Here is a 55,265-nt window from a genome sequence, read left to right as displayed (position 1 = left end):
GCCGCGTACGCCTGCCCGGACTGCGGTGGGCGGCGGTTGCGCGCCTCGGTCACCGGCGCCCGGCGCACCGCCGAGGAGCTGGGCCGGGCGTTCCCGGGGGTGCCGGTGCGGACCTCCGGGCGTGAGGAGGTGCTGGCCTCCGTGCCCGGCGGCGCCGGTCTGGTGATCGCCACCCCGGGCGCCGAGCCGGTCGCCGAGGGCGGCTACGGCGCGGTGCTGCTGCTCGACTCGTGGGCCCTGCTCACCCGGGCCGACCTGCGGGCCGGTGAGGAGGCGCTGCGTCGCTGGCTGGCCGGCGCCGCGTTGGCGCGCCCCGGGGCGGCCGGCGGCCGGGTGGTGGTGGTCGCCGACGGCGCGCTCGCCCCGGTGCAGGCGTTGCTGCGGTGGGACGCGGCCTGGTTCGCCGCACGGGAGCTGGCCGAGCGCCGCGAGCTGGGCTTTCCGCCGGCGGTGCGGATGGCCAGCGTCACCGGCGTGGCGGACGCGGTGGCGGACCTGCTGGCCGGCGCGCGACTGCCCGACGACGCCGAGATCCTCGGCCCGGTGCCGGCCGACGAGGGGCGGGAGCGGATGCTGGTCCGGGTGCCGCGGGCCCGGGCCGCCGCGCTGGCCGACGCGTTGCACGCCGCGGCCGCGCAGCGCAGCGCCCGCAAGGCCGCCGATCCGGTCCGGCTCCAGGTGGATCCGCTCAGCATGTTCTGACCGGGCCCGGCGGTCGTGACCGAGCGCACCCGGCCCCTCGCGCACGGTCGTGACCTGGGGTTTGCCGCACACCTGGTCCGGCAATTGGATAGCGCGCGGTGATAGCATCGCCCGTCATGCCCAGCCGTGCGAAATTTCCGCACGGGACGCGGCGCGGCGGGTGCTCCGGCACGTCGGGCCACACGGATTCGATGTCGTCAGTCAGCCGGTGAGCAGGGGTGGACCAGTCGTGACCGTTCGTCAGTCGATCGTCTTCAACGGTGACCTCGGCAGCGGCAAGAGCACCGTTTCCGTGGAGATCGCCAAGCGGCTGGGGCTGCGCCGGGTCAGTGTCGGCGACCTCTACCGGCAGATGGCCCAGGAGCGGCAGATGACCGCCCTCCAGCTCAACCTGCACGCCGAGCTGGACCAGGCCGTCGACGGCTACGTCGACCAGCTCCAGCGGGACATCGCCGCCTCCGGCGAGTCGCTGGTGATGGACTCCCGCCTGGCCTGGCACTTCTTCACCGACGCGCTCAAGGTGCACATGATCACCGAGTCGACCGAGGCGGCCCGGCGGGTGCTCGCCCGCCCGTCCGGCCCGGCCGAGAGCTACACCACGCTGGAGGAGGCGCGGGCCAAGCTGCGCGAGCGCAGCGAGAGCGAGCGCAACCGCTTCATCGTCCGCTACGGCGTCGACAAGGCCCGGCTGCGCAACTACGACCTGATCTGCGACACCACCCGGGCCACCCCGGAGCAGGTGATCCAGCACGTCGTCGACGTCTACGAGGGCCGTCTCGGCGCCGAGGTGCTGCGCGCCGGCCAGCCGCTGCTGCTGCTCGACCCGACCCGGGTCTATCCCACCGAGGACGTCTCCACGCTGCGCGGCTCCTGGGACCCGGAGCACGCCCACGGCGGCGCCGGCGACGCGGCGGTGGAGCCGCTGAGCATCGGCTACACCGGTGAGTACTTCTTCGTGGTCGACGGGCACCGGCGGCTCAGCGCCGCGGTGCGCGGCGCCCTCCCGATGGTTCCCGCCCGGCTGGTCGCCGAGGTCGACGAGCCGGTGGTCGGCGGGATGAGCGCGGTGGACTTCTTCGCCGCCCAGGCCCGGCCGGGCCTGATCCACGACTGGCAGGACGCGCACGGCATCGCGCTGCCGCTGCCCGAGCACGCGCTGCTCGGCGGGGGTCCGGTGTTGGCCGGCGAGCCGGGCGCCGGCGCCTGAGCGAGCCCTCCGCGGACGGGACCGGATCGCTCGATCCGGCGCGGCGGAGCATGATGAGGGTCTCCGATGCCTGGGGAGGCCGACCGTGGATCCTGCCGACGACCTCGCGCTGCTGATGTCCCCCGCGGGTCGGGTCGAGCCCTGCCCGGCCTACGAGCGGCTGCGGGCGCACGGTCCGGTGGTCCAGGCCGGTCCGGTCTTCTACGTGGTGACCGGCTACGCCGAGGCCGACGCCATCCTGCGCGACGCCCGGTTCGGGGTGATGGACGACGGCCTGCGCGACCAGTTCATGCCCGGCTGGCGGGAGAGCCCGGCGGTGCTGTCGATCTCCCGGTCGATGCTGCGCACCAACCCGCCCGACCACAGCCGGATGCGGCGGCTGGCCGCCGGCGCGTTCACCCCGCGCCGGATCGCCGCCATGCGCGGCGTGGTCGAGGCGCAGGCCGACGAGTTGGTCGACGCGATGCTGGCCGGCGCCCGGGGCGGGGCTCCGGTCGACTTCATGGCCGAGTTCGCGTACCCGCTGCCGGTCGGGGTGATCTGCGCGTTGCTCGGCGTGCCGGCGGCGGACCGGCCGGTGTTCCGGCGCTGGGCCGCCGACCTGACCGGCGTGCTGGAGCCGGAGATCACCCCGGACGAGCTGGCCGTGGCCGACCGGGGCGCGGGCGAGCTGCGGGCCTACTTCACCGAGCTGGTGGCGGCCCGCCGCCGCGCGCCCGCCGACGACCTGACCACCGCGCTGGTCCAGGCCCACGACGACGGCGGCGACCGGCTCTCCGCCGACGAGCTGCTGGCCAACCTGATCGTGCTGCTGGTGGCCGGTTTCGAGACCACCACCAACCTGCTCGGCAACGGCCTGGTGGCGCTGCTCGACCACCCCGCCGCGGCGGCGACGCTGCGCGAGCACCCGGAGTTCGCCCCCGGCCACGTCGACGAGCTGCTGCGCTACGACTCGCCGGTGCAGCTCACCTCGCGGATGAGCACCGCGCCGTCCCGGCACGGCGGCGTCGACCTGCCGCCGGCGAGCTGGGTCATCGTGATGCTCGGCGCGGCCAACCGTGATCCCCGCCGCTATCCGGAGCCGGCCCGCTTCGACCCGTGGCGTCCGCAGATCCACCCGCTGTCCTTCGGCGCCGGGCCGCACTACTGCCTCGGCGCGGCGCTGGCCCGGCTGGAGGCGCAGGTGGCGTTCCCGCTGCTGCTGCGCCGGCTGCCCGAGCTGACGCTGGCCGGCACACCGGAGCGGCGGGTCCGGCTCACCCTGCGTGGTTACGCCACGCTGCCGGTCACGCCCGGGCGCGAGGCGGTCCCGGTCGCCGTTCCCGGTACGCGGTCGGGGGCGGCCGGGCCGACTCCGTAGACTGGGGTCGCACCAGCCGTCCCAGATGAGGAGCCACGCCGCGTGACCGTTCAGCCCATCCGTCTGTTCGGCGATCCGGTGCTGCGCACGCCGGCCGACCCGGTGGTCGACTTCGACGCCGAGCTGCGCAAGCTGGTCGCCGACCTGACCGACACGATGCGTGACCAGAACGGCGCCGGCCTGGCCGCCCCGCAGCTCGGGGTGGGCCTGCGGGTCTTCACCTTCGACGTCGACGACGTGCTCGGTCACCTGGTCAACCCGGTGCTGGAGTTCCCCGACGAGGAGGAGCAGGACGGCCCGGAGGGCTGCCTGTCCATCCCCGGGCTCTACTTCGACACGAAGCGCCGGCAGAACGTGGTCGCCAAGGGCTTCACCGCCCACGGCGACCCGATGCAGATCGTCGGCACCGGCCTGATGGCCCGCTGCGTGCAGCACGAGACCGACCACCTCGACGGGGTGCTCTTCGTCGACCGCCTCGACCCGGCCGGCCGCAAGGAGGCCATGAAGGCGATCCGCCAGGCCGACTGGTACGACCAGGGCGCCCCGCCCACGGTCAAGCTCAGCCCGCACCCGCTCAGCAACCCGTTCAGCCTGGGGCGGTGACCCGGATGCGCCTGGTCTTCGCCGGCACGCCGGCGGTCGCCGTACCGGCCCTGGACGCGATCGCCGCCTCCGGCCACGAGCTGCTCGCCGTGGTCACCCGCCCGGACGCCCCGGCCGGCCGCGGCCGAGGGCTGGTCCGCTCGCCCGTCGGCGCGTGGGCCGACGCGCACGGCGTCGAGGTGCTCACCCCGGCCCGGCCGCGGGAGCCCGAGTTCCTCGACCGGCTGCGCGCGCTCGCGCCGGACTGCGTGCCCGTGGTCGCCTACGGCGCGCTGGTGCCGCCGGTGGCGCTGGAGATCCCCCGGCACGGCTGGATCAACCTGCACTTCTCGCTGCTGCCCGCCTGGCGGGGCGCGGCGCCGGTGCAGCACGCCGTGCTGCACGGCGACGAGCTGACCGGGGCCAGCGTCTTCCAGCTGGAGGAAGGGCTGGACACCGGCCCGGTCTTCGGCACCGTCACCGACGAGATCCGGCCCGCCGACACCTCCGGCGACCTGCTGGAGCGGCTCGCCCACTCCGGCGCGGGGCTGCTGGTCGCGGTGCTCGACGCGATCGGCGCCGGCACCGCCCGGGCCGAGCCGCAGCCGGCCGACGGGGTCTCCCTCGCCCCGAAGCTGACCGTGGAGGACGCGCGCGTGCGTTGGACCGACCCGGCGTTCGCGGTGGACCGGCGGATCCGCGCCTGTGCGCCGGCGCCCGGCCCGTGGACCACGTTCCGCGACGAGCGGGTCAAGCTCGGCCCGGTCACCCCGCTGGCGAACGGCCCGGAGCTGAAGCCGGGTGAGCTGCTGGTGGAGAAGTCGCAGGTGCTGGTCGGCACCGCGACCGGGCCGGTGCGGCTCGGCGAGGTGCGCGCCGCCGGCAAGAAGGCCATGCCGGCCGGCGACTGGGCGCGCGGCGCCCGGGTCGCCGCCGGTGAGGTGTTCTCATGACGGGGCCGGAGCGGCCCGTCGAGGGCGAGCGTCCCCGGGGGTACGAGCGCGGTGGCGACCGTCCGCGCGGTGCGGGCCGGCCCGGCGGGTCGTACCGGGGCGGCGCCGACCGCCGGGGCGGGCAGCGCCCGGTCCGGCCGACGGTGGACCTGCCCCGCCACGTCGCGTACGAGGCGCTCGCGGCGGTGCACCGTGACGACGCGTACGCCAACCTGATGCTGCCGGGGATGCTGCGCGAGGCGGGGCTGAGCGGCCGGGACGCCGCGTTCGCCACCGAGCTGACCTACGGCACGCTGCGGCACACCGGCACGTTGGACGCGATCGTCACCGACGCGGCGGGCCGGGACGTGCAGCGGATCGACCCGCCGGTGCGCGACGCGCTGCGGCTCGGCGCCTACCAGCTGCTGCACACCCGGGTGCCGGCGCACGCCGCGGTGTCGTCCACCGTGGACCTGGTCCGCATGGTCGGGCCGGGCGCCACCGGCTTCGCCAACGCGGTGCTGCGGGAGATCGCCGGCCGGGACGCCGACGCCTGGGTGACGAAGCTCGCCCCGGCCGAGGAGACCGACCCGATCGGCCGTCTCGCGTTGGCCTTCAGCCATCCGCAGTGGATCGTCCGGGCGTTCGCCGAGGCGCTCGGTGGCGATCTGGGGGAGACCACCCGGCTGCTCATCGAGGACAACGAACGCCCGCCGGTGCACCTGTGCGCCCGTCCCGGCCTGGCCGACGCGGTGGCGCTGGCGGACGAGGTCGGCGGCGCGCCCGGCGCGTTCTCGCCGTACGCGGTCTACCTGCCCGGTGGGGCGCCGGGCGAGCTGGCGGCGGTGGCCGACGGGCGCGCGCACGTGCAGGACGAGGGTTCGCAGTTGGTGGCGGACGCGCTGGCCGCCGCGCCGCTGGACGGTCCGGACGGCCGGTGGCTCGACCTGTGCGCCGGGCCGGGCGGCAAGGCCGGGCTGCTCGGCGCGCTGGCGGCGACGCGTGGGGCGCGGCTGACCGCGGTCGAGGTGGCCGAGCACCGGGCCCGGTTGGTCGAGCGGGCCACCCGCGGCCTGCCGGTCACCGTGGTGCATGCCGACGGGCGTGGCGTCGGCGACGAGCCGAAGCTGCCGGAGGGGCACTTCGACCGGGTGCTCGTCGACGCGCCGTGCACCGGTCTGGGTTCGCTGCGCCGCCGGCCGGAGTCGCGCTGGCGGCGCCAGCCGTCGGACCTGCCGCCGCTGACCCGGCTGCAGCGGGAGCTGCTCACGGCCGCGTTGCGGGCGGTCCGCCCGGGTGGCGTGGTGGCGTACGTGACCTGCTCGCCGCACGTGGTGGAGACGCACGTGACGGTGACCGAGGCGTCTCGGCGGTGCGGCTTCCCGGTCGACTTCGTCGACGCCCGTCCGCTGCTGCCGGCCGGCATGCCGGGCCTGGGTGACGGCCCGACGGTGCAGCTCTGGCCGCACCGCCACGGCACCGACGCCATGTTCCTGGCCGTCCTACGCCGAGGCTGACCCCCGCTGCTGACTCACGGAAAGTGGGGGCATTCCGCGCGCCATGCCCACTCTTTCCGTGAATCAGCAGCGGGGGGAGACGGGTGGGGGGTGGGGTGACCCGTAGGTGGGTGCATCTCGGGCGGGGGAGGGGGTTCGTGGGATGTGACGGCCCGTTGACTGTGCGATCGATACATGTAACTGTTCCGATCACCGGTCCAACGGTCCGTCACCCCCGCGTTCCCACGAGGAGTCTCCATGAGACGCAGCACGCCGACCACGAGCCTCGCGCTCGCCCTCGTCGCCACCCTGACGACGGCGAGCCTGGCCGGCACCGCCTCCGCCGCTCCCGCGTCCGCCCCCGCCCCCGCGCCGGCCGCCGCCGCGCTCGCCGCACCCGACGTCTCCCTGACCAACGTCCAGGCCCACCTCACCCAGCTCAACTCCATCGCCAGCAGCAACGGCGGCAACCGGCGGGCCGGCTCGGCCGGCTACGCCGCGTCGGTCAGCTACGTCAAGGGCAAGCTCCAGGCCGCCGGCTACACGGTCACCGAGCAGAACTGCACCAGCTGCACCTACCCGGGCAGCAACCTGATCGCCGAGTGGCCCCAGGGCCCCACCGACCAGGTGGTGATGTTCGGCTCCCACCTGGACAGCGTCTCCGCCGGCCCCGGCATCAACGACAACGGCTCCGGCTCGGCCTCGCTGTTGGAGAACGCCCTGGTGCTGGCCGCGCAGAACCCGACCATGACCAAGCGGGTCCGGTTCGCCTGGTGGAACGGCGAGGAGCAGGGCCTGCAGGGGTCGAAGCACTACGTCAACCAGCTCAGCACCACCCAGCGGGGCTACATCAAGGGCTACTACAACTTCGACATGGTCGGCTCGCCCAACGGCGGCTACTTCATCAACCGGATCACCTCGGCCACCGCCGCGCCGCTGAAGGCATACTGGGACTCGTTCGGCATCCAGCCGGAGGAGAACACCGAGGGCCAGGGCCGCTCCGACGACTACTCGTTCGCCAACGCCGGCATCCAGACCTCCGGCTACGCCGCGGGCGCCAGCTACACCAAGACCGCGGCCCAGGCCGCGAAGTGGGGCGGCACCTCCGGCGCGGCGTACGACGGCTGCTACCACCGTTCCTGCGACACCACCAGCAACATCAACACGACCGTGCTCAACCGCAGCGCCGACGGCGTGGCGTACGCGATCTGGGCGCTCGCGGTCGGCGGCGGCACCCCGGCCAACGACTTCTCCGTCGCGGTGAGCCCCACCTCCGGCAGCGTCGCCCGGGGCGGCTCCACCACCGCCACGGTCAGCACGGCCACCACCTCCGGCAGCGCCCAGACCGTCGCGCTGTCGGCCAGCGGCGCCCCGAGCGGGGTCACCGTCGGCTTCAGCCCGTCCTCGGTCACCTCGGGCGGCTCCGCCACCATGACGGTCAGCGCCTCGTCCACCGCGACCACCGGCACGTTCACGATCACCGTCACCGGGACCGGCTCGGCCACCCGCACCGCCAGCTACACGCTGACCGTGACCGGCGGCAGCGGCGGCTGCACCGGCGGTCAGCTCATCGGCAACGGCAGCTTCGAGTCGGGCAGCACGTCGTGGACGGCCAGCTCGGGCGTGATCACGAACGACTCCGGCCAGGCGGCCCGCACCGGGACCTACAAGGCATGGATGGACGGCTACGGCTCGTCGCACACCGACACGCTGTCCCAGTCGGTCACCCTGCCGGTCGGCTGCACCAGCTACACGCTGGCGTTCTGGCTGCACATCGACTCGGCCGAGACCACCACCTCGACCGCGTACGACAAGCTGACCGTGCAGGTCGGGTCGACCACGCTGGCGACGTACTCGAACCTGAACAAGGCCACCGGCTACACCCAGCGCAGCTTCAACCTCGCCGGTTACGCGGGCCAGACGGTCACGCTCAAGTGGACCGGCGTCGAGGACGCCTCGTTGCAGACCAGCTTCGTGGTCGACGACGTGACGCTGCAGGTCGGCTGAGCGCGACCGGGCGGGGTGGGCTCGCGCCCGCCCCGTCCCGGGCTCAGGTGATCGGCAGGGTCTTGCCGCCGGCGCCGCGCACCGAGCGGGTGAGCGTCCGCTCGGACACCCAGAGGAAGCACTGCACGCCCCGGTCGCCGTCGCGCCACTGCTGCTCGAACGGGTGGTAGATGATGGTGCCGGCCCGGTACTGCATGTTGCCGTCGTTCGGCACCTTGGCGTACTTCGCGATCAGGCCCCGGCACGCCTTGTGCGCCCGCAGCGAGGTGCGCTGGAACTCGGCGTAGCTGATGTCGGGCGCCTGGTAGATCCCGACGAACTCGGCGTGGTGCCTGGTGGTGCAGGCGACCGGCCGCATCGCCTGCACCTCGTCCTTGGTCAGCTTCGGGTTGAAGCAGGCCAGCGCCAGCGGCGAGCCGGGCTTGAGGGCGCCGCGCAGGCTGCCGGTGCGGGAGGTCACGTTCCCCTCGTCGAGGCCGTTCACCTCGGCGACGTCGCAGCGGTACCAGCGGGCGCCACCGGACCAGGCCAGGGCCGAGGGGAAGACCACCGAGAGCTGCAACCGCCCGGAGCGCCAGTCCGCGCCGACCGCCCTGGTCACCTGCCGGGCGCATTCCGCGTGCGCGGTGCGGATGCCGGCCGAACCGGCCCGCGGCGGGGCCGACCGCCCGGCGTCCGGGCCGGTCAGCGTGCCGACGTGCAGCGTCTCGACCCGGTGCGAGGTGGCGCAGTCGACCGGCTGGTAGCCGCTGAGATAACCCACGTCCGCGACGGTGGGGTGACAGACGTCGGCCTTGGGCACGAAGCCGACCGGGGCGGCGAAGGCCGGCCACTCGTCGGTCAGGTCGCGGTCGACCCCGGCCGGCGCGCTGCAGCCGGCGAGCGCCAGCACCGTCACCGCGCCCGCGGCGACCGCCGCCCACCATCGCCGCATCGCGACCGACCTCCCCGCCGTCCGGAGCCGCCCGGCCGACCGGTACGCCTCGGCGACGCAGCATACGGCACCGAGGTCAGATGACGGGGAGTCCCTCGGGGCCGGCGTCGCGCATGGAGCGGGTCAGCTTGCGGTCGTCGCTCCACAGGAAACACCGCACGCCCCGGTCGCCCTCCTCCCACTCCCGCTGCGACGGCGGATAGAAGATGGACCCGGCCCGGTAGGGCAGCTCGGCATTGTCCGGCACGCCGGCGAACGCGGCGATCAGCGTCATGCACCGCCGGTGCGCCGCCGGCGCGGCCTGGGCGAACTCCGCCCAGCTCATGTCACGCTCGGCGTAGACGCCGACGAACTCGGCCCGGTGCGGTTCGGTGCACAGCACCGGGGCCATGTAGTTCAGGTTCGCCCCGATCAGCTTCGGGTCGAAGCAGCGGTGCACCAGCGGGTTGTCGCCGACCAGCGCGCCGCGCAGGCTGCCCACCCGGTTGACCGGGCGGGTGTTGTCGATGCTGTCGGTCTCGGCGAGGTCGCAGCGGAACCAGCGGGCGCCGGACATCCAGGCGGTCGCCGGTGGCAGCGCGATGTTCAGGGTGAGCCGGGCGGCGTGCCAGTCCCCGCCGATCATCTCCCGGGCCCGCTGGTCGCACTCGGCCCGGGCGGTGCGCAGCTCCGGTGAGCCCGGCTCGGGGCGGGCGCCGAGCGCCGCCGGCCCGGTGAACGTGCCGACGTGCACCGCCTCGGCCAGGTGGCTGCGCGCGCAGTCCACCGTCTCGTACGTGGCCGCCTGCACCACCGCGGTGAGCCGCGGCAGGCACGCGTCGGTGGCCGGGACGAAGAGTTGTGGCGCCGGCAACGCCGCCCAGTCGTCGATGAGGTCGCCGTCGGCCCGGTGCGCCTGGACGCAGCCGGCGAGCGCCGCCGTCACCGCGCCGGCCAGCGCGAGCGCATGGAGCCACCGTCGCATCGTCCGCTCCTTCGCCGGAGAGATGGCGGCCGGTCGCCGCGGGCCCGTGCGGCGTCTCCCGCCGGGCGTGCAGCATATGCGACCGTCCCTGTAGGAGTTTCGTCATCTTTCAGTCGATCGGCCAGTGGCAGACGACTATTCGTGTCGATTTCCTGTCCGGTCGGGCCGATGCTGCACCCGAGGTGACGGAAGAGTCACCGCCTGTGCCCCGTGGTGCCGTGCCGCAGCCGGGGGGCGACCGCGTTCGTACACTGACCCCGTGACCGTACCGCCGCCCGTCGTCGCGCCCAGCATCCTGGCCGCCGATTTCGCCCACCTCGCCGACGAGGTCCGCGCCGTGGAGTCCGCCGCCGACTGGCTGCACGTGGACGTCATGGACAACCACTTCGTACCCAACCTGACCATCGGCCTGCCGGTGGTGCAGAGCCTGCTGGCGGCCACCGAGCTGCCCTTCGACGTGCACCTGATGATCACCGATCCGCGCCGCTGGGCCCCGGGCTACGCCGACGCGGGGGCGTACAACGTCACGTTCCACGCCGAGGCGTGCGACGACCCGGTGGCACTGGCCAAGGACCTGCGCTCCGCCGGGGCGAAGGCGGGGCTGGCGATCGACCGGGACACCCCGATCGAGCCCTACCTGGAGCTGCTGCCCAGCTTCGACACGCTGCTGATCATGACGATCAAGGCCGGCTTCGGCGGCCAGCGGTTCCTGCCGTCGCTGCTGGACAAGGTGCGCGCGGCCCGCCGGCACGTGGACAGCGGTCACCTGGAGCTGCGCATCGAGGTCGACGGCGGCATCGCCGCCGACACCATCGAGCAGGCCGCCGCCGCCGGCGCCGACGCGTTCGTCGCCGGCACCGCGGTCTACGGCGCCGACGACCCGGCCGAGGCGGTACGCCGCCTGCGCGGTCTGGCGGAACGTGCGATGACCGGGGCCTGAGATGGATCCGGCCGGCGACCGACCCGACGTCATCCTGGTCGTCGACGACGACGAGGACATCGCCCGCTTCGTCGAGTTCAACCTGCGCCTGCACGGCTTCGAGGTGCTGCACGCCGCCGACGGCCAGGAGGCGTTGGAGGTGATCGAGCGGCAGCGGCCCGACCTGGCCGTGGTCGACCTGATGATGCCCCGGGTCGACGGCCTGGAGCTGACCCGCCGGCTGCGCGCCGACCCGATGACCTCGGCGCTGCCGGTGATCATGCTGACCGCCAAGGGCATGACCTCCGACAAGGTCAACGGCCTCAGCGCGGGCGCCGACGACTACCTGGTCAAGCCGTTCGACACCGCCGAGCTGGTCGCCCGGGTCAGCTCCACGCTGCGCCGCAACAAGGAGTTCCGGGAGGTCTCCCCGCTGACCGGCCTGCCCGGCAACAGCCGCATCCGGCGGGAGATCACCGACCGGGTGCGCAGCGGCGTCGACTACGCCGTCGGCTACGTCGACATCGACCGGTTCAAGAGCGTCAACGACCGGTACGGCTTCGTCCGCGGGGACGAGTTCATCTCGGCGTTGGCCCGCAGCCTGCACCGGGCGGTGGTGTCGATCGGGCTGCCGCCGGCCTTCCTCGGCCACGTCGGCGGCGACGACTTCGTCATCGTCTGCGCGCCGACCCAGGTCCGGCCGCTGACCAGCCGCGCGGTGGTCGACTTCGAGAAGGCCGCCGACGCGCTCTACGACGCCACCGACCGGGAACGCGGTTTCGTCGAGCTGAAGGACCGGCGGGGCAACATCCGCCGGGCCGCGCTGGTCACCCTCTCCATCGGGGTGTCGCTGTCCGACAGCGGCAAGCGGTTCACCGATCCGCTGGAGGCCATCGCCGTGGCGTCCGAGATGAAGACGGTGGCCAAGAGCCAACCCGGGTCGTACGTGGCGGTCGACCGCCGCCGCGGCGTCACCTGATCCGGGGGTCCTCGGCTGTGAGGTAGCTCGCCTCTGTGGCGCGCGTCGCGGCGGAACGTGTAAGACTTCCGGGGTACCCACCACGCGCTGGCGGGGCTCGGTGAAATTCCGAACCGGCGGTGATCCACGGTCCGACCGTGGTAAGCCCGCGACCCGGACGGCTTCGGCCGGACGGTGGACCTGGTGAGAATCCGGGGCCGACGGTTGGGGTGCGGCTCGTCCGCCCCCAGAAAGTCCGGATGGGAGACAGCGCGCGGAACGGGGGAGGCCCCTGCCGGCCGCTGAGCACCCTCAGCCGCCGCGTGGGCTCCCGGGGCCGGCCATGCCGTTCCCGGGTTCTCCGCCGCCGCGTGTCCGCGGCCACCGTGCCGCTGCTCCCCACCCCGCCCGCGCGTGTCCGGCGAGCGGGAGGGCAGGGCAGTCATGGCGAGCGTCTCCGTCGACGAGGCGATGCGTCGCGCCGTCGAGCTGGCCGCCCGCGGCCTCGGCGCCACCAGCCCCAACCCGGTCGTCGGCTGCCTGCTGCTCGACACCGACGGCGAGGTCGTCGGCGAGGGCTTCCACGCGTACGCCGGCGGGCCGCACGCGGAGATCGTCGCGCTGGCACAGGCCGGCACGCGCGCCCGCGGCGGCACCGCGGTGGTCACGCTCGAGCCCTGCGACCACACCGGCCGCACCGGCCCCTGCAGCCACGCGCTCATCGCCGCCGGCGTGGCCCGGGTGGTGATCGCCGTGCCCGACCCCAATCCGGTGGCCTCCGGCGGCGCGGCCACGCTGCGCGCCGCCGGGGTCCAGGTCACCCTCGGGGTACGCGGCGAGGAGGCCGAGGCCGGCAACATCGCCTGGCTCACCTCGATGCGCCGGGGCTGGCCCTACCTGATCTGGAAGTACGCGGCCACGCTCGACGGGCGCTCCGCCGCCGCCGACGGCACCAGCATGTGGATCACCTCCGAGGCGGCCCGGACGGACGTGCACGCGCTGCGCGGCACCGTCGACGCGGTGCTCGCCGGGGTGGGCACCGTGCTCGCCGACGACCCCCGGCTCACCGCCCGCAACCTGCGCGACGGCACGCTCGCCATCCGGCAGCCGCTGCGCGTGGTGGTGGACAGCTCGGGGCGTACCCCGGTCGACGCCCGGGTCCGCGACGGCGCCGCGCGCACCTGGGTGGCCACCGCCGCGGAGGTCGGCGCCGGCCCGGACGGCCGGGTCGACCTGGCGGCGCTCCTGGCCGAGCTGCACCACCGCGGCGTGCGGGCCGCGCTGCTGGAGGGCGGCCCCACGCTGGCCGGCGCGTTCCTCGCCGCCGGCCTGGTCGACAAGATCGTCGGCTACGTCGCGCCGAAGCTGCTCGGCGCCGGCCCCACCGTGCTGCGGGACGCGGGCGTGACGACCATCGCCGACGCCGTCGACCTGGAGATCACCGACGTTACGCCTGTCGGTCCCGACCTGCGGATCACCGCGCTGCCCCGGAAGAGGGAGGCCTGAACATGTTCACCGGCATCGTCGAGGAGCTGGGCGAGATCGTCCGGAGCACCGAGACCGGCGACGACTCGGCGCTGGTCGCCATCCGCGGCCCGCTGGTCACCTCGGACGCCCGGCACGGCGACTCGATCGCGGTCAACGGGGTCTGCCTGACCGTGGTCGACGTCGACGGGGGCGTCTTCACCGCCGACGTGATGGGCGAGACGCTGCGCCGCACCGCGCTCGGGGCGCTGCGCCCCGGCGACCCGGTCAACCTGGAGCGGGCGGCGGCGCTGAACAGCCGGCTCGGCGGGCACCTGGTGCAGGGGCACGTGGACGGCGTCGGCGAGGTCGTCGCCCGGGAGCCGGCCGCGCAGTGGGAGACGGTCCGGTTCCGGCTCCCGGCCGAGCTGTCCCGCTACGTGGTGGAGAAGGGCTCGATCACCGTCGACGGCGTGTCGCTGACCGTCGCCGAGGTGGGCGACGACTGGTTCACGGTCGGGCTGATCCCCACCACCCTCAAGCTCACCGTGCTCGGCGACAAGCAGGTCGGCGATCCGGTCAACCTCGAGGTGGACGTGCTGGCCAAGTACGTCGAGCGGCTGATGGGTGGTGCCCGGTGACCGGCCCGCTCGGCTGGCTGCTCGACGCCCAGCTGCACGTCGCCGGCTCGCCGGTGCTGGTCCGGGAGATCGTCGGCAACGTCTTCGGGCTGGCCTCGGCGCTGCTCGGGCTGCGCCGGGTGGTCTGGGCCTGGCCGGTCGGCATGATCGGCAACGGGCTGCTGTTCACCGTGTTCCTCGGCGGCGTCTTCGCCACCCCGCAGGCGCACGACCTCTACGGCCAGGCCGGCCGGCAGGTCTTCTTCTTCGCGGTGAGCGTCTACGGCTGGTGGCGCTGGTCGCGCAACCGCCGCTCCGGCGGGGGCGCGGAGCCGGCCGTGGTGCCGCGCTGGGCCACCGGCCGGGAACGGCTCGGCCTGCTCGTCGCCGCGGCCGTGGGCACCGCCGCCGCGTATCCGGCGCTTGCCGCGCTGGGCTCGTGGGGGCCGCTGCCGGACGCCTGGATCCTGGTCGGCAGCCTGCTCGCCACCTACGGCATGGCCCGCGGCTGGGTGGAGTTCTGGCTGGTCTGGATCGCCGTCGACGCGGTCGGCGTGCCGCTGCTGCTGCGCGGCGGCTTCTACCCGTCGGCCGCCATGTACCTGGTCTACGGCGCGTTCTGCGCGGCCGGCTTCCACAGCTGGTGGCGCACCTCGCGGGCGGTGCGGGCGGCGGGCCCGCCGATCCCGGCGACGTACTCGGAGGTCGTGGCATGACCATCTTCGGTTCGATCGAACAGGCGGTGGCGGACATCGCCGCCGGCCGGCCCGTGGTCGTGGTCGACGACGCGGACCGGGAGAACGAGGGCGACCTGATCTTCGCGGCCGAGCTGGCCACCCCGGAGCTGGTGGCGTTCATGGTCCGGCACACCTCCGGCTACATCTGCGTGCCGTTGACCGAGGCCGAGTGCGACCGGCTCGACCTGCCGCCGATGCACCACACCAACCAGGACCGGCGTGGCACCGCGTACACGGTGACCGTGGACGCCCGCGAGGGGGTGAGCACCGGCATCTCGGCCGCCGACCGGTCGCACACCATCCGGCTGCTCGCCGACGCCGGCACCGACCCCACCGACCTGGCCCGTCCGGGCCACGTGGTGCCGCTGCGCGCCCGCGCGGGCGGGGTGCTGCGCCGCCCCGGGCACACCGAGGCGGCGGTGGACCTGACCCGGCTGGCCGGGCTGCGCCCGGCCGGCGTGCTCTGCGAGCTGGTCAACGACGACGGCACCATGATGCGCCTGCCGGACCTGGAGAAGTTCTGCGCCGAGCACGGCCTCACGCTTGTCACCATCGCCGACCTGATCGCGCACCGGCGGCGCACCGAGAAGCAGGTCGAGCTGGCCGCCGAGGCGCGGATGCCCACGCCGTACGGCGTGTTCCGGGCGTACGGCTACCGCGCCGCGCACGACCCGGCCGAGCACGTCGCGCTGGTCATCGGTGACGTCGGCGACGGGCGGGACGTGCTGGTCCGGGTGCACTCCGAGTGCCTCACCGGGGACGTCTTCGGCTCGCTGCGCTGCGACTGCGGGCCGCAGTTGCAGGCATCGCTGGCCCGGATCGCCCAGGAGGGGCGTGGGGTGGTGCTCTACGTGCGCGGGCACGAGGGCCGCGGCATCGGCCTGCTGCACAAGCTGCAGGCGTACCAGTTGCAGGACCAGGGGCGCGACACCGTGGACGCGAACCTCGACCTGGGGTTGCCGGCCGACGCGCGCGACTACGGCACCGGCGCGCAGATCCTGTACGACCTGGGCGTCCGCTCGATGCGGCTGCTGACCAACAACCCGGCCAAGCGGGCCGGCCTGGAGGGGTACGGCCTCGCCGTGACCGGCCGGGAAGGGCTGCCCGTGCGGTCCAACCCGGAGAACGTGCGCTACCTGCGCACCAAACGGGACCGGATGGGCCACCTCCTGGACGGGCTGGACGAGGCGACCGAGGCGCCGATGGGGCGTCCGGTCGCCGGTGACGAGATCGGAGCGTAGGACGATGGCGGGTTTCGGGGAGCCGGGCGCGCCCGCGGTGGACGCCGCCGGGCTGACCGTCGGCGTGGTGGCCGCGCGCTGGCACGGCGAGTTGACCGACCACATGGCCGACCGCGCGGTGGACGCCGCGCGGGCGTGCGGGGCGCGGGCCGTGGTGGCCCGGGTGGCCGGCTCGGTGGAGCTGCCGGTGGTGGCCCAGGCGATGGCGCGCCGCGTCGACGTGGTGGTCGCGCTCGGCGTCGTGGTGCGCGGCGCGACCGCGCACTTCGACTACGTCTGCCAGTCGGTCACCGAGGGGCTGACCCGGGTGGCGCTGGACGAGGGCAAGCCGGTGGCGCACGGTGTGCTCACCGTGGACACCATCGAGCAGGCGCGGGACCGGGCCGGGCTGCCCGGCTCGGCCGAGGACAAGGGCTGGGCGGCCACCGTGGCGGCGCTGGAGGCCGCGCTGGCGATCCGCGGCCTGGACGCCGCCAACGCCCACCGCGTCGGCTTCGCCTGACTCTGGTGACCGAGATCGGGTACGCGGAGCTGCCCGGGCTACGGATGGCGTACCGGAGCTGGGGACCGGCCGACGGCCGGGGTGGACCCGGCGGGCGCGGTGGACCGGGGTAGCTGGAAGAATCGCCTTCCGTGAAGACGTTCGAGGAGTTGTTCGCCGAGCTGCAGGCCAAGGCCGCCGCCGGCACCCCGGGCTCGGGCACGGTCGACGCGCTCGCCAAGGGCGTGCACTTCATCGGCAAGAAGGTCGTCGAGGAGGCGGCCGAGTCGTGGATGGCGGCCGAGCACGAGGGCCCGGAACGGGCCGCGGAGGAGATCTCCCAGCTGCTCTACCAGGCGCAGGTGCTGATGCTGGCCACCGGTCTCGAGCTGAAGGACGTCTACCGACATCTGTGAGTGCCCGTCCGCTGATCATCCGATCGAACGAAGGAGCACTCCCATGCTGCGCGTCGCCGTACCCAACAAGGGCGCCCTGGCCGAGAAGGCCGCCCAGATGCTGCGCGAGGCGGGCTACCGCCAGCGCACCGACCCGAAGGACCTGGTCTGCCGGGACGAGCCCAACGACATCGAGTTCTTCTACCTGCGCCCCAAGGACATCGCCACCTACGTCGGCTCCGGCGACCTGGACGTCGGAATCACCGGTCGGGACCTGCTGATCGACTCCGGCGCGCCGGCCGAGGAGGTGGTGGACCTCGCCTTCGGCCGGGCCACCTTCCGGTTCGCCGCCCGCCCGCAGGACGTGGACGACGTACGGGAGCTGGGCGGGCACCGGATCGCCACCGCGTACCCGGGTCTGGTCGAGCGGCACCTCGCCGAGCTGGACGTCAAGGCCGAGGTGATCCGGCTCGACGGCGCGGTCGAGAACGCCATCCGCCTCGGCGTGGCCGACGTGGTCGCCGACGTGGTGGAGACCGGCGTCACGCTGCGCCAGGCCGGGCTGGTGGTCTTCGGCGAGCCGCTGTTGCGCTCCTCGGCGGTGCTGGTCCGCCGGGTCGGCGCCGCCGGCGGCGCCCAGCAGGAGCAGTTGCAGCGCCGCTTGCACGGCGTGCTGGTCGCCCGCCGCTACGTGATGCTCGCCTACGACGTGCCGGCCGGGCTGCTCGACCGGGCCAGCTCGCTCACTCCGGGCATCGAGTCGCCGACGGTCTCGCCGCTGCACCGTGAGGGCTGGGTCGCGGTGCAGGCCATGGTGCTCCGCGACGACGTGCACCGGATCATGGACGAGCTCTACGAGCTGGGCGCCCGGGCGATCCTGGTCACCAACATCCACGCCTGTCGGCTGTGAGGCCGCTGCCGCTCCCGGCCGCGCTGGCCGTCGTCGTCCTGGGCGGTGTGGCCTCGGCCGCCCAGGGCGTGGTCAACGCCGAGCTGGGGGAGCGGACCGGCGACCCGGTGCTCGGGGCGGTGGTCAACAACCTCGGCGGCTGCCTGATCGTGCTGGTCGGGCTGGCCGTGGTCCCGTCGATGCGGGCCGGGCTGGCCGGGCTGCGCCGCGCCGGCCTGCCCTGGTGGTCCTACCTGGGCGGGCTCGGCGGCGCGGTGATCGTGCTGACCGCGCCGGTGGTGGTGCCGGCGCTCGGGGTGGCGGTGTTCACGATCGCCCAGGTGGCCGGCGGCAGCCTCGGCGGCCTGGCCGTCGACCGGGCCGGGCTGGCCGCCGCCGGGCGGATGCCGTTCACCGCGCCCCGGGTGGCCGGGGCGGCGCTCGGCGTCGGCGCGGTGGCCCTCGCGCAGGTCGGCCGGCCGGTCGGCGACCTGGCGGTCGGTTTGGTGCTGCTCTCGGTCGTCGGCGGGCTGGCGGTGTCGTTGCAGTCCGCGCTCAACGGCCGGGTCGCGGCCGGGATCGGGCCGGCCGCCGGCCTCGCGGTGAACTTCGTGGTCAGCACGGCGGTGATCGGCGCGGTGGCGGTGCTGGTCGGCGCGCTCGCCGACCAGCCGCGCTGGCCGACACAGTGGTGGCTCTACGTCGGTGGCGTGTTCGGCGTCGGCATCGTGCTCGCCCTGCTGGTCGGCGTACGCGCCGCCGGGGTGCTGCGGACCGGCCTGGCGCTGGTGGCCGGGCAGCTCGGCGGCGCGTTGCTGCTGGACCTGGCGCTGCCCGGCGGACCCGGCGTCCGCCTCCCGGTGCTGGCCGGCGCGGTGCTCACGCTGCTGGCGGTGCTGGTGGCCGGCGTCCGGCGGCGGACGCCGGCCCGTGTGGCGGTCGAGGGTGAGCGCGAGCCGGATGGCAGACTGGTCGGGTGAGCGATTCCGTGGTGACCGTGCGGCCCCGCCGCGTCCGGGTGGTCTGCTGGGCGGCGGCGATCACGCTGGTGGTGGTCTTCAGCCTCGTCGCGACCTCGCTGACCGGCGCCACCGGCGACGGCTACGGCTCGTTCCAACGCGGCGACCAGTTCGCCATGGTCGGGTTGGGCGTCTTCGGCGCGCTCGGGTTCCTGCTGTTCACCCGCCCCCGGGTGGTCGCCGACGCCCGGGGCGTGCGGGTGCGCAACGTGATCGGCTCGTACGAGCTGCCCTGGGAGGTGATCCGCGGGGTCCGGTTCGACCGCGGCGCCCCGTGGGCCAGCCTGGAGCTGCACGACGACGACCTGCTGCCGATGGTGGCGCTGCAGGCGGCCGACAAGGAGAGCGCGGTCGAGGCGGTCCGCGCGCTGCGCCGCCTGCACCAGGCGCACCTGGCCGCGCTCGCCGCCGGCCCCCCGGCGCCCCGCTGACCTGCGGGCCCGGTTTGGGCGGGCCTGGGCCGAGGGTGTAGTGTTGCGGAGTCGACCAGACTGCCCCCGTCCCTGACGAGCGGGCGGTCGAGAAGCGGAGCGCCCGCTCCCACCCGAGTCGCCGTCCAGGCGTCCGGGTCCGGTCCCCGGTTTCGGGCACGTCCCGATCCCGGATGCGCGATCCTGTGATCGTGCTGACCGGTCGAGTGGGCCCTGGCATACGCCGGGGCCTTCTGCTTTCCGGGTCGGCTCCCGCCCGGGAGCCCGCGGAGTCGGCACGTAGAAGACTCGACTCGAGGAGGCCCCATCAGCGTCGAACCACGCGTGAACGAGCAGATCCGGGCACGTGAGGTCCGACTGGTCGGTCCTGAGGGTGAGCAGGTGGGCATCGTCCCGCTGGAGCGCGCCCTGCAGCTGGCCGCGGACGTCGACCTGGACCTGGTCGAGGTTGCGCCGATGGCGCGCCCGCCGGTGTGCAAGCTCATGGACTTCGGCAAGTTCAAGTACGAGAGCGCACTCAAGGCGCGCGAAGCGCGGCGTAACCAGCAGCAGACCGTCATCAAGGAGATGAAGCTCCGGCCGAAGATCGACCCGCACGACTACGAGACCAAGAAGGGTCACGTGGTGCGGTTCCTCAAGGCGGGCGACAAGGTCAAGGTGACGATCATGTTCCGCGGTCGCGAGCAGAGCCGCCCGGAGCTGGGTTACCGGCTCCTGCGCCGGCTCGAGTCCGAGATCACGGACCTGGGATACGTCGAGGCCGCGCCGAAGCAGGACGGTCGAAACATGATCATGGTTCTCGCTCCGCACCGGGCCGTCAAGGCCTCCGCGGTCGCCGCCACGGCGTCCCGCGGTGGTCCTCGGGACCGCGCCGCGGAGGAGGAGTCCGGAGCCCCGGCAGGTGGCGAGGCCCCGGTGGCCGCCGAGACCGCAGCAGCCGGTGAGACCGGCCCGACCGCTGACACCAGCGGCCAGTAACAGGGAGAGACGTTCCACATGCCGAAGATGAAGAGCCACACGGGTATGGGCAAGCGGGTCAAGGTGACCGGCAAGGGCAAGATCGTTGCCCAGCAGGCCGGTCTTCGCCACAACCTGGAGAAGAAGCCCAGCACCCAGACCCGGCGGCTGACCGGCACGGTCGAGCTGGCCAAGGCCGACACCAAGCGCATCAAGAAGATGCTCGGCCGCTGACGCGAGCCACCTGAACCGAAGAAGGAGTTGAGATGGCACGCGTCAAGCGGGCTGTGAACGCCCAGAAGAAGCGTCGTACCCTGCTGGAGACCGCGAGCGGCTACCGCGGTCAGCGCTCCCGGCTCTACCGCAAGGCCAAGGAGCAGGTGCTGCACTCGATGCAGTACGCCTACCGGGACCGTCGCGACCGCAAGGGCGACTTCCGGCAGCTCTGGATCCAGCGGATCAACGCCGGGGCCCGGGCCAACGGCATGACCTACAACCGGCTGATCCAGGGCCTGCGCCTGGCCGGCATCGAGGTCGACCGCAAGATCCTGGCCGACCTGGCCGTCAACGACGCCCCCGCGTTCGCGGCGATCGTCGAGCTGGCCCGCGCCGCCGTGGCGGCCGAGGGCACCGGTGGCGCCGCGGCCCAGGCCGCCTGACCCACCCGTACGGCAGATCGAGGCGTCTCCCATGCAGTCACCGTCGCAGGGGAGGCGCCTCGACGCCGTCTCCGGCCCGTTCACCCCGCGTACCCCGAGGGTCGCGGCGGCCCGCCGGCTGCACCGCCGGCGCGACCGGGAGCAGGCCGGCCGGTTCCTGGCCGAGGGGCCGCAGGCCGTCCGCGAGGCGCTCGCCCGCGGCGGCTCGGTGGTCGAGCTGTTCGGCACGCCGGCCGCGCTGGACCGGTACGCGGACCTCGCCGCGACCGCCGCCCGGGCCGACGTGCCGGTCTCCGAGGTCACCGACGACGCCCTGGCGGCGCTCGCCGAGACCGTGGCGCCGCAGGGCCTGGTGGCGGTCTGCCGACACCTCGACGTACCCCTGGGCGAGGCCCTGGCGCGCGGGCCGCGCCTGGTCGCGGTGCTCGCCGGGATCCGTGACCCGGGCAACGCCGGGACCGTGCTGCGCACCGCCGACGCGGCCGGCGCGGGCGCGGTGGTCTTCGCCGGCGAGGCCGTCGACCCCTACAACGGCAAGTGCGTGCGCGCCTCCGCCGGCAGCCTGTTCCACGTCGACGTGGTCCGCGCCGACGACCCGGTCCGGGTGGTCGAGGCGCTGCGGGCCGCCGGGCTGTCGGTGCTCGCCACCACCGGGTACGGCGACAGCGACCTGGACGACCTCGCCGACGCCGGCCGGCTCGCCGCCCCCACCGCCTGGCTGTTCGGGTCGGAGGCGCACGGCCTGCCGGACGAGTTGACCGCCGTCGCCGACGCCCGGGTCCGGGTGCCGCTGCACGGGCGCGCCGAGAGCCTGAACCTGGCTGCGGCGGCGGCCGTCTGCCTGTATTCTTCGGCCAGAGCACTGCGCCGGCCGACAGCCGCGGGTAGGACGACGGCCGCGCCACACACAGCAGGGGAGTCCGCCTCGTGATGAACGCGCCACGGCGTTCGTTTAGCCAGCCCGCCGGTGTCGGCGGGCGGCAGGCCTGACCCTTCCTCCCTGCACGACTCCCACCGGCGGGCTGCGGCGAAGCCGCGCGTCCGTAGACTCGCCTGGCCGCCCTGCGGAAGGGTCGGCGCCGCCGTGAGGGAGTGCCCGTTCACCATGAGCTACCGCAACGATCCGTACGACCCGAAGCAGGTCGCCCTGCTCGACCCGGACGCCCTGGCCGCGGCCGTGGCCGACGCCGAGAAGGCGTTCGCCGCCGCCGCCGACCCGGACGCGCTGACCGCGCTGCGCCCGGCGCACCTGGGGGACCGGTCCCCGGTGTCGCTGGCCCGCCGGGAGATCGGCGCGCTGCCGCCGGCCGCGAAGTCCGACGCCGGCAAGCGGGTCAACGAGGCCCGCCGCGCCGTCGAGTCCGCGTATGCCGCCCGGCAGGAGATCCTTGACCGCGAGCAGGCCGAGCGGGTGCTGGTGGAGGAGCGGGTCGATGTGACCCTGCCCCACGACCGCCGGCCGCGCGGTGCCCGCCACCCGCTGACCGTGCTGATGGAGCAGATCAGCGACCTGTTCATCGGCATGGGCTACGAGGTGGCCGAGGGCCCCGAGGTCGAGCTGGAGTGGACCAACTTCGACGCGCTGAACATCCCGGCCGACCACCCGGCGCGAGGGCTGATGGACACGTTCCACATCGCCCCCCAGGGCTCCGGTCTCGTGCTGCGTACGCACACGTCGCCGGTGCAGGCGCGCACCATGCTCAGCCGCAGGCCCCCGATCTACGTGGTGGTGCCCGGCCGGGTCTACCGCACCGACGAGCTGGACGCCACCCACGCGCCGGTCTTCCACCAGGTCGAGGGTCTGGTGGTGGACAAGGGCATCACCATGGCGCACCTGCGCGGCACGCTCGACCACTTCGCCCGGGCCATGTTCGGCGAGGGCGCGAAGACGCGCTGGCGGCCGCACTACTTCCCGTTCACCGAGCCGTCGGCGGAGTTCGACGTCTGGTTCCCGGAGCACCGGGACGGGCCGCAGTGGGTCGAGTGGGGCGGCTGCGGCATGGTCAACCCGCGGGTGCTGCGCGCCTGCGGCATCGACCCGGAGGTCTACTCCGGATTTGCTTTCGGCATGGGCATCGACCGGACCGTGATGGTCCGGCACGGGGTCAGCGACATGCGGGACATGGCCGAGGGCGACGTGCGGTTCACCCGCGCGTTCGGCGCCTGAGCTACGGGAAACGGCGGTAGAACAGTCATGCGAGTTTCTGTCAGTTGGTTGCGGGAGTACGTGGATCTCCCCGCCGACCTGCCCACCGGCGACCTGGAGCAGGCGCTGGTCGACCTCGGCATCGAGGTCGAGTCGATCGTGGACCTGCGGGAGACCGTCACCGGTCCGCTGGTCGTGGGCGAGGTCCTGGAGATCGAGGAGCTGACCGGTTTCAAGAAGCCGATCCGCTTCTGCCGGGTGGACGTGGGCGCCGCGAACGGCACCGGCGAGCCACAGGAGATCGTCTGCGGTGCGCGCAACTTCGCCCCGGGCGACAAGGTCGTGGTGATCCTGCCGGGCGGCGTGCTGCCGGGCAACTTCGCCATCGGCGCGCGCAAGACGTACGGGCGCAACTCCCACGGCATGATCTGCTCGGCGCAGGAGCTTGGCCTGGGCGACGACCACTCGGGCATCATCGTGCTGCCCGAGGACGTCAAGGCCCAGCCGGGCGACGACGCGCGGTCGATCGTCGGCCTGGACGACGTGGTGGTCGAAATGGAGATCACCCCGGACCGCGGGTACGCGCTCAGCGTCCGCGGCATCGCCCGCGAGCTGTCGCACGCGCTCGGCGTGCCGTTCCGCGACCCGGCGGACGCGCCGGCCACCGCCGGGACCGCCGAGCCGGCGTACCCGGTCCAGGTGCGTGACACGGTCGGCTGCGACCGGTTCGCCGCCCGGATGGTGCGCGGCGTCGACCCGACCGCGGAGACGCCCGGCTGGATGCGGCAGCGGCTCACCGTGGCCGGCGTCCGCAGCATCTCGCTGCCGGTCGACATCACCAACTACCTGATGCTCGAACTCGGCCAGCCGATGCACGCCTTCGACGCCGACCGGATCGCCGGGCCGCTGGTGGTGCGCCGCGCCGAGCCGGGGGAGAAGCTGACCACCCTGGACGGGGTGAGCCGTAGCCTCGTCGCCGAGGACATGGTGATCTGCGACGAGACCGGGCCGATCTCGCTGGCCGCGGTGATGGGCGGCGAGACCAGCGAGGTGCTCGCCACCACCAGGAACGTGCTGTTCGAGGCGGCGCACTGGGACCCGGCCATGGTCGGCCGCACGGCCCGGCGGCACAAGCTGTTCAGCGAGGCCGCGAAGCGCTGGGAGCGGGGCGTCGACCCGACGCTGCCGCTGGTCGCGCTGGAGAAGGCGGTCCGGCTGCTCACCGAGCTGGCCGGCGGCACCGCCGGGGCCGAGGTGCTCGACCTCGACCACGTCCGCCCGGCCCCGCCGGTCACGCTGCCGGTGGACCTGCCGTCGCGCCGGATCGGCGTGTCGTATTCGCCCGATCGGGTGGTGGAGCTGCTGGAGCAGGTCGGGTGCGCGGTGGCCCGGGGCGTCGACCGGCTCGGCGAGGACCCGGGCGCCGCCGGGGTGGCCGCCGGCGGCGCCGGCGAGGTGCTGACCGTGACGCCACCGAGCTGGCGGCCCGACCTGACCGACCCGGCCGACCTGGTGGAGGAGGTGGTCCGCCTCGACGGGTACGACCGGGTGCCGTCGGTGCTGCCCACCGCGCGCCCCGGCCGGGGCCTCACCGCACCGCAGCAGCGCCGCCGCGCGGTGGCCCGCTCGCTCGCCGAGCGCGGCTGGGTCGAGGTGCTCGCGCAGCCGTTCGTCGCGCCGGAGCTGGCCGACCAGCTCGGCCTGTCGGCCGACGACCCGCGCCGGGCGGCGGTGCGGGTGGCCAACCCGCTGTCCGAGGAGGAGCCGCTGCTGCGCACCACGCTGCTCGGCCCGCTGCTCGGCATCGTCAGGCGCAACGTCGGCCGGGGTCAGCGGGATGTGGCGATCTACGAGATCGGCGCGGTCTTCCATCCGCGTCCGGGCGCCGGCGCCCCGCCGGCGATGGGCGTGGACCGTCGTCCCACCGACGAGGAGTTCGCCGCCGCCGACGCGGTGGTGCCGGCGCAGCCGCGGCACGTCGCGGTGGCGGTGTGCGGGGAGATCGAGCCGGCCGGCTGGTGGGGCGCGGGTCGGACGGCCGGCTGGGCGGACGCGGTCGAGGCGGGCCGGGCGGTGCTCGACGCCGCCGGCATCCCCGCCGACCGGGTCACCGTCCGGGCCGGTGAGCGCGCGCCCTGGCACCCGGGCCGCTGCGCCGAGCTGCTGGTCGACGACGCTGTCGTCGGTCACGCCGGCGAGCTGCACCCGGCCGTGGTGGCCGCGCTGGAGCTGCCCCGCCGCACCAGCGTCATGGAGCTGGACCTGGATGCGCTGCCGGCCGCGCCGCTGGTGAGCGGCCCGGTCATCGCCACGTTCCCGCCGGCGCTGATCGACGTGGCGCTCGTCGTCGACGAGGCGGTGCCGGCGGCCGACGTGCAGCGGGCCCTGGTCGAGGGCGCCGGCGCGCTGCTGGAGGACGTCCGGCTCTTCGACGTCTACGCCTCCGAGCAGCTCGGCGCGGGTCGGAAGTCGCTGGCGTACAAGCTGACGTTCCGGGCCCCGGACCGGACGCTGGCCGGCGAGGAGGCGGTGGCCGCGCGGGATGCGGCGGTGGCGCTCGCCGCCCAGCGTTTCGGCGCCACCCTCCGCGGCGTCTGAGGTGTAAGGAGGGGCCCCCGCTTAACGCATCCGGTAGAGGCGGGGGCCCTCTCAACGCTCGTCGACCGTCCGCGTGAGTGGGTTCACGAGAATTCATTCCTATGCAGTGCGCTGCATGACCTTGCAGTGATGCCTGAGTCCCGGTAGCCTTCTCTGCATAGTCATGCGGAGGTGGGTATGGGTATCCGAACAGCTGTCGCCGGGGCGAGTGGGTACGCCGGGGGCGAACTGCTGCGCCTGCTCGCCGGCCACCCCGAGTTCGACCTCGTGGCCGCCACCGCGCACAGCCAGGCCGGCCAGCCCGTCGCCGCCGTACACCCGCAGCTCGCCGGCCTGGACCTGCTGCTCGGGGCGACCGAGCCGGCGGCCCTGGCCGACGCGGACCTGGTCTTCCTGGCGCTGCCGCACGGTCAGTCGGCGGCGCTCGCCGCGGCCCTGCCCGACGCGGTCGCGGTGGTCGACCTCGGCGCCGACCACCGGCTGCGCGACGCGGACGCCTGGGCCCGCTACTACGGCGGCGCGCACGCCGGCGCCTGGACCTACGGGCTGCCCGAGCTGCCCGGCGCGCGGAGCGGGATCGCGGCCGCCCGGCGGGTGGCCAGCACCGGCTGCTACGCGGTGGCGACCACGCTGGCGCTGGCCCCGCTGATCGCCGCCGGCGCGGTACGCCCCGACGACGTGGTGGTGGTCGCCGCCTCCGGCACCTCCGGCGCCGGCCGGGCCGCCAAAGCCCACCTGCTGGGCAGCGAGGTGATGGGCGACCTGTCCCCCTACAAGGTGGGCGCGCACCAGCACGTGCCGGAGATCAAGCAGGCCACCGGCGCGACCGGCCTCTCGTTCACGCCGGTGCTCGCCCCCATGCCGCGGGGGATCCTCGCCACCGTCACCGCGGTGCCGACCGGCGACGCCGACCCGCGGGCGGTGCTGGCTGCCGCCTACGCCGACGAGCCCTTCGTGCGCCTGCTGCCCGAGGGGGCGTGGCCGCACACCGCCGCGACCGCCGGCTCGAACTCCTGTCACCTCCAGGCGACCGTGGACGTCGACTCGGGGCGGGTGATCGTGGTCGGCGCCCTCGACAACCTGGGCAAGGGCGCGGCCGGTCAGGCCGTGCAGAACGCCAACCTGATGATGGGTCTCCCCGAGACCACCGGGCTCTCCGTCTTCGGGGTGGCTCCGTGAGCGTCACCACCCCCCGCGGCTTCCGCGCCGCCGGTGTCGCCGCCGGCCTCAAGACCTCGGGCGCCGCCGACGTCGCGCTCGTGGTCAACGACGGCCCGGACGCCGGCGTCGCCGCTGTCTTCACCGCCAACCGGGTGAAGGCCGCCCCGGTGCTCTGGACCCAGCAGGTCGTCCACGGCGGCGTGGTTCGCGCCGTGGTGCTCAACTCCGGCGGCGCGAACGCCTGCACCGGCCCGGCCGGCTTCCAGGACACCCACGCCACCGCCGAGCACACCGCCGCCGCGCTCACCGCCGGCAGCGCCCGGCTGATCGTCGGCGCCGGCGAGGTCGCGGTCTGCTCGACCGGCGTGGTCGGCGAGCGCCTGCCGATGCCGAAGCTGCTGCCGGGCGTGCGCGACGCGGTGCGCCGGCTGTCCCGTGACGGCGGGCTGCCGGCCGCCGAGGCGATCATGACCACCGACACCCGGCCGAAGAGCACGGTGGCGCGGGGCAGCGGCTGGACGGTCGGCGGGATGGCCCAGGGCGCCGGCATGCCGGCGCCGGCCATGGCCACCATGCTCTGCGTGCTCACCACCGACGCGGTGGCCGGCCCGGACGCGTTGGACGACGCCCTGCGGGCCGCCACCCGGGTCACCTTCGACCGGGTCGACTCCGACGGCTGCAGGTCCACCAACGACACCGTGCTGCTGCTGGCCAGCGGCGCCTCCGGCATCGAGCCGACCGGCGCGGAGCTGACCGCCGCGGTCACCGCCGCGTGCCACGACCTGGCCCGGCAGCTCCTCGCCGACACCGTCCACGAGAACTCGGCCTCCTCGACGTGAGCGCGAGGAACGCGGCGAAGCGGGGCCCCGCAGTCGCGAACGAAAGGCCCGCTCGACGTGAGCGCGAGGAACGCAGCGGAGCGGAGTCCCGCAGTCGCGAACGAAAGGCCCGCTCGAGCATGAATCTCACCGCTGATCTCAGCCACGCCCAGGCCAAGGCCGCCACGCTGATCGAGGCGCTGCCCTGGCTGGCCCGCTTCGCCGGCGCCACCGTGGTCGTCAAGTACGGCGGCAACGCGATGGCCGACCCCGAGCTGCGGCGGGCCTTCGCCGCGGACATGGTCTTCCTCCGGTACGCCGGCCTCAAGCCGGTCGTGGTGCACGGCGGCGGCCCGCAGATCTCCGCCATGCTCGGCCGGCTCGGCATCGCCAGCGAGTTCCGCGGCGGCCTGCGGGTCACCACCCCGGAAGCCATGGACGTGGTCCGGATGGTCCTCGTGGGGCAGGTCGGCCGGGAACTGGTCGGCCTGGTCAACGCGCACGGCCCGTTCGCGGTGGGGCTCTCCGGCGAGGACGCCGGGCTGTTCACCGCGGTGCGCCGCCCGGCGTACGTGGACGGGGAGCCGGTCGACGTGGGGCAGGTCGGTGACGTGGAGTCGGTGAACTCCTCGGCGGTCACCGACCTGATCGCGGCCGGCCGGATCCCGGTCGTCTCCACGGTCGCGCCGGACGCCGACGGGGTGCTGCACAACCTCAACGCGGACACCGCCGCCGCCGCGCTCGCGGTCGCGCTGGACGCCCGCAAGCTGGTGGTGCTCACCGACGTGCCCGGCCTCTACGCCGACTGGCCGGACACGTCCAGCCTGGTCAGCGAGATCACCGCGGACGACCTGGCGAAGCTGCTGCCGTCGCTGGAGTCGGGCATGATCCCGAAGATGGAGGCCTGCCTGCGGGCGGTGCGCGGGGGAGTGCCCGCCGCGCACATCGTCGACGGGCGGGTCGCCCACTCCACGTTGCTCGAGGTCTTCACCTCGGAAGGGTTCGGAACGATGGTGACCGGTTCATGAGCACGTTGGTGCGGCGCTGGAGCGCCGCCATGATGGACAACTACGGCACGCCGCCGCTGGCGCTCGTCGCCGGCGCCGGCGCCGTCGTGGTCGACGAGGCCGGCCGGGAGTACGTCGACCTGCTCGGCGGCATCGCGGTCAACGCGCTCGGGCACGCCCACCCGGCCGTGGTGGCGGCCGTGTCGAAGCAGGTCGCCACGCTCGGGCACGTGTCGAACCTGTTCGTCGCCGAGCCGCCGGTCGCCCTGGCCGAACTGCTGCTGGCCCTGGCCGGCCGGCCGGGCCGGGTCTTCTTCGCCAACTCCGGCGCGGAGGCCAACGAGGCCGCGTTCAAGCTCTCCCGGCTCACCGGGCGTCGCCACGTGGTGGCCACCCGGGGCGGCTTCCACGGCCGGACCATGGGCGCGCTGGCGCTCACCGGCCAGCCCGCCAAGGCCGACCCGTTCCGCCCGCTGCCCGGCGACGTCACCCACGTGCCCTACGGCGACGCGGACGCGCTGGCCGACGCGGTCACCGACGCCACCGCCATGGTGATCGTCGAGCCGGTCCAGGGTGAGAACGGCGTGGTCGTCCCGCCGCCCGGCTACCTCGCCGCGGCCCGGCGGATCACCGCCGCGCACGGCGCCCTGCTGGTGCTCGACGAGGTGCAGACCGGGGTCGGGCGGACCGGGCACTGGTTCGCCCACCAGGCCGAGGGGGTCGAGCCGGACGTGGTCACCCTGGCCAAGGGGCTCGGCGGCGGCCTGCCGCTCGGCGCCTGCCTGGCCTTCGGCCCGGCCGCCGACCTGCTCACCCCCGGCTCGCACGGCACCACCTTCGGCGGCAACCCGGTCAGTTGCGCCGCCGCGCTCGCGGTGATCGCCACGATCGCGAACGAGGGGCTGCTCGACCACGTCAAGCGGGTCGGCGAACGGCTGCGGCGCGGCGTGGAGGCGCTCGGGCACCCGCTGGTGCGCGAGGTGCGCGGCGCCGGCCTGCTGCTCGGCATCGCGCTGGACCGGCCGGTGGCCGGCGTGGTGACGAACGCGCTGCGGGAGGCGGGCTTCCTGGTCAACCCGGTGCAGGCCGACGTGGTCCGGCTCGCCCCGCCGCTGATCCTCACCCCGGCGCAGGTCGACGCGTTCCTCGCCGCGCTGCCCGCCGCCCTCGACAGCGCGCCCGCCGATGCCGCCGCGCCCGCCGCCGCGCCCACCCCCGCGACCCGCACGGAGGCCCCCGCATGATCCGCCACTTCCTGCGCGACGACGACCTCACCCCCGCCGAGCAGGCCGCCGTGCTCGACCTCGCCGCCCGGATGAAGGCCGACCGGTACGCGCACACGCCGCTCGCCGGGCCGAGGTCGGTGGCGGTGCTGTTCGACAAGCAGAGCCTGCGCACCCGGATCTCGTTCGACGCCGGCATCGCCGAGCTGGGCGGCCACCCCCTCGTGGTGGACACCCAGGTGACCCACTTCGGCCGCGGGGAGTCCCTCGGCGACGCCGGGCGGGTGCTGTCCCGCTACGTGGCCGCGATCGTGCTGCGCACCCACGGCGACGACCGGATCGCCGAGGTGGCCGAGCACGCCACCGTGCCGGTGGTCAACGCGCTCACCGACACCTACCACCCCTGCCAGCTGCTGGCCGACTTGCTCACCGTGCGGGAGCGGTTCGGCGCCACCGCCGGGCGGATCCTCACGTACGTCGGCGACGCGGCGAACAACATGGCGCACTCGTACCTGCTGGCCGGCGCGACCGCCGGGATGCACGTCCGGATCGCCGGCCCGACCGGCTTCGGACCGGATCCGGCGATCGTGGCCCGGGCGGCGAAGATCGCCGCTGGCACCGGCGGCTCGGTCGACGTGCTCACCGACCCGGCCGACGCGGTACGCGGGGCGCACGTGGTCGCCACCGACACCTGGACGTCGATGGGGCAGGAGGACGACGGGCTGGACCGGATCACCCCGTTCCGGCCCTACCAGGTCAGCGACGCACTGCTGGCGCACGCCGCGGCCGACGTGATCGTGCTGCACTGCCTGCCCGCCCACCGGGGCGAGGAGATCACCGGCGAGGTGCTCGACGGCCCGCGCAGCGCCGTGTTCGACCAGGCGGAGAATCGCCTGCACGCCCAGAAGGCGTTGCTGACATTTCTCCTGGAGGCCTCCTCATGACCGCCCCGCTGACCCGCGCCGCGCGGCACGCCCGCATCGTCGAGCTGATCCGCGACACCGCCATCCACTCGCAGACCGAGCTGGCCGACCTGCTCGCCGGCGACGGCATCCAGGTCACCCAGGCCACCCTCTCGCGTGACCTCAAGGAGTTGGGGGCGGTGACCGCGCGCGGCGGCGACGGGCGTGGCGTCTACCTGATCCCCGAGGACGGCCACCGGCCGCTGCGCGACGCCGAGGGGGCGCCCGCCCGGCTGGTCCGGCTGCTGCACGAGCTGCTCAACGGCGTCGACTCCAGCGGCAACATCGCCGTGCTGCGCACCCCGCCGGGCGCGGCGCACTACCTGGCCAGCGCGTTGGACCGGGCCGGCCTGTCCGAGATCGTCGGCACCATCGCCGGCGACGACACCATCCTCGTCGTCGCCCGCGAGGCCGACGGCGGCGCCGCGTTGGGTGACCGGCTCGCCGGGTGGGCCCGCCGGGGAGAGCACGTCGAAGGGAACACCACACCATGAGCGATCGGGTCGATGGCGCCGTACGGCACGCCCGGTGGGAAGGGTCGCGGTCGTGACCACCACAATGGGTGGGGTGGACGACAAGAGCCTGACCGAGAACAGCGCCGCCACCAACCGGACGAGCCTTTGGGGAGGCCGGTTCGCCGGCGGTCCCGCCGAGGCTCTCGCGCGGCTGTCGGTGAGCGTCCAGTTCGACTGGCGCCTCGCCCCGTACGACATCGCCGGGTCCCGCGCGCACGCCCGGGTCCTCGCGGGCGCCGGCCTGCTCGACCCGGACGAGCTGGGGCGGATGCTGGCCGCGCTTGACGACCTGGAGGCGGCCTGCGCCTCCGGCGCGTTCCGCCCGACGGTCGACGACGAGGACGTGCACACCGCGCTGGAGCGCGGCCTGCTGGAGCGGCTGGGCAGCCTGGGCGGCAAGCTGCGCGCCGGCCGCTCCCGCAACGACCAGGTCGCCACCGACCTGCGGCTCTATCTGCGCGACCACGCCCGCGGCGTGGCCGCCCGCCTGGTCGAGCTGGCCGAGGCGCTGGTCGAGCAGGCGGAGCGGCACCTCGACACCGCCGCCCCGGGGATGACCCACCTGCAGCACGCCCAGCCGGTGACGTTCGGGCACTGGCTGCTGGCGCACGTGCAGCCGCTGCTGCGCGACCTGGAGCGGCTGCGCGACTGGGACGAGCGGGCGGCGATCAGCCCGCTCGGCGCCGGTGCGCTGGCCGGCTCGGGACTGCCGCTGGATCCGGTGGCGGTCGCCAAGGAGCTGGGCTTCCGCACCTCGTTCGCCAACTCCATGGACGCGGTGGCCGATCGGGACTTCGTGGCCGAGTTCCTCTTCGTCACCGCGATGACCGGCGTGCACCTGTCCCGCCTCGGCGAGGAGGTGGTGCTCTGGACGTCGCAGGAGTTCGGCTGGGTCGAGCTGGACGACTCGTTCGCCACCGGCTCGTCGATCATGCCGCAGAAGAAGAACGCGGACATCGCCGAGCTGGCCCGGGGGAAGTCCGGCCGGCTGGTCGGCGGCCTGATGAGCGTGCTCACCATGCTCAAGGGCCTGCCGATGACCTACGACCGGGACATGCAGGAGGACAAGGAGCCGGCCTTCGACGCGGTCGACACGCTGGAGCTGCTGCTGCCCGCGCTGGCCGGGATGATCTCCACGATGACGGTCCGGGTGGACCGGCTCGCGGCCACCGCGCCCTCGGGCTTCTCGCTGGCCACCGAGGTCGCCGACTGGCTGGTCCGCCGGCAGGTGCCGTTCCGCGACGCGCACGAGATCACCGGCCGGCTGGTGGCGCTCTGCGCGGCCCGCGACTGCGCGCTGGACGAGGTGTCCGACGCCGATCTGGCCGCGGTGAGCGAGCACCTGGACCCGTCCGTGCGCGACGTGCTCTCGGTGCGCTCGGCGCTCGCGGCCCGCACCACCCCCGGCTCCACCGGCCCCGGGCCGGTCGCCGACCAGCTCGCCGCCGCCGCGGACAAGCTGGCCGGCTGGCGGGACTGGGCCGCCGAGCAGGTCGTACCCCGCTGATGCCACCTGGTCCGGGGCGGGCGTGTCCATCCGCCCCGGACCAGGTCCGACCGCCGGCCAGAGACCCTGACGGGACCCTTCAGCGGGCCGCCTGAAGAGGCCCACCGGAGGCTGGCTGCCCTGGATACCCCGCTGGGCAACGGAATCGCCAGGCCAGGTGCATCTTCGCCTGGTTACCCCTGGCTCTCCATGCGGATGGTGCCGGGATCGGAGTGCACCTCCGGCCCTGGCACCTGGCGCTAGGAGCGACCCGTCCGGGTTTGCCGCTCGCGGATCGCCATCGTGATGGCGCCGATGGCGGCCAGCACTATCCCGCTGATCGCGGTGATGCCCGCCGAGGCCACGTTGGCGAAGTTACCGCTGAGCTTGACCATGTAGACCACGGCCGCGATTCCCAGGCCCGCCACGATCAGTACCCCCGCGACCTGGGCGTTGCCCGTGTTGTTCGTTGCCGGCTCCCTGATCGCGGGCAACACCGTGGAAGCGGCGCGGCAGGCGCGTAAGCGGGCGCTGGCCGGACCGGGTCGGCACGCGGCAACGGGGAGGCGTTTTGGGACACCTGAGCGGACAGGGGACGCCCCGGGCTTCACCGGCCCGGCGCGTTCTCCTTGACGTACACACCAGCGCCCGGCAGCGACTCTGTGAGCCCTTGCATCTTGAGCATCAGGTACACGCGGTCCGCGACGAAGCTCGATACCTCGTACTGCTCACACAGCTCGGCCCGGCTCGGCAGGCGCGAGCCGGGCGGGAACTCCCCGGACTTGATCCGGTTCGCCATGTCTTCGGCAATCTGCTGGTAGCGGTACTGCGGTGGCACTGGTGGTTCTCCTCCGGTCGGCTCCCTTACTCAATCACCCATGGCGGGTCCTTGACTACCAATGGCTATCCATGGCAAGTTGCCGAGTAGCGCTCTTCCGGTCGGCAACTGGCGGAGTGTCTGGATAGCGATCCGGGCGCGCGACGTATGGCTCCGTGCCCGGATCTGCTTGTTTCGGGAGGTGGCCATGATCGAGAGGGAAGTGCCCCGGTCGGAGTGGGTGCCCGAGTTGGCGAAACGAATCATTCGGCGGCACTGGATCTTGGGTTACTGCAACCGTTGCTATGACACGGCGGACGAGTGCCCGTCCCTGCGGTGGGCGCGAGACCGTATCAAGGCGCGTCGACTGGACGGCATCGCCCCCGCTCGGTTCTGACCAGTGCCCGGGGTTCAGGCCGTCGGTCGCTCGCGTTTCGGTAGCTTCGCCACCACCGCGTCGTACGACCCGTCGACCGCGTCGACCAGCTCGTCGTCCGGGATGCCGCCGGTCATCCGCAGCGTGTTCCAACCGGACCGGCCGATGTAGGGCGACGGCCGGGCGTCGTCCGGGAACCGGTGCAGCCACTCGTCGGCCACCTCGCGCGACGGCCCGCACTTGACCCCGAGCCGCGCCTCGCCCTCGGGGGAGCCGAGGAAGGCGAAGATCCGGCTGCCCACCTTCACCACCTCGTCGCCCTCCCACGGACGGTCCAGCCAGGCTCCCGGTTTGGCCAGGCAGTAGGCCAACATCTCCTCGCGCGTCATCGCGTCCTCCCGTGCCGTCGTCCCCGGACAGTCTCACCCGTCGGTGTGACAGCCGCCGGCCGGGCCGGCCGGCACGGTTCGTCGGGTCAGTCGCCGGTGCCGGTGCGCACGGTGAGGCGCTCGTAGCGCTGCCGGGCGGCCTGAGGGCTGCCCAGCCCCAGCCCGAAGGCGATCGCCTGCCAGGTCATGCCCCGGCCGCGAGCCACCTGGAGCAGCCCGGCCTCCAGCACGTCCACCTCGGCCCGCACGTGCGGGATCAGGGTCAGCGCGGCCATCAGGTCGGCCTGGTCGACCGGCTCCTCGCCCGGGTCCAGCTCGGCGCCGCCGGCGAGCGCCATCACCAGGGTGGCCGCCTCGTAGGCGTCGGGAACGTCCGGGTGCGCGTAGCGCCGGCGCTGGGAGTTCGTGCCGGCGTGCCGCTCGGCGATCCGCAGCAGCGCCGCGTAGTTGCGGTGGGCCCGGGCCTGGGCAGCATCCGGAGCGGTGAACGGGTCGTTGTCCACGGTGACCATGCCGTCCATCAGACACCGAGGAATGGCATGTTGTCAACACCCCGTTGAAAGTCATTCGTACGCCGGAGCCCGGGCCCTCCCGGGGTTGAGACGCGCCGCGAGGTCCCTCAGGTTGCGCCCGATCAGCGCGTCGCGGGCCGCCGGCGCGGGCTGTGCCGGCGGTACACGCTCACGCTCGGCTCGTCGACCAGCCAGAACCGCCACGGCAGGTCGTGCGCCGCGGCGACGCCGACCCGCGGCCCGGCGGTGATCCGTGCCGGGTCCACCGGCTCGACCGGTGGTGTCAGGAGCAGCGGCCCGGTGCCGTCGACCGCCGAGCTGCCGTTGGCGTCGCGGCCGAGCCCGAGCGCGGTGACCAGCCGGGCCGGCCCCCGGGCCAGCTCCCGGTCCGAGGCGCGGGGACGCCGCTCGCGCGCGGCCTCGATCCCGCCCACCACCTCGCCGGCGCGCAACAGCACGGCCGCCGCCTCACCGTCGCGACCGCAGACGATGTTCGCGCACCAGTGCATGCCGAACACGAAGTACACGTAGACGTGCCCGGCCGGCCCGAACATCACCCGGTTGCGCGGCGTCGGCCCGCGGTGGGCGTGCGAGGCCGGATCCGCACCGGTGCCGGCGTACGCCTCGACCTCGGTCAGCCGGATCCGCACGCCGTTCGCCGACACGGTCCAGCCGAGCAGGGTCCGCCCGGTCGCCGCGATCTCCGCGGCCGGCGCGTCGAGCCAGGGGTACGTCATGGCCGGCAAGGGTAGTCGCCGAACCGAGGTTCCAGCACTCGACCTCGTACGCGATCTTGCAGTTACGGTCCTCCAATAACGGGACGAAGAGGGCGTCACGGAGGCCGGAAGTGCAAGATCGACGTGGGGCCCGGGGGGCCGGGGCTGGAATAGTTGACTCGTCAAATAGGTTGTGCCTTGCGATGCCGGGTCGACCGGTCCGGATCTCACCCGAGGAGCTGGTCATGCAGTTCGGAATCTTCACCGTCGGTGACGTCACCGTCGACCCGACCACCGGGCGGCTGCCGTCCGAGCGTGACCGGATCAAGGCCATGACCACCATCGCGCTCAAGGCCGAAGAGGTCGGCCTGGACGTCTTCGCCACCGGCGAGCACCACAACCCGCCGTTCGTGCCGTCGTCGCCCACCACCATGCTCGGCTGGATCGCGGCGCGCACCGAGCGCCTGCTGCTCTCCACCTCGACCACGCTGATCACCACAAACGACCCGGTCAAGATCGCCGAGGACTACGCGATGCTCCAGCACCTGGCCGACGGCCGGGTGGACCTGATGATGGGTCGCGGCAACACCGGCCCGGTCTACCCGTGGTTCGGGCAGGACATCCGCAACGGCATCCCCCTGGCCATCGAGAACTACGACCTGCTGCACCGGCTCTGGCGCGAGGACGTGGTCGACTGGAAGGGCAAGTTCCGTACGCCGCTGCAGTCGTTCACCTCGACCCCGCGCCCGCTCGACGGCGTGCCGCCGTTCGTCTGGCACGGCTCGATCCGCAGCCCGGAGATCGCCGAGCAGGCCGCGTACTACGGCGACGGCTTCTTCGCCAACCACATCTTCTGGCCCAAGGAGCACACCCAGCGGATGGTCGGCCTCTACCGGCAGCGCTGGGCGCACTACGGCCACGGCTCGCCCGAGCAGGCGATCGTCGGCCTGGGCGGACAGGTCTTCATGCGCCGCAACTCGCAGGAAGCGGTACGCGAGTTCCGGCCGTACTTCGACAACGCCCCGGTCTACGGGCACGGCCCGTCGCTGGAGGAGTTCACCCGGCAGACGCCGCTGACCGTCGGCAGCCCGCAGCAGGTCATCGACCGCACGCTGGGCTTCCGTGACTACGTCGGCGACTACCAGCGGCAGCTCTTCCTGATGGACCACGCCGGCCTGCCGCTGAAGACGGTGCTGGAGCAGCTCGACCTGCTGGGCGAGGAGGTGGTCCCGGTGCTGCGCAAGGAGTTCGACTCGATGCGCCCGGCGCACGTGCCCGAGGCGCCCACCCACGCCGGCCTGCTGGCCGCCCGTGACACCGCGACGACCGCTGTCGGCGTCGCCGCGACCACGGAGGAGGAGCGATGACCCGGCGTACCCTCGCGGTCGTCTCGGCCGGTCTCGGCCAGCCCTCGTCCACCCGCCTGCTCGCCGACCAGCTCGCCGCCGCCGCCCGCGACGAGCTGGCCGGCCGCGGCGCGTCCGTCGACCTGCGCCCGGTGGACCTGCGCGAGCACGCCCACGACGTGGTCAACCACCTGCTCACCGGCTTCGCACCGGCCGCCCTGCGCGAGACGCTTGACGCCGTCGCGGCGGCCGACGGGCTGATCGCGGTCACGCCGATCTTCAACGCGTCCTACAACGGGTTGTTCAAGTCCTTCTTCGACGTGGTGGACCGCGACGCGCTGGCCGGCACGCCGGTGCTGATCGGGGCGACCGGCGGCACCGCCCGACACTCGCTCGCGCTGGAGCACGCGGTCCGGCCGATGTTCTCGTACCTGCGGGCGGTGACGCTGCCGACGGCGGTCTTCGCCGCGCCGGAGGACTGGGCCGGCGACGACGGCGACAGCGCGCTGCGGACCCGGATCCGCCGGGCCGCCGGCGAGCTGGCCGAACAGGTGGACCGCCGGCCGCCGGCGACCGGCCCGGCCGATCCGTTCGCCCTCACCACCGACTTCGCCGACCTGCTCGCCGGCCGCGACCCGGCCTGATCCCGGCTCGGCCCCCTGGTCCGGGCTCGGCCGTCTGGTCCGGGCTCGGCCGCCTGATCCCGGTTCGGGCCGCGGGCCGAGCCCGGTCGTGCACGCCTGACCGCGGTGGCGGCCTCAGTCGTCGGCCGGCTCCGGACGGTGGGCGATCAGCACCGGGCAGTGGGCGTGCTGCACCAGCGCCTGGCTGACCGAGCCGAGCAGCAGCCCGGCGAAGCCGCCCCGGCCCCGGGAACCGACCACCACCAGCGACGCGCCGGCGCTCGCCTCCCGCAGCGCGGTCTCCGGAGAAGCGGCGGCCACGGCGCGTTCGGTCACCGGCAACCCCGGGTGCGCCGGCCGGACCCGGGCGGCCGCCGCCGCCAACAGCTCGGCCGCCTCGGCCCGCTCGGCGGTGCTCGCCTCGGCCGCCACCTCCGGCGCCGTCGCGCCGCGCTCCGGCGCGCGGACGTGCACCAGCACCAGCTCGGCGTCGCGGCGGGCGGCCTCGTCCGCGGCCAGCTCGACGGCGTACGCCGCGGCGTCGGAGCCGTCGACGCCGACCAGCACCGGACCGTCGACCGGGATCGGCTGTTCCGCGGGACGGACGACGAGCACCGGGCAGTGCCCGTGCTGCGCGAGTTGCCCGCCCACCGAACCGAGCAGCAGCCCGGCGAAGCCGCCCACCCCCCGGCTGCCCACCACCACCAGTTCGGCCCGGCGCGACTCCTCCACCAGCGTCGCGCCCGGGCCGCCGGCGACCTGCCGGACCGCCACCCGCAGCCCGGGATGCCGCTCGGCCAGGTCGGCGGCGACCCGCTCGAGCATCTTCTCCGCCTCCTCGGTCGGCGCGGGCAACCCGAGGTCGTACGGGTTGAGCGGCACGCCGTAGCCGAGCGGGTGCAGGTATCCGTGCACCAGCAGCAGCGGACGGGAGCGCGCCACGGCGGTCGCCGCGGCCTGGTCGGCGGCGGCCAGGCTGGACGGCGATCCGTCCACCCCCGCCACGACGGGTCGGTTCATCGGTGCGTCCCCTCCGGTCGGCTCAGCCCATTGTGGCCGCTCCCGGCCTCGCCCGGAGGCGCCGCCACGCGGGCACGCGGTTGGGAGGGGCCCCCTCCTGTCGTTCCCGCGACGGGAGGAGCCCCCTCCTGACGACGCGGCACGGGACCATCGGCCCTGTCGCGTCCGGCCCCCGACCGGGTGGGATGGGGTAACGGCTTCCTGCCGCCGATCCGTGGAGGCGTGATGACCCCGCTGGAGATGCTGCGCGTACACCCGTTCCTGGCCGGCCTGCCCGACGGTTGGCTGCCCCAGCTCACCGGCTACGCCCGCCCGGTGGCCTGGCACCCCGGGCACCGGCTGTTCCGCGCCGGCCAGCCGGCCGAACGGTTCTGGCTGGTCCGCGGCGGTCAGGTGGCGTTGGACTTCCCGGTGCCCGGCCGCGGCGACGTGGGCATCGAGACGATCGGCGCGGGCGGCGTGCTCGGCTGGTCCTGGCTCTTCCCGCCCTACCGCTGGCAGTTCGGCGCGGTCGCCACCCTGCGCAGCACCGCGGTCGAGTTCGACGCGGCGGGGGTGCGCCGGTTGATGGAGTCCGACGACACGCTGGGCCGGCAGCTCACCGCCCGGTTCATGAGCGTCGTGGTGGATCGTCTCCAGGCGTCCCGGGTCCGCCTGCTCGACCTGTACGGCTATCCGACGACCGCGGCGAGCTGACTCACCCGTCGAGCGGCTCGCCGCGGCGCCGGACGACCAGCTCGTCCACCTCGAGCCGGCCGATGCGCAGCTCGCGGACGACCGCGCGGCGCACCGCCAGCCGGCCGATCACCAGCGCGCCCACCGACACGGCGCCGAGCGCGACCGCGCCCAGGGCCAGCGCGCCGACGGCCGTGGCGCCGAGCGCCCGCGCCCCGGTGGCCTGTGCGCCGGTGGCCTGTGCGCCGGTTGCGGACGCGATCCGGGCCCGGACGGGCGAGGCGGGGCGGCGGCGCAGCCGTGGTGTCGACATGGCCTCATGCTAGTGCGACACGCACCGGATCAGGTGACGGTCAGGCCCCGGGCGGCGAACTGCCCGCGCACCCGGGCCAGCAGCTCCGCGTCCGGCGGCGCGGTGTCCGCCAGCGGGAAGGCGAGGCCCAGCTCGGCGTACTTGTGCGCGCCCAGCCGGTGGAACGGCAGCACCTCGACGCGGTGCACGCCGGCCAGCCCGGCGGCCACGTCGGCCACCCGGGCCACCTCGTCCGCGGCGTCGGTCAGGCCCGGCACCAGCACGTACCGGATCCACATCGGCGTGCCCCGGTCGGCCAGCCGGCGGGCGAAGCGCAGCGTCGGCGCGAGCCGGCCGGTGCCGGTGACCCGGCGGTACGTCTCCGGGCGCCCCGCCTTGACGTCCAGCAGCACCAGGTCGGTGGCGTCCAGCAGGGCGTCGTCGGCGCGGTCGCCGAGGAACCCGGAGGTGTCCAGCGCGGTGTGCAGTCCGAGCGCGTGACAGCGGCGCAGCAGCTCGCCGGTGAACGCCGGCTGCAACAGGGGCTCGCCGCCGCTGACCGTGACGCCGCCGCCGGCCACCTGGAGGAACCGGCGGTACCGCGCGGCCGTGGCGACCATCTCGTCGACCGTGCGGCGCCGGCCGCTGCGGCCGTACCAGGTGTCCGGGCTGTGGCAGTACCGGCAGCGCAGCGGGCAGCCGGCGAGGAAGACCACGAAGCGGGTGCCCGGCCCGTCCACCCCGATCGACGTGTCCCAGGAGTGCACCGCCCCGTCCGGGACCGGCGGCGCCGCTGCCGGCGCCGCCGGGGGCCGGCCGGTCACAGCGACCCGTGGAACGTCCGGGACACCACGTCCCGCTGCTGTTCCGGGGTGAGCCGGACGAAGTTCACCGCGTACCCGGAGACCCGGACGGTGAGCTGCGGGTACCGCTCCGGACGGGCCATCGCGTCGAGCAGCGTGTCCCGGTCCAGCACGTTGACGTTGAGGTGGAACCCGCCGGCGTCGGTGTACCCGTCGAGCACCCCGGCCAGGTTGGCGATCCGCTCCGCGCGGGTGTGGCCCAGGCCGTCCGGGGTGACCGTGCCGGTCAGCGAGATGCCGTCGCGGGCCGCGTCGTACGGCAGCTTCGCCACCGACAGCGCCGAGGCGACCAGGCCGTGGGTGTCCCGGCCGTTCATCGGGTTCGCCCCGGGTGCGAACGGCTCGCCGGCCCGCCGCCCGTCCGGGGTGTTGCCGGTGTGCCGGCCGTAGACCACGTTCGAGGTGATGGTGAGCACCGACATGGTCAGCTCGGCGTCGCGGTAGGTGCGTTGCCGGCGCAGCTTCGCCGCGAACGTCTCGACCAGCCGGACGGCGATCTCGTCGGCCCGGTCGTCGTCGTTGCCGTACGCCGGGAACTCGCCCTCGACCGTGTAGTCGACGGCCAGCCCGGTCTCGTCGCGCAGCACCTTGACCCGGCCGTACCGGATGGCGGAGAGGCTGTCCACCGCGACCGAGAGGCCGGCGACGCCGGTGGCCATGAACCGGCGCACCGGGTGGTCGTGCAGCGCCATCTCCAGCCGCTCGTACGCGTACCGGTCGTGCTGGTGGTGGATCACGTTCAGCGCGTCCAGGTACGTCTCGGCCAGCCAGTCCAGCGTCCGGTCGTACGCCGCGAGCACCTCGTCGTAGTCGAGCGTCTCGCCGCCGACCGGCGCGGTGGGCGGGGCGACCTGCTCGCCGGTCAGCTCGTCCCGGCCGCCGTTGATCGCGTAGAGCAGCGCCTTCGCCAGGTTCGCCCGGGCGCCGAAGAACTGCATGTCCCGCCCGACCCGCATGGCCGACACGCAGCAGGCGATCGCGGTGTCGTCGTCGTACGCGGGACGGATCAGCTCGTCGTTCTCGTACTGGATGGCGCTGGTGTCCAGCGACACCTGGGCGCAGAACCGCTTGAACCCCGCCGGCAGCCGGGGCGACCAGAGCACGGTCAGGTTGGGCTCGGGCGCCGGCCCCAGGTTGTAGAGCGTCTGCAGGTACCGGAACGTGGTGCGGGTGACCAGCGGCCGGCCGTCCGCGCCCATCCCGCCGAGGGACTCGGTGACCCAGGTGGGGTCACCGGAGAACAGTTGGTCGTACTCGGGGGTGCGGAGGAAGCGGATGATCCGCAGCTTGATCACGAAGTCGTCGACCAACTCCTGGGCGCCGGTCTCGTCGAGCCGGCCTTCGGCGATGTCCCGCCGCAGGTAGGCGTCGACGAAACCGGCGGTGCGGCCGAGCGACATGGCCGCGCCGTTCTGCTCCTTGGTGGCCGCCAGGTAGGCGAAGTAGAGCCACTGGATCGCCTGCTGGCCGGTCGCGGCGGGGCGGGAGATGTCGAAGCCGTACCCGGCGGCCATCTCCTTCAGCTCGCCGAGCGCGCGGATCTGCTCGGCCAGCTCCTCCCGGTCCCGGATCACGTCGTCGGTGCTGCGCCGGTCGTCGAGCGCCGCCTTGTGGGCGCGGCGCTCGGCGATCAGCCGGTCCACCCCGTACAGCGCCACCCGGCGGTAGTCGCCGATGATCCGGCCCCGCCCGTACGCGTCGGGCAGGCCGGTGACGACGTGCGAGCGCCGGGCGGCCAGCACGCCGGCCGGGTACGCGTCGAAGACCGCGTCGTTGTGGGTCCGGCGGTGGCGGGTGAATATCTCGTGCACCCGCGGGTCGGGTTCGCGCCCGTACGCCCGCAGCGCGGTCTCCACCATCCGCAGCCCACCGGCCGGCATGATCGCGCGGCGCAGCGGCGCGTCGGTCTGCAGGCCGACGATCAGCTCCCGCTCCCGGTCGACGTAGCCGGGGCCGTGCGAGGTGATGGTGGAGGGGGTGGTTGCGTCCACGTCGTACACGCCGCGCCGCCGCTCCTCGGGAAACATCTCCCGCAGCCGGTTCCACACGGCGAGGGTGCGGTCGGTCGGTCCGGTCAGGAACGACGCGTCCCCGGAGTAGGGCTCGTGGTTGCGGCGGACGAAGTCGGCGACGTCGACCGTCTCGCGCCACGGGCCGTCCCGGAATCCCCGCCACGGGTCCACGACGCGTTGGTTGCCGCTCATGATCGCTCCTGTCGGGGGAGTTGGTGGGCGCGCAGGACGCGGGCCCACCAGGGGCGGTGGTCGGGGCGGGGGGCCGGGAGGCCGCGCAGGCTGAGCCAGCCGCCGGGGCCCATGGTGACCGTGTGCACCGCCGGTGGGCGGCGGCGTGACCACAGCGCCACGGCGGCGGTGAGCGCGGCCACCGCGAACGCGCCGGTCGCGGCCGCGACCAGTTGGTCCGGGTCGACCAGCCGGCGGTAGCGGACCCGGCCGTCGGTGACGACGAACGCGCCGACCGGGCGGCCGGCGTGGGTCACCGGCACCAACGCCGCGCCGGGCAGCTCCAGCACCGGGCCCACCGGCCCGGGGTCCGCCGGGGCCGGTGTCGGGTCGGCGGCCGGCGGCGCGGGCCGGGGCACCGGGGGTACGGTGTTCAGCCCGGTCGGGTTGAAGATGGCGGTCATGGTGCTGCCCTCCTAACGGGAGTCGGACGAGTCGGTGCCGGCCACGACCGCGGCCCGGCCGGCGGCGAGCCGCGCCACCGGCACCCGGTACGGCGAGCAGGAGACGTAGTCGAGTCCGGCCGCGGCGAAGAACGCGATCGAGTCGGGGTCGCCGCCGTGCTCGCCGCAGACCCCGACGGTCAGCTCCGGGCGGGCGGCCCGTCCCTCGGTGACGGCGAGCCGGACCAGCCGCCCCACCCCGGCGACGTCGAGGCTCTCGAACGGCGAGACCGGGAAGATCCCCCGGGCCAGGTACGCGGGGAAGAACGAGCCCTCCACGTCGTCGCGGGAGAACGCCCAGGTGGTCTGCGTCAGGTCGTTGGTGCCCAGGGAGAAGAACCGCGCCTCGGTGGCGATCTCCCCGGCGGTCAGCGCGGCCCGGGGCGTCTCGACCATGGTGCCGATCGGGATCTCCGGGACGTCGCCCACCTCGGCCAGCACGCGTCGCGCCTCGTCCCGCACGGCGGCGAGTTCCCGCACGTCCCCGACCAGCGGCACCATGATCTCCGGGCGTGGGTCGCCGCCGGCCCGTACCCGCTGCGCGGCGGCCTCGGCCAGTGCCCGCACCTGCATCGCGAACAGGCCGGGCACCACCAGCCCGAGGCGCACGCCACGCAGCCCCAGCATCGGGTTCGCCTCGTGCATCCGGCGCACCGCGGCCAGCAGCGTGTCGTCGCGGCCCGGGTCCTCGCCGCGCGCCCGCGCGCCGGCCACCCGGGCGGTCAGTTCCGCAAGCGGGGGCAGGAACTCGTGCAGCGGCGGGTCGAGCAGCCGGACGGTGACCGGCAGCCCGTCCATCGCGGCGAGCAGCCCGACGAAGTCGGCCCGCTGCAACGGCAGCAGCGCGTCCAGCGCGGCGGCGGTCTCCGCCGGCCCGTCGGCCAGGATCAGCCGCTCGACGAGTGCCCGGCGCTCGCCGAGGAACATGTGCTCGGTCCGGCACAACCCGATGCCGGCGGCGCCGAGCCGGCGGGCCCGGCGGGCGTCGTCCGGGGTGTCCGCGTTGGCCCGTACGCCGAGCGTCCGGACCGCGTCGGCGTGCCCGAGCAGGCGGTGCACGGCGGCGACCAGCGGGTCGGACTCGGGGCGCAGCTCGCCGGCGAGGTAGCGGGCCACCGGGGACGGCTGCACCGGCACCTCGCCGAGCCAGATCCGCCCGGACGTGCCGTCGATCGAGATCAGCTCGCCGGCGCGCACCACCCGGTCGTCGACGGTGAACTCGCCGCGCTCGACGTCGATGCGCAGCGCGTCCGCGCCGCACACGCAGGTCCGGCCCATGCCGCGGGCCACCACGGCGGCGTGCGACGTCTTCCCGCCGTGCGAGGTGAGCACGCCGGCCGCGGCGATCATGCCGGGCAGGTCGTCCGGGTTGGTCTCCGGGCGGACCAGGATCACCGGCCCGTCGGCCGCCGCCGCGGCGGCGGAGTCGAAGACCACCCGGCCCACCGCGGCGCCGGGCGAGGCGCCCACCCCGACGGCGAGCGGCGCGGGCGCGCCGGCGGCGTCGAACGCGGGGAACATGAGCTGGGCGAGCTGGGCCCCGCTGACCCGGGTCAGCGCCTCGTCGGCGGTGATCAGCCCCTCGTCGGCCAGCTGCGCGGCGATCACGAACGCGGCGGCGGCGGTGCGCTTGCCGACCCGGGTCTGCAGCATCCACAGCCGGCCGCGCTCGATGGTGAACTCGACGTCGCACAGGTCGCGGTAGTGCCGCTCCAGCGTCGCCATGATCTGCCGCAGCCGGTGGTAGCTCGCCGGGTCCAGTCGTTCCAGCTCGGTCAGCGGCACCGTGTTGCGGATGCCGGCCACCACGTCCTCGCCCTGCGCGTCGGTCAGGTAGTCGCCGTAGACGCCGGGGACGCCGGTGGCCGGGTCGCGGGTGAACGCCACCCCGGTGCCGGAGTCCGGACCGAGGTTGCCGAACACCATCGCCATCACGGTGACCGCGGTGCCCAGGTCGTCCGGGATCCGTTCCTGCCGCCGGTAGACCCGCGCCCGCTCCGAGCGCCAGGAGGAGAAGACCGCGCGGACGGCGAGGAAGAGCTGCTCGTGCGGCGCCTGCGGGAAGTCGTGCCCGACGTGCCGGGCGAAGATCTTCTGGTACGTGTCGACCAGGTCGCGCAGCTGCTCGGCGCTCGGCCCGGCCGGCCCGGCGGTGGCCCGCACCGAGGCCAGCTCGTGCTCGAACTCCTCGGCCGGGATGCCGTGCACGGTGCGGCCGAACATCTGGATCAGCCGCCGGTACGAGTCCCAGGCGAACCGCTCGTCGCCGGCGTGGGCGGCCAGCCCGGCCACCGTGGCGTCGTTGAGCCCGATGTCGAGGATCGTCTCCATCATCCCCGGCATCGAGTACCGGCCGCCGGAGCGGACGGCCAGCAGCAGCGGGTCGCCGGGGTCGCCGAGCCGCCGGCCCAGCCGCGCCTCGATCTCGCGCAGGTGCGCGTTGATCTCCTCGTACAGCCCGTCCGGCGGCTCGCCGGTGGCCAGGTAGGCGCGGCACGCGTCGGTGGTCACGGTGAACCCGGGCGGCACGGGCAGCCCGAGGCGGGTCATCTCGGCCAGGTTGGCGCCCTTGCCGCCGAGCAGGTCGGCCCGGCTCCGGTCACCCTCGATGAAGTCGTAGACGTACTTCCGCATGGTCCGGCCTCCTCGACTGCGTCGTTCCTCCTTCTTCGTACCGGTGTGGCGGGCGGTGCCGGCAGGGCCGGACGGGACGCCCGGCGGGCCGGAGGTCCCGACCGGTGTCGGTGGGTCCGCGTAACGTCTCGGCCGTGACCCCTGAGGTGGAAATCCGTCCGGTGCGCGACGACGACCTGCCCGCGTTCTTCGCCCACGAGCAGGATCCGCAGGCCAACTGGATGGCCGCGTTCGGTCCGAAGGACCCGTCGGACCGGGCGGCGTTCGACGCGCACTGGGCCCGCATCCGCGCCGACGAGCGCGTCGTCAACCGCACGATCGTCGCCGGCGGCGAGGTGGTCGGGCACGTGGCGGCGTTCCCGGTCGACGACCAGACCGAGGTCAGCTACTGGATCAACCCGGAGCGTTGGGGGCGCGGGCACGCCACCGCCGGGCTCACCGCGCTGCTGCGCGAGCTGCCCGGGCGGCCGGTGCGCGCCCGCGCCGCGAAGGACAACGCCGCCTCGCTCGCGGTGCTGCGCAAGTGCGGTTTCGTCGTGGTCGGCGAGGACTCGGGATACGCCGTCGGCCGCGGCGCCGAGGTCGAGGAGTGGGTGCTGGAGCTGCCCGCCGAGGCGCCTGACCAGCGCGACCACTAGTCTTCCCCGGGTGAACTGGCTGGAACTCGTCGGCTGGGCCGGCTCCGCGTTGCTGGTCTGGTCCCTGCTGCAGACGCGCATCCTGCGGCTGCGCGCGCTCAACCTGGTCGGCTGCCTGATCCTGATCGGCTACAACGCCGCCGTGCACGTCTGGCCGATGGTCGGGCTGAACGTGGTGCTCACCGTGATCAACGTCTGGTACCTGCGCAAGCTGCTCGCCACCCGGCACGACGAGCAGACCTACCAGGTGGTGGAGGTGGGCACCGGCGACGCGTTCCTGGCACACACGCTGCGGGTGCACGCCGCCGACATCGCCCGGTTCAACCCGGCCTTCCGTTGGGAGCCGGCCGCCGCCGACCGTTCGGCGTTCCTGGTGGTGCGCTCCGACGAGGTGGTCGGCGTGATGGTGTCGCACGCCGAGGCCGGCGGGGTGGCCCAGATCGACCTGGACTACGTCACCCCGCCGTTCCGCGACTTCACCCCCGGCGAGTTCGTCTACCGGCGCAGCCGGCTCTTCACCGACCGGGGTTTCCGCCGGGTGGTCAGCCCGCCCGGCATGGTGGCGCCCTACTACCACCGGCTCGGCTTCCGCCCCGAGGGCGCGGCCTACGTGCTCGACCTGCCCGACCCGGCCTGAGCGCCGTCAGTCCCGGGGTGGGCCGAACCAGCGGGTGAGCGCCGCGCGCAACCCGTCCCGGTCCGGCGCGGCCTCGGCGGACGCCCAGGCCAGGTAGCAGTCCGGTCGCAGCAGCAGCGCGGTCGACGAGGTTCCGGTCAGCCGCCCACCGATCACGTCGACCCGGTCCCGCCACGGCGCGGCCGCCGCACCGAGGGTGCCGGTGGCGTCGAGCAGCAGCGGGCGCGCGTCGCGGGTCAGCTCGGCCAGGCGCACCGGCCCGGCGTCGCCGTGCACCACCAGGTCCGGCGCCCAGCTGCCGACCGGAGGCCCGTCCGGTCCCGGGTCGTAGCTGATGTCCGCGCCGGCCATCAGGGCGGCCACGTGCGCGGCGTTCTCCGGCCGGGCGAGCAGCTCGCCAACGAGTTCGCGCAGCGCGGTGACCTCACTGCCCGGCGCGATCAGGGCGGACTGGGCCTGGGTCGACATGGTGACCCGCCGGGCCGCCGGGCGGCGCTCGGCCTGGTAGGTGTCGAGCAGCCCGTCCGGGGCCCAGCCGTGCAGTCGGGCGGCCAGCTTCCAGCCCAGGTTCACCGCGTCCTGCAGGCCCAGGTTCAGGCCCGGGCCGCCGATCGCGGAGTGCACGTGTGCGGCGTCGCCGAGCAACAGCACCCGGCCGTCGCGGTAGCGCTCGGCCAGCCGGGTGTTGCCGCCGACCACGCGGCGCAGCACGTGCGGCCCGGCGCCGGTCGGCGGGGCGAGCGGCACCTCGGCGCCGAGCACCCGGGCCACGCTGGCGCGCATCTCGGCGAGTGTCATCGGCGCGTCCGTTTCCGGCTCGTCCGGCCACTCGGAGGTGCTGACCAGGGGCGGCCGGTCGGGGAACGGCGCCCAGACGATCAGCCCGCGCTCGGTGCGGGTGTGACGGAACGGCGGGACGGTCCCGTGACCGGGCGCCGTGAGGCCGCCGGTCGCCGGGTCGATCGACTCCGGCGGCACTCCGACCTGGGCGGTACGCGAGACGGACCGGTCCGTCGTCACGCCGGGGAAGCCGATCCCGGCGAGTTTCCGGACGGTGCTGCGCCCGCCGTCCGCACCGATCAGGTACCGGCAGGTGAGCGTCGTGCCGTCGGCGAAGCCGACCTCCACCGCGTCGTCCCGCTGCCGCAGCTCGGTCACCTCGCATCCCCGGCGTACCGGCACGCCCAGCTCGGCGGCCCGGTCGGCGAGCACCCGCTCGATCTGCCGCTGCGGCACCGGCAGCCCGTGCAGCGGGTTGTCCGCGACACCGCTCAGGTCCAGCGGCAGCGCGCCGAAGACGAACTCGGGCGCCGCTCGCGGCGGCGTGGCGTCGCCGGTGAGGCGCTGGTGCAGGCCGCGCCGGTCGAGCATCCGGACCACCTGGCCGACCAGCCCGTTGGCCCGGTTCTCGGTGGTCGGCTCGACCAGCCGGTCGCACACCACCGGCCGGATCCCGGCCAGCGCCAGTTCGGCGGCGACCATCAGGCCGTTCGGCCCGGCCCCGACGACGAGCACATCGATCATGACAAGATCCCCTCAAGGGTACGGCGAACCACCCCGACGGCCGCGGGCAGACTGAAAGGCGGGGCCCCTTGTTAACGCCCCCGGTAGCGAAGGGCCCCCTTCTCACGGTGGGGTCGGGTCAGGCCGGTGGTGGCAGGCCGGCGGCGAGCTGGGCCAGCGCCTCGGAGAGCAGCCGTTCGACCGGCTCCGACCGTTCGGCGCGGAGGAAGTGCCGCGTCGCCGCGCCGGCGGCCGCGCCGACCGCGGCGGCCACCAGGTGCGGGTAGAGGTCGTGGGTGGCGTCGGCGCCGGTGCGCTCGGCGACCGCCTCGGCCAGTTCGGCCTCGGCGACCGCGCCGGCCCGCAGCATCTCGCCCTGCAGTGCCGGCTCGGCGAGCATCACCCGCAGCCCGGCCACCCACTCGTCGTGGGCGTGCGGGGGCGACTTCTCGACCTCGGGGCCGGGTGCCCACGAGGAGAGGACCGCCGCCTCGATCGCGGTCCACAGCGGCTCGTCGGCCGGGCGGGCCCGGAGCGCGTCCGCCACCCGGCGACTGCGGTCCAGGTGCCGGGCGGCGATCGCCTCGGCCTTGCTGGCGAAGTAGTTGTTGAACGTGCGGGGGGACACCCCGGCGGCATGGGCGATGTCCTCCACCAGCACGGCGTCGTAGCCGCGGGCCACGGTCAACCGGATGGCCGCCCAGCTCAGCGCCGCCCGGGTCGCGGCCTTCTTGCGCTCCCGTAGTCCGCTCACGTCGCCACGCTAGCAAAAGATGCGTGGCACGCAAAGATGCGGACCGCGCATTTTTTGCCCGGTGTCGGTGTGTGCACAGGATTCAGGCGTGCGCCGGCTGGGCACAGAGGGGCCACGCCGACCGGATCTGCCGGCCGGCGAGTCGGCCATCGCCGACCCGGATCGGGCCGAGGGAGAGAACCGCTCGTGCAGAGCTACTGGAGCCAGGTGGCCCTGGTCGGTGTGCTGGTGATCGTCAACGCGGCATTCGCCGGCAGCGAGATGGCCCTGGTCTCGCTGCGGGACAGCCAGCTGCAACGGCTGGAGCGCAGCAGCCGCGGCGGCCGGACGCTGGCCCGCCTGGCCAAGGACCCGAACCGCTTCCTGGCCACCATCCAGATCGGCATCACCCTGGCCGGCTTCCTCGCCTCCGCCGCGGCGGCCGTGTCCCTGGCCCGACCGCTCGTGCCGCTGCTCGGGGTATTCGGCAACGCCGCCGAGACGGTCGCCATCGTCGCCGTCACCCTGGTGCTCACGTTCGTCACGCTGGTCTTCGGCGAGCTGGCGCCCAAGCGCATCGCCATGCAGTCCGCCGAGCGGTGGGCGCTGGTCGTGGCCCGACCGCTCGACGTGCTGGCCAGCGTGACCCGCCCGGCGGTCTGGCTGCTCGGCGCCACCAGCGACATGGTGGTCCGCCTCTTCGGCCTCGACCCGAAGCACGAGCCGGACGAGATCGGCCCCGACGAACTGCGCGACATCGTGGCCGGCAACCACGGCTTCACCAAGGAGCAGCGGACGATCATCGCCGGTGCGGTGGAGATCGCCGACCGGCAGCTCCGCGCCGTCCTCGTACCCCGGTTGCAGGTCTTCACGCTCGACAGCGGCACCACCGCGGACGCCGCGCGGCTCGTCCTCGCGGCGACCGGCCACTCCCGGGCGCCCGTGGTCCGGCACGGCGGCCTGGACGACGCGGTCGGCGTCATCCACCTGCGCGACCTGGTGGGCGTCCCGGACGACCGGCCGGTCGACGAGATCGCCCGGCCACCCATGCTGCTGCCCGACTCGCTGCCCGTGGTCGACGCGCTGCGCCAGTTCAAGGCCGAGCGGCAGCACATCGCCCTGGTGGTGGACGAGCGCGGCGCGGTCGACGGGATCGTGACGCTGGAGGACATCCTCGAGGAGATCGTCGGCGAGATCTACGACGAGACCGACCGGGACCTGCAGGCGGTCCGCACCGAGGCGGACGGCACGCTGGTGCTGCCCGGCACCTTCCCGGTGCACGACCTCACCGACCTCGGGGTGGAACTGCCGAACCGGCCGGCCGGCGACTACACCACGGTCGCCGGGCTGGTGCTGATCTGCCTCGGGCACATCCCGACGGTGGCGGGGGAGCAGGTCACCGTCGACGGCTGGGAGCTGGCGGTCGCCGGCGTCGACCAGCGCGCCATCACCGAGGTGCACATCCGGCGTCGCCCCCGCCACGAGCGGACCGACGGCGACGACGACGCCACCGGCACCGACCCGGAGGACGACGGCGACCCGGCGGACGCCCCCGCGCTCGACGAGGCGCGCCGCTGACCACAACGGCCCGCCGGCTGCCGGGGTCGAACGGCCGTCGCCCGGCCGGCTCAGCGCCGGTCGACGGGCGGGCCGAACGGGAAGCCGGGTACCGGCGGGCGTAACTGCACCGCGTCGGCGGGCAGCTGGTGGGTGCTGCGCCCGATCAGCCGGGCGAGCGTCCGCAGCAGCCACGGCCCGGCCGGATGCAGCTCCGGCCCGATCAACCGGCTGGCCACCCGGGTCCACCAGTGACCGGCCACGATCACGTCGGTGATCCGTAACCGCTCCGGTGGCCACCCCCCGCGCACCACCACGTCCACCACCCGCCCCAGCCGCCGGCCGTGCAGGTCGTACGCGGTGCGCCCGAGCAGCTCACCCGCTCGCACGGTGGGACCCCGGGATCCGCTCGATCAGGTGCCGCCGCAACCACGCCTCCACCGGCGAGGACGGCAGGTCCGCCGCCCGGCACCGCAGCCGCACCGCGCTGTCCACCCGGGCCACGCTCGCCAGCGGCACGCGCAACGGCGGCACCGGCGGATCGTCGGTGAACCGGTCGGCCACCGCCACCAGCAGCCGCCCGACCCGGCCGCCGATCCGCTGCCCGAGCGCGCCCTGACCGGTGAGCAGTCCCGCCACGTACGGGTAGCCCTCGTCGTCCACCGCGAACGCGATGTCGTCGACCCGCCCGACCAGCCGGCCGTCGACGTCGACGATCTGCCGGTCGAGCAGCTGCCTGGCGAGCTGGACCCTCATCGCCCCATCCCCGTCACGATCGCCAGTGGGATCGCCGCCACCGAGGCGGCGACGATGAGCAGCAGGAACACCGCGCCGAGCAGGTTCGTCCACCAGCCGTTGACCCGCTCGCCGAGATAGGTGCGGTCGTTGGCCACCACCAGGATCGGCAGGTAGGTCAGCGGCAGCACCACCGCGCTCAGCACCAGCATGTACTCGGTCAACCGCACCGGGTCCACGGTCGTCATCAGCATCACCACACCGAGCAGCAGGCCGACCAGCAGGACGCTGTGGAACCGGGCCGCCTCGCGCGGGCTGACCCGCTTGCCCCACTGCCAGCCGAAGTACTGCGCCGCCGCGTACGCCGCCGACAGCCCGGTCTCCAGCGCCGCGCCGAAGGTCACCGCGAAGAACGCCAGCACGGCGGCGGCCAGGCCGGCGCCGCCCAGCGCGGTCGCCACCGGCCGGGCCACCTCGTCGAGCGAGCCCAGGGAGGCGCCGGACGGGTGGTAGGCCACCGTCGCCACGGCGATCAGCGACAACGCCAGGAACCCGCCGACCGGGAAACCGATCAGCACGTTGGACCGGGCCCGCGCCAGGTCCGCCGCGCCCCACCGCTCCTCCACCCCGCCGGAGGAGAAGAAGAACACCTCGTACGGGCTGACCGTCGAGGCGAACAGCGCCACCGCCACGAACCAGTACAGCGGCCAGCCGTGCCCGGCGGAGCTGATCTGCCAGGCGCCCTGCCCGAGTTCCGCCCAGTCGGTCGGCAACGCCACCAACGCGACCGCGAAGACCAGCAGCGCCAGCCCGGCCAGGCCGAAGACCCGCTCCATCAGCTCGAAGCGCATCCGCCACAGCACCAACCAGACCGCCAGCGCGGCCAGCGGCACCCAGAGCAGGTGGCTGACTCCGGTGGCCAGGTGCAGCGCCAGCGCCACCCCGCCCAGCTCCGCGGCGAGCGTGACCACCGTGACCAGCCACGACGCGACCAGGTTGAGCAGCGCCACCCGCGGGCCGAGCCGCTCCCGGACCAGGTCGAACACCGCCCGGCCGCTCACCGCCGCGATCCGGCCGGCCATGTCCGCGTACGCGCAGATGCCCACCACGCCGACGAGCAGCACCCAGGCGTGGGCCATGCCGAACAGCGCGCCGGCCTGGCTGGCCGCCACCAGATCGCCGATGTCGACGAACCCGCCGATGGCCGACAGCACGCCCAGCGTGGCGGCGAGGAGTCTCCTCACGTCGGATCGGGGACGGGTGGTCTCATCGACGCGACGATATCGGCGTCAGCGCCCGGTTTCGGGCGAATGCCTCAGCCGGCGGTGAGGTTCTGCAACCGCACCTGCCCGCGGGCCACCAGCCGGGCGTCGCCGTCGGTGATCTCCACCAGCCACAGCTGCTGGCTGCGGCCCCGGTGCACCGGCGTGCCGACCGCGGTCAGCTCGCCGTCGCGCACCGCGCGCAGGAAGTCGGTCTGGTTCGACACCCCGACCACGTTGCCCTTGTCGCCCAGCCAGATCGCGCCGCCGACGCTGGCCGCCGTCTCCACCACCGAGCAGTAGACGCCGCCGTGCTGGATCCCGTACGGCTGGTGCAGCTCCGGTCGGACCTGCCAGCGGATCACCACCCGGTCACCGCTGACCTCGTCGAACTTGAGCCCCAGCAGGGCCGCGAAGCCCCCGGTCAGGTCCGGCATCTCCACCGTCGTTCCTCCTCGTGCTCGGCGGCGCCGCCAGCCTAGTCCGCGGCCCGGACGCAAACCCGGTACGGCCCCGGGCCGGGCATGGGGGAGAATCGGTGACCGTGACCGACAGCAACCTCCCGCAGGGGCGGGACTCCCTGACCGAAGACCTGCTGTGGCGGGGCCTGATCCAGGACTCGACCGGCCCCGACGAGCTGCGCGCGCTGCTCGACGGCCCGAGCGCCACGTTCTATGTGGGCTTCGACCCGACCGCCCCCAGCCTGCACGTCGGCAACCTCATGCAGGTCGTCATGGCTCGCCGGCTCCAGCTCGCCGGGCACCGGCCGCTCCTGCTGGTCGGCGGCGCCACCGGTCAGATCGGTGACCCGAAGGAGAGCGCCGAACGCACGCTCAACCCGCCGGAGGTCATCGCCGGCTGGGTCCAGCGGATCCGGGACCAGCTCTCGCCGTTCGTGACCTACACCGGCGACAACGCGGCCCAGCTGGTCAACAACCTGGAGTGGACCGGCCAGATGTCGGTGGTGGAGTTCCTCCGGGACGTGGGCAAGCACTTCCCGGTGAACAAGATGCTGGCCCGCGAGGTGGTCAAGGCGCGGCTGGAGAGCGGCATCAGCTACACCGAGTTCAGCTACCAGCTGCTCCAGGCCAACGACTTCTTCGAGCTGCACCGCCGGCACGGCTGCCAGCTCCAGTACGGCGGCTCCGACCAGTGGGGCAACATCACCGCCGGGGTGGACTACGTCCGCCGGCGCGGCGCCGGACCGGTGCAGGCGTTCACCACGCCCCTGGTCACCAAGTCCGACGGCACCAAGTTCGGCAAGAGCGAGACCGGCGCGGTCTGGCTCGACCCGGAGATGACCAGCCCGTACGCCTTCTACCAGTTCTGGCTCAACGCGGACGACCGCGACGTCACCCGCTACCTGCGCTACTTCAGCTTCCGCTCCCGGGAGGAGCTGGAGGAGCTGGAGAAGGCCACCGCCGAACGCCCGCAGGCGCGCACGGCCCAGCGTGCCCTGGCCGAGGAGCTCACCGCCCTGGTGCACGGCGAGCGTGAGCTGGCGCAGGCGGTGGCGGCCAGCCAGGCGCTGTTCGGCCGGGGTGCGTTGGACGAGCTGTCCCCGGAGACGCTGCGGGCCGCGCTCACCGAGGCCGGTCTGGTACGCGTCGACGAGCTGCCCGATGTCGCCGGCCTGCTCAAGGAGTCGGGCCTGGTGCCGAGCATGAAGGAGGCCCGGCGGGTGATCGCAGAGGGCGGCGCCTACGTCAACAACACCCGCATCGGCGAGGTGGACGCGACGGTCTCGCCGGCCGACCTGCTGCACGGGCGCTACCTCGTGCTGCGCCGGGGCAAGCGGTCGTTCGCCGGTGTCGAGCTGCGCGGATAGTCGACGGTCGAGGATGTGACGCGGGACGCGCCCGGTGGATTTGACGATCAAACCACCGGGCGCGTAACTTTTTCTCTGCCAGCGCGGAACGGACGAACAGGGCGAAAGACCTGGAAGGCCGGAGCGCAGGACCTGGGACGCGGGCGGTGCCCCGGATCCGCCGGGAGGCGGATTTGGTGAGGCGGAACCGACCGGGTAAGGTTATCGGCCGGCAGGGAAACGGACGGGCCAGCGGGAAACCGTGATCGGCCGTCCTGCCGAAATCCTCGACGCAGCCGACTCCGGTCGGCGAATCGCGGTGTGCCCGGTAAAAGGGTGATGCATGTCAAATGGGGAAACACCGGTTTGACACGGCAGAAACCAGCGGGTAACGTAGTAAAAGTGCCCGGCGCGAGAGCGGCGGGGATGTGAACGAGATGCCCCGGGATCGGGGCCCTCCTGGTGGGGGTCTTCGGTGCGGTGTGTGGTTGTTCTTTGAGAACTCAACAGGGTGCTTGATAAGCCAGTGCCAATTGTTTTATACCCCGGACTGGTGGCTGTCTTCGGATGGTTG

At 74.1% G+C, this 55,265-nt stretch carries 56 protein-coding genes, 1 pseudogene and 1 riboswitch (1 of these 58 running past the window's edge); of the genes and pseudogenes, 38 read left to right on the top strand and 19 right to left on the bottom strand.

What is annotated here, in order from left to right:
• The 7 genes from ACGFI2_RS16415 to ACGFI2_RS16385 form a co-directional block, all read left to right on the top strand.
• Positions 1–702: the 3' end of a primosomal protein N' gene (locus ACGFI2_RS16415; protein WP_393517113.1), read on the top strand. 1,218 nt of this gene lie to the left of the window's left edge; 702 of the gene's 1,920 nt are visible here — the last part of the coding sequence; the start codon falls outside the window, past its left edge; it ends in the stop codon at positions 700–702.
• Between the two features lie 229 nt (positions 703–931).
• Positions 932–1,909 (top strand): AAA family ATPase, encoded by a 978-nt coding sequence (locus ACGFI2_RS16410; protein ID WP_393517110.1) that lies wholly within the window; start codon positions 932–934, stop codon positions 1,907–1,909.
• Positions 1,910–1,994: 85 nt separating this feature from the next.
• A complete protein-coding gene (locus ACGFI2_RS16405) occupies positions 1,995–3,269 on the top strand; it encodes a cytochrome P450 (protein ID WP_393517107.1) in 1,275 nt (424 codons plus the stop codon).
• A 42-nt stretch (positions 3,270–3,311) separates the two neighbouring features.
• Entirely contained in the window at positions 3,312–3,872 is a 561-nt protein-coding gene (def, locus tag ACGFI2_RS16400; protein ID WP_393517104.1) for a peptide deformylase, read from the top strand.
• Between the two features lie 5 nt (positions 3,873–3,877).
• On the top strand, positions 3,878–4,804 hold the full coding sequence (gene fmt, locus ACGFI2_RS16395; RefSeq protein WP_393517611.1) for a methionyl-tRNA formyltransferase: 927 nt from the start codon (positions 3,878–3,880) through the stop codon (positions 4,802–4,804).
• Entirely contained in the window at positions 4,801–6,300 is a 1,500-nt protein-coding gene (locus ACGFI2_RS16390; RefSeq protein WP_393517101.1) for an RsmB/NOP family class I SAM-dependent RNA methyltransferase, read from the top strand. Before fmt ends, ACGFI2_RS16390 begins: the two co-directional genes overlap by 4 nt.
• A 237-nt stretch (positions 6,301–6,537) precedes the next feature.
• Positions 6,538–8,286 carry a M28 family peptidase gene (locus ACGFI2_RS16385; protein ID WP_393517098.1) on the top strand — a complete coding sequence of 583 codons (1,749 nt, stop codon included), beginning with the start codon at positions 6,538–6,540 and terminating at the stop codon, positions 8,284–8,286.
• Between the two features lie 43 nt (positions 8,287–8,329).
• Here the strand turns inward: ACGFI2_RS16385 and ACGFI2_RS16380 are convergent, their stop codons facing one another.
• Positions 8,330–9,220 (bottom strand): septum formation family protein, encoded by an 891-nt coding sequence (locus tag ACGFI2_RS16380; RefSeq protein WP_393517095.1) that lies wholly within the window; start codon positions 9,218–9,220, stop codon positions 8,330–8,332.
• A gap of 76 nt (positions 9,221–9,296) precedes the next feature.
• The gene (locus ACGFI2_RS16375) at positions 9,297–10,184 is read right to left on the bottom strand and encodes a septum formation family protein (RefSeq protein ID WP_393517092.1); all 888 of its coding nucleotides are present in this window, start codon (positions 10,182–10,184) and stop codon (positions 9,297–9,299) included.
• A gap of 259 nt (positions 10,185–10,443) precedes the next feature.
• Between ACGFI2_RS16375 and rpe the strand changes: the two genes are divergently transcribed.
• The 24 genes and pseudogenes from rpe (at position 10,444) to argH (ending at position 32,891) form a co-directional block, all read left to right on the top strand.
• Complete coding sequence (gene rpe, locus ACGFI2_RS16370; protein WP_393517089.1) at positions 10,444–11,124, top strand: ribulose-phosphate 3-epimerase; 681 nt, start codon at positions 10,444–10,446, stop codon at positions 11,122–11,124.
• Position 11,125: 1 nt separating this feature from the next.
• Positions 11,126–12,082 carry a response regulator gene (locus ACGFI2_RS16365; RefSeq protein WP_358042869.1) on the top strand — a complete coding sequence of 319 codons (957 nt, stop codon included), beginning with the start codon at positions 11,126–11,128 and terminating at the stop codon, positions 12,080–12,082.
• 82 nt (positions 12,083–12,164) lie between these two features.
• A riboswitch (FMN riboswitch) is annotated at positions 12,165–12,337 on the top strand.
• Positions 12,338–12,505: 168 nt separating this feature from the next.
• On the top strand, positions 12,506–13,567 hold the full coding sequence (ribD, locus tag ACGFI2_RS16360; RefSeq protein WP_393517086.1) for a bifunctional diaminohydroxyphosphoribosylaminopyrimidine deaminase/5-amino-6-(5-phosphoribosylamino)uracil reductase RibD: 1,062 nt from the start codon (positions 12,506–12,508) through the stop codon (positions 13,565–13,567).
• A 2-nt stretch (positions 13,568–13,569) separates the two neighbouring features.
• Positions 13,570–14,166, top strand: coding sequence for a riboflavin synthase (locus tag ACGFI2_RS16355; RefSeq protein ID WP_393517083.1), 597 nt, complete (start codon positions 13,570–13,572; stop codon positions 14,164–14,166).
• Entirely contained in the window at positions 14,163–14,861 is a 699-nt protein-coding gene (gene pnuC, locus ACGFI2_RS16350) for a nicotinamide riboside transporter PnuC (RefSeq protein ID WP_393517080.1), read from the top strand. Before ACGFI2_RS16355 ends, pnuC begins: the two co-directional genes overlap by 4 nt.
• Positions 14,858–16,123: a bifunctional 3,4-dihydroxy-2-butanone-4-phosphate synthase/GTP cyclohydrolase II gene (locus tag ACGFI2_RS16345; protein WP_393517077.1), complete on the top strand. Its 1,266-nt coding sequence runs from the start codon at positions 14,858–14,860 to the stop codon at positions 16,121–16,123. The genes pnuC and ACGFI2_RS16345 overlap by 4 nt, the downstream gene beginning before the upstream one ends.
• Positions 16,124–16,127: 4 nt before the next feature.
• Positions 16,128–16,625: a 6,7-dimethyl-8-ribityllumazine synthase gene (ribH, locus tag ACGFI2_RS16340; RefSeq protein WP_393517074.1), complete on the top strand. Its 498-nt coding sequence runs from the start codon at positions 16,128–16,130 to the stop codon at positions 16,623–16,625.
• Positions 16,626–16,738: 113 nt separating this feature from the next.
• Positions 16,739–17,020 (top strand): phosphoribosyl-ATP diphosphatase, encoded by a 282-nt coding sequence (locus tag ACGFI2_RS16335; RefSeq protein ID WP_197494977.1) that lies wholly within the window; start codon positions 16,739–16,741, stop codon positions 17,018–17,020.
• Between the two features lie 43 nt (positions 17,021–17,063).
• Positions 17,064–17,909 (top strand): ATP phosphoribosyltransferase, encoded by an 846-nt coding sequence (gene hisG / locus ACGFI2_RS16330; protein WP_393517072.1) that lies wholly within the window; start codon positions 17,064–17,066, stop codon positions 17,907–17,909.
• Positions 17,906–18,868: a DMT family transporter gene (locus ACGFI2_RS16325; RefSeq protein WP_393517069.1), complete on the top strand. Its 963-nt coding sequence runs from the start codon at positions 17,906–17,908 to the stop codon at positions 18,866–18,868. Before hisG ends, ACGFI2_RS16325 begins: the two co-directional genes overlap by 4 nt.
• Positions 18,865–19,338, top strand: coding sequence for a PH domain-containing protein (locus tag ACGFI2_RS16320; protein WP_393517066.1), 474 nt, complete (start codon positions 18,865–18,867; stop codon positions 19,336–19,338). The genes ACGFI2_RS16325 and ACGFI2_RS16320 overlap by 4 nt, the downstream gene beginning before the upstream one ends.
• 324 nt (positions 19,339–19,662) lie before the next feature.
• The gene (infC, locus tag ACGFI2_RS16315) at positions 19,663–20,316 is read left to right on the top strand and encodes a translation initiation factor IF-3 (protein WP_393517063.1); all 654 of its coding nucleotides are present in this window, start codon (positions 19,663–19,665) and stop codon (positions 20,314–20,316) included.
• An 18-nt stretch (positions 20,317–20,334) separates the two neighbouring features.
• Positions 20,335–20,529 (top strand): 50S ribosomal protein L35, encoded by a 195-nt coding sequence (gene rpmI, locus ACGFI2_RS16310; protein WP_393517060.1) that lies wholly within the window; start codon positions 20,335–20,337, stop codon positions 20,527–20,529.
• A 32-nt stretch (positions 20,530–20,561) separates the two neighbouring features.
• Complete coding sequence (gene rplT / locus ACGFI2_RS16305) at positions 20,562–20,954, top strand: 50S ribosomal protein L20 (RefSeq protein ID WP_393517057.1); 393 nt, start codon at positions 20,562–20,564, stop codon at positions 20,952–20,954.
• Positions 20,955–20,985: 31 nt separating this feature from the next.
• Positions 20,986–21,885 (top strand): TrmH family RNA methyltransferase, encoded by a 900-nt coding sequence (locus ACGFI2_RS16300; protein ID WP_393517054.1) that lies wholly within the window; start codon positions 20,986–20,988, stop codon positions 21,883–21,885.
• A gap of 174 nt (positions 21,886–22,059) precedes the next feature.
• The gene (pheS, locus tag ACGFI2_RS16295; protein ID WP_393517051.1) at positions 22,060–23,121 is read left to right on the top strand and encodes a phenylalanine--tRNA ligase subunit alpha; all 1,062 of its coding nucleotides are present in this window, start codon (positions 22,060–22,062) and stop codon (positions 23,119–23,121) included.
• Between the two features lie 27 nt (positions 23,122–23,148).
• Complete coding sequence (pheT, locus tag ACGFI2_RS16290; RefSeq protein WP_393517048.1) at positions 23,149–25,698, top strand: phenylalanine--tRNA ligase subunit beta; 2,550 nt, start codon at positions 23,149–23,151, stop codon at positions 25,696–25,698.
• 177 nt (positions 25,699–25,875) lie between these two features.
• Positions 25,876–26,877, top strand: a complete 1,002-nt coding sequence (gene argC, locus ACGFI2_RS16285; RefSeq protein WP_393517045.1) for an N-acetyl-gamma-glutamyl-phosphate reductase — start codon at positions 25,876–25,878, stop codon at positions 26,875–26,877.
• Positions 26,874–27,665 (top strand): annotated as a pseudogene (locus ACGFI2_RS16280) (bifunctional ornithine acetyltransferase/N-acetylglutamate synthase); the annotation flags it as partial. The gene argC and the pseudogene ACGFI2_RS16280, both read left to right, overlap by 4 nt.
• A 152-nt stretch (positions 27,666–27,817) precedes the next feature.
• Entirely contained in the window at positions 27,818–28,705 is an 888-nt protein-coding gene (gene argB, locus ACGFI2_RS16275; protein ID WP_393517043.1) for an acetylglutamate kinase, read from the top strand.
• Positions 28,702–29,928, top strand: a complete 1,227-nt coding sequence (locus ACGFI2_RS16270; RefSeq protein ID WP_393517040.1) for an acetylornithine transaminase — start codon at positions 28,702–28,704, stop codon at positions 29,926–29,928. The genes argB and ACGFI2_RS16270 overlap by 4 nt, the downstream gene beginning before the upstream one ends.
• Positions 29,925–30,851 (top strand): ornithine carbamoyltransferase, encoded by a 927-nt coding sequence (gene argF, locus ACGFI2_RS16265; RefSeq protein ID WP_393517037.1) that lies wholly within the window; start codon positions 29,925–29,927, stop codon positions 30,849–30,851. The genes ACGFI2_RS16270 and argF overlap by 4 nt, the downstream gene beginning before the upstream one ends.
• Positions 30,848–31,363, top strand: a complete 516-nt coding sequence (locus ACGFI2_RS16260; protein ID WP_393517034.1) for an arginine repressor — start codon at positions 30,848–30,850, stop codon at positions 31,361–31,363. Before argF ends, ACGFI2_RS16260 begins: the two co-directional genes overlap by 4 nt.
• Positions 31,364–31,427: 64 nt before the next feature.
• Entirely contained in the window at positions 31,428–32,891 is a 1,464-nt protein-coding gene (gene argH, locus ACGFI2_RS16255; protein WP_393517607.1) for an argininosuccinate lyase, read from the top strand.
• Positions 32,892–33,130: 239 nt separating this feature from the next.
• On the opposite strand, the gene ACGFI2_RS16250 is transcribed toward argH, so the two are convergent.
• The 5 genes from ACGFI2_RS16250 to ACGFI2_RS16230 all read right to left on the bottom strand — a co-directional run bounded on the left by ACGFI2_RS16250 (position 33,131) and on the right by ACGFI2_RS16230 (position 35,701).
• The gene (locus ACGFI2_RS16250; RefSeq protein WP_393517031.1) at positions 33,131–33,367 is read right to left on the bottom strand and encodes a hypothetical protein; all 237 of its coding nucleotides are present in this window, start codon (positions 33,365–33,367) and stop codon (positions 33,131–33,133) included.
• Positions 33,368–33,477: 110 nt separating this feature from the next.
• Positions 33,478–33,708 carry a winged helix-turn-helix domain-containing protein gene (locus tag ACGFI2_RS16245; protein ID WP_393517028.1) on the bottom strand — a complete coding sequence of 77 codons (231 nt, stop codon included), beginning with the start codon at positions 33,706–33,708 and terminating at the stop codon, positions 33,478–33,480.
• Positions 33,709–34,098: 390 nt separating this feature from the next.
• Positions 34,099–34,452: an MmcQ/YjbR family DNA-binding protein gene (locus ACGFI2_RS16240; RefSeq protein WP_393517025.1), complete on the bottom strand. Its 354-nt coding sequence runs from the start codon at positions 34,450–34,452 to the stop codon at positions 34,099–34,101.
• 86 nt (positions 34,453–34,538) lie between these two features.
• Positions 34,539–34,964: a DNA-binding protein gene (locus ACGFI2_RS16235; protein WP_393517022.1), complete on the bottom strand. Its 426-nt coding sequence runs from the start codon at positions 34,962–34,964 to the stop codon at positions 34,539–34,541.
• A 122-nt stretch (positions 34,965–35,086) separates the two neighbouring features.
• Complete coding sequence (locus tag ACGFI2_RS16230; protein ID WP_393517019.1) at positions 35,087–35,701, bottom strand: DNA-3-methyladenine glycosylase; 615 nt, start codon at positions 35,699–35,701, stop codon at positions 35,087–35,089.
• 224 nt (positions 35,702–35,925) lie between these two features.
• On the opposite strand from ACGFI2_RS16230, the gene ACGFI2_RS16225 reads away from it, so the two are divergent.
• Entirely contained in the window at positions 35,926–37,047 is a 1,122-nt protein-coding gene (locus ACGFI2_RS16225) for an LLM class flavin-dependent oxidoreductase (protein WP_393517016.1), read from the top strand.
• Positions 37,044–37,670 carry a CE1759 family FMN reductase gene (locus ACGFI2_RS16220; protein WP_393517013.1) on the top strand — a complete coding sequence of 209 codons (627 nt, stop codon included), beginning with the start codon at positions 37,044–37,046 and terminating at the stop codon, positions 37,668–37,670. Before ACGFI2_RS16225 ends, ACGFI2_RS16220 begins: the two co-directional genes overlap by 4 nt.
• A 114-nt stretch (positions 37,671–37,784) precedes the next feature.
• Here ACGFI2_RS16220 and ACGFI2_RS16215 read toward each other — a convergent pair whose 3' ends face one another.
• Positions 37,785–38,669 carry a universal stress protein gene (locus ACGFI2_RS16215; RefSeq protein ID WP_393517010.1) on the bottom strand — a complete coding sequence of 295 codons (885 nt, stop codon included), beginning with the start codon at positions 38,667–38,669 and terminating at the stop codon, positions 37,785–37,787.
• Positions 38,670–38,894: 225 nt separating this feature from the next.
• Between ACGFI2_RS16215 and ACGFI2_RS16210 the strand changes: the two genes are divergently transcribed.
• Positions 38,895–39,365, top strand: a complete 471-nt coding sequence (locus ACGFI2_RS16210) for a cyclic nucleotide-binding domain-containing protein (RefSeq protein ID WP_393517007.1) — start codon at positions 38,895–38,897, stop codon at positions 39,363–39,365.
• A gap of 1 nt (position 39,366) precedes the next feature.
• Here the strand turns inward: ACGFI2_RS16210 and ACGFI2_RS16205 are convergent, their stop codons facing one another.
• Genes ACGFI2_RS16205 through ppdK form a run of 5 tightly spaced genes read right to left on the bottom strand, consistent with a single transcriptional unit; the run spans position 39,367 to position 45,819 of the window.
• Positions 39,367–39,657, bottom strand: coding sequence for a hypothetical protein (locus ACGFI2_RS16205; protein WP_393517004.1), 291 nt, complete (start codon positions 39,655–39,657; stop codon positions 39,367–39,369).
• 29 nt (positions 39,658–39,686) lie between these two features.
• Entirely contained in the window at positions 39,687–40,460 is a 774-nt protein-coding gene (gene pflA / locus ACGFI2_RS16200) for a pyruvate formate-lyase-activating protein (RefSeq protein WP_393517001.1), read from the bottom strand.
• A complete protein-coding gene (gene pflB, locus ACGFI2_RS16195) occupies positions 40,457–42,703 on the bottom strand; it encodes a formate C-acetyltransferase (protein ID WP_393516998.1) in 2,247 nt (748 codons plus the stop codon). The genes pflA and pflB overlap by 4 nt, the downstream gene beginning before the upstream one ends.
• On the bottom strand, positions 42,700–43,146 hold the full coding sequence (locus tag ACGFI2_RS16190) for a hypothetical protein (RefSeq protein WP_393516995.1): 447 nt from the start codon (positions 43,144–43,146) through the stop codon (positions 42,700–42,702). The genes pflB and ACGFI2_RS16190 overlap by 4 nt, the downstream gene beginning before the upstream one ends.
• A gap of 12 nt (positions 43,147–43,158) precedes the next feature.
• Positions 43,159–45,819 carry a pyruvate, phosphate dikinase gene (gene ppdK, locus ACGFI2_RS16185; protein WP_393516992.1) on the bottom strand — a complete coding sequence of 887 codons (2,661 nt, stop codon included), beginning with the start codon at positions 45,817–45,819 and terminating at the stop codon, positions 43,159–43,161.
• 134 nt (positions 45,820–45,953) lie between these two features.
• Between ppdK and ACGFI2_RS16180 the strand changes: the two genes are divergently transcribed.
• Together ACGFI2_RS16180 and ACGFI2_RS16175 are read left to right on the top strand one after the other, a co-directional pair.
• The gene (locus tag ACGFI2_RS16180; protein WP_393516989.1) at positions 45,954–46,457 is read left to right on the top strand and encodes a GNAT family N-acetyltransferase; all 504 of its coding nucleotides are present in this window, start codon (positions 45,954–45,956) and stop codon (positions 46,455–46,457) included.
• A gap of 10 nt (positions 46,458–46,467) precedes the next feature.
• Positions 46,468–47,094, top strand: coding sequence for a hypothetical protein (locus ACGFI2_RS16175; protein WP_393516986.1), 627 nt, complete (start codon positions 46,468–46,470; stop codon positions 47,092–47,094).
• A gap of 6 nt (positions 47,095–47,100) precedes the next feature.
• Here ACGFI2_RS16175 and ACGFI2_RS16170 read toward each other — a convergent pair whose 3' ends face one another.
• Together ACGFI2_RS16170 and ACGFI2_RS16165 are read right to left on the bottom strand one after the other, a co-directional pair.
• The gene (locus tag ACGFI2_RS16170; RefSeq protein WP_393516983.1) at positions 47,101–48,618 is read right to left on the bottom strand and encodes an FAD-dependent monooxygenase; all 1,518 of its coding nucleotides are present in this window, start codon (positions 48,616–48,618) and stop codon (positions 47,101–47,103) included.
• Positions 48,619–48,736: 118 nt separating this feature from the next.
• Positions 48,737–49,351, bottom strand: a complete 615-nt coding sequence (locus tag ACGFI2_RS16165; RefSeq protein WP_393516980.1) for a TetR family transcriptional regulator — start codon at positions 49,349–49,351, stop codon at positions 48,737–48,739.
• Positions 49,352–49,537: 186 nt separating this feature from the next.
• Here ACGFI2_RS16165 and ACGFI2_RS16160 point away from each other — a divergent pair, with 186 nt between their 5' ends.
• The gene (locus ACGFI2_RS16160) at positions 49,538–50,908 is read left to right on the top strand and encodes a hemolysin family protein (protein ID WP_393516977.1); all 1,371 of its coding nucleotides are present in this window, start codon (positions 49,538–49,540) and stop codon (positions 50,906–50,908) included.
• A gap of 50 nt (positions 50,909–50,958) precedes the next feature.
• Here the strand turns inward: ACGFI2_RS16160 and ACGFI2_RS16155 are convergent, their stop codons facing one another.
• The 4 genes from ACGFI2_RS16155 to ACGFI2_RS16140 all read right to left on the bottom strand — a co-directional run bounded on the left by ACGFI2_RS16155 (position 50,959) and on the right by ACGFI2_RS16140 (position 53,327).
• Positions 50,959–51,276: a PRC-barrel domain containing protein gene (locus tag ACGFI2_RS16155; RefSeq protein ID WP_393516974.1), complete on the bottom strand. Its 318-nt coding sequence runs from the start codon at positions 51,274–51,276 to the stop codon at positions 50,959–50,961.
• On the bottom strand, positions 51,263–51,643 hold the full coding sequence (locus ACGFI2_RS16150; protein ID WP_393516971.1) for a hypothetical protein: 381 nt from the start codon (positions 51,641–51,643) through the stop codon (positions 51,263–51,265). Before ACGFI2_RS16150 ends, ACGFI2_RS16155 begins: the two co-directional genes overlap by 14 nt.
• Positions 51,640–52,866: an NRAMP family divalent metal transporter gene (locus tag ACGFI2_RS16145; protein ID WP_393516968.1), complete on the bottom strand. Its 1,227-nt coding sequence runs from the start codon at positions 52,864–52,866 to the stop codon at positions 51,640–51,642. Before ACGFI2_RS16145 ends, ACGFI2_RS16150 begins: the two co-directional genes overlap by 4 nt.
• Positions 52,867–52,937: 71 nt before the next feature.
• A complete protein-coding gene (locus ACGFI2_RS16140) occupies positions 52,938–53,327 on the bottom strand; it encodes a PaaI family thioesterase (RefSeq protein WP_393516965.1) in 390 nt (129 codons plus the stop codon).
• A gap of 101 nt (positions 53,328–53,428) precedes the next feature.
• Here ACGFI2_RS16140 and tyrS point away from each other — a divergent pair, with 101 nt between their 5' ends.
• Positions 53,429–54,712, top strand: coding sequence for a tyrosine--tRNA ligase (gene tyrS / locus ACGFI2_RS16135; protein WP_393517604.1), 1,284 nt, complete (start codon positions 53,429–53,431; stop codon positions 54,710–54,712).
• Positions 54,713–55,265: the final 553 nt, after the last annotated feature.

The organism is Micromonospora sp. NPDC049282, from assembly GCF_043197045.1.
GTDB lineage: Bacteria > Actinomycetota > Actinomycetes > Mycobacteriales > Micromonosporaceae > Micromonospora.
The sequence above is the reverse complement of the archived record's forward strand: the minus strand, read 5'-3'. Positions and strand labels throughout refer to the sequence as shown.

Excerpts from the sequence above, each read along its gene's own strand:
- fmt (WP_393517611.1), top strand. The coding sequence starts at position 3,878 with ATGCGCCTGGTCTTCGCCGGCACGCCGGCGGTCGCCGTACCGGCCCTG.
- ACGFI2_RS16390 (WP_393517101.1), top strand. The coding sequence starts at position 4,801 with ATGACGGGGCCGGAGCGGCCCGTCGAGGGCGAGCGTCCCCGGGGGTAC.
- ACGFI2_RS16385 (WP_393517098.1), top strand. The coding sequence starts at position 6,538 with ATGAGACGCAGCACGCCGACCACGAGCCTCGCGCTCGCCCTCGTCGCC.
- ACGFI2_RS16380 (WP_393517095.1), bottom strand. The coding sequence starts at position 9,220 with ATGCGGCGATGGTGGGCGGCGGTCGCCGCGGGCGCGGTGACGGTGCTG.
- ACGFI2_RS16375 (WP_393517092.1), bottom strand. The coding sequence starts at position 10,184 with ATGCGACGGTGGCTCCATGCGCTCGCGCTGGCCGGCGCGGTGACGGCG.
- ACGFI2_RS16365 (WP_358042869.1), top strand. The coding sequence starts at position 11,126 with ATGGATCCGGCCGGCGACCGACCCGACGTCATCCTGGTCGTCGACGAC.
- ribD (WP_393517086.1), top strand. The coding sequence starts at position 12,506 with ATGGCGAGCGTCTCCGTCGACGAGGCGATGCGTCGCGCCGTCGAGCTG.
- ACGFI2_RS16355 (WP_393517083.1), top strand. The coding sequence starts at position 13,570 with ATGTTCACCGGCATCGTCGAGGAGCTGGGCGAGATCGTCCGGAGCACC.
- ACGFI2_RS16345 (WP_393517077.1), top strand. The coding sequence starts at position 14,858 with ATGACCATCTTCGGTTCGATCGAACAGGCGGTGGCGGACATCGCCGCC.
- ribH (WP_393517074.1), top strand. The coding sequence starts at position 16,128 with ATGGCGGGTTTCGGGGAGCCGGGCGCGCCCGCGGTGGACGCCGCCGGG.
- hisG (WP_393517072.1), top strand. The coding sequence starts at position 17,064 with ATGCTGCGCGTCGCCGTACCCAACAAGGGCGCCCTGGCCGAGAAGGCC.
- rpmI (WP_393517060.1), top strand. The coding sequence starts at position 20,335 with ATGCCGAAGATGAAGAGCCACACGGGTATGGGCAAGCGGGTCAAGGTG.
- rplT (WP_393517057.1), top strand. The coding sequence starts at position 20,562 with ATGGCACGCGTCAAGCGGGCTGTGAACGCCCAGAAGAAGCGTCGTACC.
- ACGFI2_RS16300 (WP_393517054.1), top strand. The coding sequence starts at position 20,986 with ATGCAGTCACCGTCGCAGGGGAGGCGCCTCGACGCCGTCTCCGGCCCG.
- pheS (WP_393517051.1), top strand. The coding sequence starts at position 22,060 with ATGAGCTACCGCAACGATCCGTACGACCCGAAGCAGGTCGCCCTGCTC.
- pheT (WP_393517048.1), top strand. The coding sequence starts at position 23,149 with ATGCGAGTTTCTGTCAGTTGGTTGCGGGAGTACGTGGATCTCCCCGCC.
- argC (WP_393517045.1), top strand. The coding sequence starts at position 25,876 with ATGGGTATCCGAACAGCTGTCGCCGGGGCGAGTGGGTACGCCGGGGGC.
- argB (WP_393517043.1), top strand. The coding sequence starts at position 27,818 with ATGAATCTCACCGCTGATCTCAGCCACGCCCAGGCCAAGGCCGCCACG.
- ACGFI2_RS16270 (WP_393517040.1), top strand. The coding sequence starts at position 28,702 with ATGAGCACGTTGGTGCGGCGCTGGAGCGCCGCCATGATGGACAACTAC.
- argF (WP_393517037.1), top strand. The coding sequence starts at position 29,925 with ATGATCCGCCACTTCCTGCGCGACGACGACCTCACCCCCGCCGAGCAG.
- ACGFI2_RS16260 (WP_393517034.1), top strand. The coding sequence starts at position 30,848 with ATGACCGCCCCGCTGACCCGCGCCGCGCGGCACGCCCGCATCGTCGAG.
- argH (WP_393517607.1), top strand. The coding sequence starts at position 31,428 with ATGGGTGGGGTGGACGACAAGAGCCTGACCGAGAACAGCGCCGCCACC.
- ACGFI2_RS16240 (WP_393517025.1), bottom strand. The coding sequence starts at position 34,452 with ATGACGCGCGAGGAGATGTTGGCCTACTGCCTGGCCAAACCGGGAGCC.
- ACGFI2_RS16235 (WP_393517022.1), bottom strand. The coding sequence starts at position 34,964 with ATGGTCACCGTGGACAACGACCCGTTCACCGCTCCGGATGCTGCCCAG.
- ACGFI2_RS16230 (WP_393517019.1), bottom strand. The coding sequence starts at position 35,701 with ATGACGTACCCCTGGCTCGACGCGCCGGCCGCGGAGATCGCGGCGACC.
- ACGFI2_RS16225 (WP_393517016.1), top strand. The coding sequence starts at position 35,926 with ATGCAGTTCGGAATCTTCACCGTCGGTGACGTCACCGTCGACCCGACC.
- ACGFI2_RS16220 (WP_393517013.1), top strand. The coding sequence starts at position 37,044 with ATGACCCGGCGTACCCTCGCGGTCGTCTCGGCCGGTCTCGGCCAGCCC.
- ACGFI2_RS16215 (WP_393517010.1), bottom strand. The coding sequence starts at position 38,669 with ATGAACCGACCCGTCGTGGCGGGGGTGGACGGATCGCCGTCCAGCCTG.
- ACGFI2_RS16210 (WP_393517007.1), top strand. The coding sequence starts at position 38,895 with ATGACCCCGCTGGAGATGCTGCGCGTACACCCGTTCCTGGCCGGCCTG.
- ACGFI2_RS16205 (WP_393517004.1), bottom strand. The coding sequence starts at position 39,657 with ATGTCGACACCACGGCTGCGCCGCCGCCCCGCCTCGCCCGTCCGGGCC.
- pflB (WP_393516998.1), bottom strand. The coding sequence starts at position 42,703 with ATGAGCGGCAACCAACGCGTCGTGGACCCGTGGCGGGGATTCCGGGAC.
- ACGFI2_RS16190 (WP_393516995.1), bottom strand. The coding sequence starts at position 43,146 with ATGACCGCCATCTTCAACCCGACCGGGCTGAACACCGTACCCCCGGTG.
- ppdK (WP_393516992.1), bottom strand. The coding sequence starts at position 45,819 with ATGCGGAAGTACGTCTACGACTTCATCGAGGGTGACCGGAGCCGGGCC.
- ACGFI2_RS16170 (WP_393516983.1), bottom strand. The coding sequence starts at position 48,618 with ATGATCGATGTGCTCGTCGTCGGGGCCGGGCCGAACGGCCTGATGGTC.
- ACGFI2_RS16150 (WP_393516971.1), bottom strand. The coding sequence starts at position 51,643 with ATGAGGGTCCAGCTCGCCAGGCAGCTGCTCGACCGGCAGATCGTCGAC.